The organism is Leifsonia poae (assembly GCF_050632865.1).
Taxonomy (GTDB): domain Bacteria; phylum Actinomycetota; class Actinomycetes; order Actinomycetales; family Microbacteriaceae; genus Leifsonia; species Leifsonia poae_B.
Map to the genome: position 1 here is coordinate 221,599 of NZ_JBODSA010000003.1, position 55,077 is coordinate 276,675.

The following is a 55,077-nucleotide window of genomic DNA, read 5'->3' on the forward strand; positions in this document are numbered from 1 at the left end:
GAGCGCTGGCGCTCTACGACCGGATCGCCGAGGCCAACGGGATCAGCCGCGAGGCCGCCGCGCAGCGGGTGATGGAATCGCTCGGAGGCGTGCCCCTCGGCCGGTTCGCGGAGACGGAGGAGATCGGCGACCTCGTCGGCTTCCTGGCCTCCGACCGGGCGTCGGCCATCGTGGGCGCCGAGGTCGTGATCGACGGCGGAACCGTTCCGACGGTGTGACGACAGTTCACTCAGTGGGAGAACACCAACCAGTTGACATTGACGAACTCATCCGCAGCGGCGGTCCCGGCGCCCACGAACCGCAGGTACACGCGGCTCTTGCCCGTCGGCGCAAGGGACAACCGCGCGGTCTTCGTCACCCAGCTCTGCCATCCCCCTGTCGACGAGACCGGGATCCGGGCGAGCACCGGACCTGCGGGCGAGCCCGTGCGCACCTCGATCGTTCCCGTGGCGATCGCGCCCGACGCGAGCCGGACCGAGACGGACTTCGCCGCCGCGGCCCCGAAGTCCACGTCGAACCAACCCGCGAAGTCGCCGTCGGCGAGGTGGGCGAGTGCGCGCCCGCACGCGGTGTCGGTGCAGTTCTCCGTCGTGGTCCCGCGCTGGTCGTCGTAGTAGACGGCTCCGATGGTGTCGTACGCCGACTGTCCCGTTGCGGGATGGAGTCCGTAACCGGCCGAGAAGAGGGCGTTCTTCCCGTCGCCCGCGTTGATCGGCTCCTGGCCGGCATCGTGCATCCACGTGACGGGCAGCGTGCCGGTCGCCGGGGCGCCGCCGTACAGCACGTCCGCGACGCCGGCGCCTTCGGTGCCGGGAAGCCATGCCGCGACGGCGGCCCGGACGGAGCCGATCTTCTCGTCGATGTCGAGGGGGCGTCCGCTCAGCAGCACGAGCGTGACGGGCACGCCCGACGCCGTGACGCGGTCGATCAACGCCTGATCGGACGCGCTCAGCCGCATGTCGCCGCGGTCGTCGCCCTTGTACTCGGCGTACGGTCTCTCGCCGACCACGACGACGGCATCGTGATAGCTGTCGTCGATGCCGGACCCGTCCGGCGAGTACGTCACCGTCGTGCCCGGGGCCACGGCGGCCCGGATGCCGCCGAGGATCGTCGTCCCCGGCTCGATCGGGCCGAGGGACCCCTGCCATCCCATCGTCCATCCACCGGACTGCTGCCCGATGTCGTTCGCGCCGCTTCCCGCGACGAAGACCTTGCTCGCGCTGCGGGGCAACGGCAGGAGTCCCCGGTCGTTCTTCAGGACGACCGTCGACTCGGCGACCGCCTGCCGCGCGAGCGCGCGATGCGCCGCCGACCCGACCTGGCCCGCGAGAGATCGATCGGCGAACGGATGCTCGAACAGTCCCTTCTGGAACTTCTTGGTCAGGATCCGCGAGACGGCGTCATCGATACGGGCCCGCGAGACGCGGCCGGCGTGCACCTCGGCCACGAGCTCGGCGTGGAACTGCGAATACTCGTCCGGCACCATGACGAGGTCGATGCCCGCGTTCACCGCCGTGCGGACGTCGTAGGCGGACAGGGTGCTCTTGTCGCCATCCAGGTAGTCCACACCGCCGTAGTCGGAGACGAGGATGCCCGAGAAGCCCAGCTCCTTCTTCAGCACATCGGTCAGAAGGTACTTGTCGCCGTGCAGCCGCGCGCCGTTCCAGCTCGAATAGCTCACCATCACGGCGGACACCCCGCGGCGCACCGCCTCCTGGAAGGGCGGCAGATGGATGGCGCGCAACTGCGCCTCGCTCAGCTGCGTGTCCCCGCGGTCGACGCCGCCGGTCGTCCCGCCGTCGCCGACGAAGTGCTTGGTCAACGCCAGGATCGAGTCCGGTGCCGACAGCGACGAGCCCTGCTCGCCCGTCACCATGGTGGTCATCGAGGAGACGAGGGCCGAATCCTCGCCGAACGACTCGTACGTGCGCCCCCACCGGTCGTTGCGGACGACGGCCACCGTCGGCGCGAAATTCATGTCGATGCCGAGCGCGCTCACCTCCTGCGCGACGGCGTGACCGATCCGCTGGACGAGCGCCGGGTCGTGCGTCGCTCCGAGGCCGATGTTGTGCGGGAAGATGGTCGCGCCGTGCACGTTCCCTGCGCCGTGCACGGCGTCCATCGCGTACAGCATCGGGATGCCGAGCCGGTTGCGCAGGGCGGCCCTCTGGTAGCCGTCGTACATGTCCTCCCAGCCGGCCACGGTGTTGCTCGCGGGCGCGGAGGTGCCGGCCGAGAACCCGGCGCCGATCATGCCGCTCGCGAGTCCGTCATCCGACAGCCAGCGGCGCTCGATGAGCGTCATCTGGCCGATCTTCTCGTCGAGCGTCATCCGGCCCAGGAGGTCGGCGACCCGCGTCGCGACGCTGTTGCCCGGATCCTGGTACGGCAGGGTGCCGCTGCAGCCGCCGTGGGGACACCGACGATGAAGGCGCTGCCGACGAGTGCCACGGCCACAGCCGCAGCGGCTCGGTGATGCATCCGGATGTTCACGTTCGACTCCTCGGGGGATCGACAGTCGCGTCCTCAGCGCCTTTGCCGGATTGCGGGCGACCATAGCAGCAGCCCTCCGGCGGGTGGAAGGGGTCGACCGCGGCGTCGACAACATTTCGCGTTGGTGAGTTTCGCTCATAACTATTGTGCGCGGGTGGTTCCCGGCGTAGCGTTCCGACCGCCCGGTCACATCCGCGCCCGGGCGCATGATCGGGGGCAGGATGCGGAAGATGCTGCACACGGCGGCGATCGTGGCGATGGCAGGGACGCTCGCATTGACAGCGACCGCCGTGATCGGCACGAGCGCGCAGGCCGGGACCGTGCCACCGATCGTCTCGCTGAAGCTCGGCGTCGACCAGGCCTCCCAGCCCGCCTACCAGTTCGGCGACAACGGGACGGCCAAGGTCACCTACGCCACCCTGTCTCGAGGCATATCGGCCGGAACGGGGGACGCGGTCGTGACGGTGACCCCACCACCGGGTCAGCCGCTGCGAATGGGCGACTACGCCGTCATCAACGGCAACCAATCGGACAGCACCCAGCCGCAGGTGCGCCTCGACGCCGGCAGTGTGACGACCGGGTTCACCGGGGAGCTCGACATCCGGGACCTGAAGTGGGACAGCATCGGCCAGCTCTCCACCTTCGACCTGGTGCTGCACGGCATCGGCGAGCTCAGCCTGAACGAACCGCAGTCCGAGGGCGTCGACCTGGGAGCGCGGACCCTCGCGTTCCCCGCGACCCCCATCGGCTTCTCGAGCGTTCCCGCCCAGCAGGCGGAGTGGCTGCACAACACCACCTCGTCCGCGGTCTCCCTCGGCGCCCCCACGTTCTCGGGATCGGGCGCCGCCGACTTCACCGCCACCGGCAGCACCTGCGGCAGCTCACTTGCGGCGGGAGCGACCTGCTCCTTCAAGGTCGGATTCTTCCCCAAGAAGGCCGGACCGCGGACCGCCGCACTGCGCATCCCCATCGGAGGATCGACTCAGACGGTGGCGCTGACCGGCGCGGCCGCCATCGGGACATCGTCGATCACCACGTCGGGTACCGATCCGTTGGATCTCGGGGCCACGAACACGTACGCGAACGGGCCGTACATCATCGCGGAATCCACCATCTTCGGTGGATACGCCTGGACCGCCACCACCACCGACGCGTCCAAGAACGCGCAGGTCGTGATCACGCCCCCGGGTGGAGGCCCGGCGAACAACGGCCCCCCGATCACGGCGGGCGTCCACACCACCGCACCGTGGGACGGTCCCGTCCCCACCAGCCAGTACGGGTTCCAGGTGACGCTGGACAGTCATACGTGCGGCGCGCCGATGACCGGCACGATCGACGTCGAGAACCTGATCGTCGACGCCCTGGGCCTGGTCGAGATGGCGAAGATCACGTTCTCCGAGCGCTGCGCCGGACTCGTGAACTCCAACCCGATGACCGGGACCCTGCTCTGGCAGCTGCGCTCGGACGCCGTATCTCCGGCGGCACCCAGCGGGGTGACTGTCGGCGCCGGATCGGCGCCGGCGATCAGCTGGAAGCCGTCCCCCTCCTCCGACGTCACCCACACCATCGCACGAGTCTCGCCGGGCGGCGCGTCCACCGTCGGCGTCCTCAGCGGTGTCGCCCTGTCCGACGGGACGGCCACCTCGGCCACATCGCCGACCCTGACCGCCGGTCAGTACACGGCGGCGGTGTGGGCGGTCGACGGCAGCGGCAACGTCAGCGCGCCCGCCACATCGACATTCACGGTCGGCGTGCCGCAGACGCCGTACACGGTGCCGAGCCCACCCACCGCCGTGTCCGCGATCTCCACCGATGGTGGGGGCGTGATCTCCTTCTCGCCCCCGGCGAGCGACGGCAATCTCCCCGTCACCCAGTACGAGATCCGCAACGGCAACACCGGCGCGGCCTCACTGGTCCCGAGCACGGCGCGCAGCGCCACGGTGGCGGGGCTGCGAAACGGGTTCCACTACTCGTACACCGTTCGGGCTATCAACGCGGCCGGCTACGGCGCGCAGGCGGACGTGACGGTGAGCCCGGTCGCCTCCACGACACCTCCGCCACCGCCGCCCGCCCAGCTCCTTCCCGACCCCGGCTTCGAGGCGGGCGCGGAGGCTGGAAGGCCTTCGTCACCGGGACGCTCGCGACCGTCGCGGCACCGGTCCATGGCGGTGCGGCGGCCCTGCGCGTCACCGCACCGAGTGCATCGGCCGGGCTGGTCGGGCTGACCCAGAACACCGTCGTCGCGAACTCCGTCGCAGGGAAGGTCTATACGGCCTCGTGCTGGGTGCGCCCGAGCGCCGGCGGCCTCAACATCCAAGCCAGATTCCTCGAGTACACGCAGAATTTCGGCAGCGACATCCATCTCCCCCTGACAAGCATCGCCTCACTCCCTGCGAACACCTGGACCAAGGTCACGTGGGCGGGCACGGCTCAGCGCTCCGGCGAGCGGATGGTGCCGCAGATCTACTCGACGAACCAGACGTCGACGACCGGCTCGATCGTCTACGACGATTGCTCCGTCGTCGCGACGTAGCGTCGTGCCGCGCTGCGGACATCGCCGAGGTCGCCTGACCTCGCACGTCCGGTCGCGACTACACCCCAGCCGCCTTCGCCCGGTACGACGCGATGAACGTCCCCCCGTACAGCGCCGCCGCCACCAGGAAGCCGGTGGCCATGACGTACGACGCCCAATCGCTGCCGGCGCTGATCGTGATGACGCCGGCGACGAAGGTGACGACGATCACCACGAGCCCCCACACCGCCAGCCGCTGACCGACCTGCTCCCGTCGGGCCGCCAGCAGCAGCCGTATGGCGATGACCACCAGGCCGATGGCGACCAGCGTATGCAGGATGATGACGATCCAGTCGAAGACGAGGGCGAAGCCGCCGTCGGGCTCGCCGATCAGGTTGGCGGCCATCCCGAGCAGGTACTGCAGGGCCAGGGCGGTCAGCGCCTCGCGCGATCGACGGCGGAGAGGGCTGGGGGAAGAAGTGGCGGCTGCCTGTGACATGACCTGCTCCTCTGCGTCGGACGGCGGCACGATCGAGCTCATTGTGCTCCGCCGACGGCTCTGCGGGGAGGCCCGACCGCTCTGTGACGCTCTAGCGCCGCCCCATCGGCATCCCTCACCATGGCTGCCATGGCAGAGGTGATGCTCGCGGTCATGCCGTTCGCCGGTCACGTCGCGCCCATGCGGGCGGTCGTGCGCGCCTTCATCGCGGCCGGCCACCGGGTGCGCGTGTACACGGGGTCGGCCCACACCGACGCCTTCCGCGCCGACGGGGCGGAACCGGTGCTGTGGGAGAAGGCGCCGGACTTCGACGAGAACGATCTGCCCGCGACCTTCCCGCGACTGCGCGGCCGGAAGGGCATCCGTCAGTTGATCGTCAACGTCGAGGACCTGTTCGTGCGAACGGGAGCAGCGCAGTGCGCCGACCTGATGGCCTCCTTTGACGCGCGGCCCTGGGATGTCGTCCTGGCCGACAGCCTCTCCCTCGGGGCGCACCTGGCCGCCGAACGGACCGGCACCCCGCGCGTCACCGTGTCGCTGGTCCCCCTCGCAACCCCGTCCCCGGGTGCACCGCCGCCCGGCCTCGGCCTGCAACCGGCGACGTCCGCGCTCGGCCGCCTGCGGGACCGCGCACTCTGGGCGGCGCTCTCGGCCGCATCCCGCCCGATTCAGCGCGCATTCCACGAGCAACGCTCCGTCGCCGGGCTTCCGCCGACCGAACTCTCGTTCCAGGAGGCGCTGTACTCGCGCGAGCTGGTGTGCGCCAGCGGCGTCGTGCAGCTGGAGTACCCGCGCCCTCAGTGGCCGGGACGCATCGTCTGGGTCGGCGAGCTCACGGACCATGCCGGCAGCGGCATCCCGGAGCCGTCGTGGTGGCCGGAATCGCTGGCGGACCCGGGGCCGGTGGTGCATGTGACCCAAGGCACCCAGAATGTGGACCCTGCCGACCTGATCCGGCCGACGTTCGCAGCTCTCGGACGCCAGCGGGTGCAGCTCGCGGTCGCGACGGGAGTGCGTGGGCACAGCGAGCTGCCGTTCCCCGCTCCGCCGAACGCGCGCGTCGCAGACCTGCTTCCTTACGATCGGCTGCTGCCCCGCGTCGACGTGATGGTGACCAACGGCGGGTGGGGCGGCGTACTGGCGGCGCTGCACCACGGCGTCCCGCTCGTGGTCGCCGGCGGGGACCTGGACAAGCCGGAAGTCGCAGCCCGCGTCGCCTGGGCCGGCGCCGGAGTGAATCTGCGCACGGGAAGGCCGTCTCCGCGCGCGATCCTGCGCGCGTGGAAGCGCGTCTCCGGCCGGCCCGCTTACCGGACGGTCGCCGAACGCATCGGCGAGGCCCTTCGCCGGCATGACGGACCTCGTGAAGTGGTCGAGCACACGGAGTCCCTGCTGCCAGGTTGCGCCTCTCGCCTGGCTAGAGGATGCTGATCACACAGACCTTCTCGTGCTGCGCCTCTGACGGCATAAGGAGATCCCGCTGCGGGACCAACGATGAAGGTGGGCAAGATGCCGCGTCCGACGACGATCTCGACGGTGGTGATCGGCGACCGAACGTATCGGATGGACGGCGATCTCGACGACCTGAAGGCTCGAATACTGCAGGCTGTCCATGCCGGTGGTGGATGGATCGAAATCGTCACGATGAACGGCAACCGTACGGAAATCCTGGTCACCACCTCCAGCGAGGCTCGGATCGAGCATGGACAGCAGGAGGAGACGGACCCGGCGGGCGCAATCGGTAAGTCGTCTTTCGGCATCGAGGACTTCGACGAATACGGGCTGTAGTCCCGGCCGAGGTCGTTCAGTCGGCGATCTTGACCAGGTCGTCCGGTCGCCAGGTCTGGTCGTAGAAGGCGTGCTCGGTCCCATACAGACGGAAGGCGACGAGAAAGTCCCGGCCGGGGACGGTCTGCACGAACGCGGCATCCACCACGCCGTCGGGCTGTGAGGGCCCGAAGTACAGGTCGATCGAGCCGTCCTCGTTCTTCGGGATGTCGTAGTAGCCGTTCGTCGAGGGCAGCAACTGCTCGGTCTCGGGCATGGTCCCGTCGATCACGTTGTACGCGGTCGCGGCCCAGAACAGGGCCGCCGGGATGTCCGCCGGCAGGTGCAGCCGATACGTCGAGGAGCCGCTGAGGAAGTCCCCGTCCGCGTCCCGGTAGGTGAACGGATACTTCGACCCGGCCCCGGTGGAGTGGATGTTCATGGCCGGGGCGGACGAGTACGCGTACTGGAAGAACCGGGCACGGGTGTTGATGTCGAGGTAGCTCTGCTGCATCCACTCGGCCGTGCCCCCGCCCACGCCTGCTCCCACTGGCGGTCGTCGTAGTACCGGTTGCGCTCGTCGTCGCGGCCGAGCTGCGCCAGCGCGAGGATCATCCGCGGCGCCGTCTCGACCGCCCGCCGCAGCTGCTCGCGCTGCCAGTCGACGGGCTCGAACGGCTCGCCCTTCACGATGCCGATCGAGGCGAGGACGCCACGCAGCTCCGGGTCGATCGCGGTGATCGGTTCGTAGTCGACGAACGCCTTCAGCTTCGACCAGTAGGTCTCGTCGGTCGGGTACATCATGTCCAACCGGGTTCCGGAGGCATTCGGGAACTGCATCGGCCGGACGTCCTTCTCCTCCGTCCAGAGCGGAAAGACGCGGGTCTGCTCGGCGACGGCGACCCCCGCCGCGGGGTCCGGCTCCCCGTCGCCCTGCCCCATGATCGTGCGGAAGAAGAGGAACACGTTGTACGTCGAGGACCGGAACGCGAAGTAGCCCGACGGCACATGCCCGTCGTAGTCCGGCGGCAGCAACAGGTAGAGGCCGCCGAGCGCCCGGTCGGGACCGATCGCGCCGACATCGGTGATCGTGCGCTGGAAGAAGTCGGTGAACATCCCGATCACGTTGCCTGGCGCGTTCACCACCAGCGGGCCGGTCTCCTTCAGATCGAGGTAGCTCATCGAGTAGATGACGTCGGCATTCGGGGTCGGCACCCAGGTGCGGCTGTCCATCCGGTCCTTCCAGATCGGCAGGACGTTGTAGCCGCGACCGAACACCGCTTCGGACCCGTCGCGCATCCCGATCACGTTCAACGCCGGCTGCATGGTGAAGTACGCATGGATCGCGCGCTGGTAGAACAGCTCCGCCCGCAGCGACTCCGCCTCTTCCTGCGCCAGCCAGTTGCCGTCGTTGATCTGCCGCAGCAGCGGTGATGCGTGCTCATCCGTCATGTCAGACCTCCCGACCGGAGGCCGCTCGCCGACCGCCGTCGCGGCCAGCGTGGCGTGCCGGGCAGCGCCGCCGCAAGTACCGACCTCGCCGTGGAGACCGTTTGGTTTTCCCGACATGCTGTCGATAAGATGCCGACATACTGTCGGTTTCACCGACGCCGCCTCCCCGCGATTCCCGCCCGAAAGGAAACACAATGCGCCGCATCTTCATCGCCCTCGCCGTCTACGTCGGACTCGGCCTGGCCTCCGGCCTGTTCTACCGAGACTTCACGAAGCTCAACGGCTTCCCCGAGGACGGAACCACCCAGCTCAGCGTCGTCCACACGCATCTGCTCGCCCTCGGCGCGCTGGTCATGCTCATCCTGCTGGTTCTCGAGAAGCTGTTCACGCTCAGCGCGAGCCGCAGCTTCAGCTGGTTCTTCTGGACCTACAACGCCGGTCTCGTTCTCACTGCGGGCAGCATGGTGTGGCACGGAGTCCTGACCGTTCTCGGTCAAGAGGCGGGCGCCATGATCGCGGGTATCGCCGGGATCGGCCACATCGTCCTCACCGCGGCGTTCGTGCTCCTGCTCGTCACCATCGGGCGCGCCCTGCGGCGTGACGGCGGCCGATCCGTTTCCGCCGTCGTCGGCTGAGAAGGAACGCACCTGCTCGCCGCGCCGGAATAATGGGACGATGCCTCGCATCTCCGCCGCCACCGTCGCCGAGCACCGCGCCGCACAGTTGGCTGCGCTGCTCGGCGCGGCGGTCGAGCTGATCCACGAGAAGGGCATCGAGGCCGTCACCCCGAAGGCTGTCGGCGAGCGCGCCGGCCTGGCCCGCTCGAGCGTGTACGAGTACTTCGCCTCCCGTGACGACATCCTGGTCGCCGTCGCCATCGCCGCCATCGAGCGCTGGGACGCGGAGGTCGAGGAGCGCCTTGCGGGACGCACCGGCATGGAGCGACTGTCCCTCTTCGTGTACGAGAGCATGCGTATGGCGGCGGAGGGCCGTCATCACATCGCGACGCAACTCGCACAGGCACAACTCTCGCCCAACGACCGGGACGAGCTGGCACGCATGCACGCGGAGCTCATGCGCCCTGTCGACCTCGTCCTCTCCGATCTCGAGGTCGAGCAGCCGACGATCGTCGGCGCGCTGACCCAATCGCTCCTCGAGGGCGGCATGCGACTGGTCGAACACGGTGCGGATCCGGATGTGGTCGCCGACCGGATCGTGCGGATGCTGACGTCGGCCATCCAGCACTGAGGTCGCAGCGAGAGCGATCGACGCGCAGGCCGGTAACCCGACCGCCCCGTCAGCCGCGCGCGCTCCGCGCCCGCTCGATCGCCCGCTCGCGGAGGGCGCGGAGCTTCCGGTAGTGGCGGTCGAGCGTGGCGACGAGGACGGCCGAGACGACGATGGAGATCCCGGAGCCGAGGAGGACGGCCAGTGTCCCCTGGTCGGCGATCTCCGGGTGGGCGGCGAACGCGAGCTCGTTCATCAGCAAGGACACCGTGAACCCGATGCCGCCGAGGGCTCCGGCGGTGAGCAGGCCGTGGAGGCCGATGCTCGGCCGGTTGTCTCGGCTCAGCGCGCTGTAGAGCCAGGTACCCAGGCTGATGCCGATCAGCTTCCCGACCGGCAGGGCGACCAGGATCCCCCAGAACGGCCGCGACAGCTCTCCGACGGAGACGCCCGGGATCGGGACCAGCGCCGCGGTGAAGGCGAAGAGCGGGAGCACGACGCCGTTCGTGAAGGGCTCCAGCACGTGCCTGGCGCGCAGTCCCGGCCGGTGCGCCATCACGAGGCCCAGCGCGACGCCGGCGATGGTGGGATGGATGCCGGACAGCACGACGAGCACCCAGGTCGCCACTGCGAGCAGCACCAGCGCGACGATGACGAGGGGCCGCGCGCGCGTGGAGAGGAGCCGGCTGAGCATCCCGAAGACGGCGACCGCGATCACCGCGGCGACGAGCATGAGCGGGTCGAGGTCCTGCGCGAAGAAGAGGGCGATGATCACGATCCCGACCACGTCGTCCAGGATCGCGAGAGCGAGCATGAAGATCCGCAGGCGGGAGGGGATGGCCCGCCCGAACACCGCGAGCACCCCCAGCGCGAAGGCGATGTCGGTGGCCGTCGGTACCGGCCAGCCGCGGGTGTACCCGGAACCGGCCGTGATCGCCAGGTAGATCCCGATCGGCACCAGCACACCGCCCGCCGCGGCCACCGCCGGGCGGATCGCCCGTTTGACCGTGTTCAACTGCCCGTTGGTGAACTCGTTGCGCAACTCCACTGCCGCGACGAAGAAGAACACCGCGAGAAGGCCCTCGCTGATCCACTCGTCGACGGAGAGGTCGAGGGGCGTCCCGGCGGGGCCGAAGGTCGACTCCGCGAGGGAGAGCACGGCATCCGAGATGCCGGAGTTCGCGATCACCAGACCTAACGCCGCGGCCAGCAGCAGGAGGCCGGCGGCGACGCGTTCGGATCGGATGAAGCTCATGCGGGGTCCTCACGTCGGCCAGGGCGGTATCCACCGCCCGCCGACCAGACTTCCCGGCACACCAGACCTCCAGCCTAACCGGCGTGGGTCAGCGGTCGAGCTGCATCCGCCGCCACGAGAGCAGCGTCAGCCCGAGGAAGACGGCCGGGACCAGCTGCCCGACAAGAAGCGCCGCGCCGTTCTCGGCGGTGGGCTGCAACGCCCAGAGCGCGGGCGCCGCAGGCGGGTACCAGGCCCCCGCGCCGGCGAAGGCCAGCACCTGGGCGCTGGCGACCAGCAGGATGGTGACCGCGATCCCGCCGAGCAGTCCCCGCGATAACGTGGCGACCCACGCCGCGGGCAGGACCATGCCGGCGGTGAGCACCACGAGCACCGGGATGCGCAGAGCGACCCCGACGTCCGTCCAGGTCGGTGCGCCGAGGCCGACGGCGAGACCGCCCAGCAGGAGGACACCGGTCACGACGACGGCGGCCACCACCGACCATAGAGCATACGTCGCGATCTTCGCCCCGGCGATCACCGTGCGGGAGACAGGGAGCGCGAACAGGCCCGAGATGGTCCCTTCGCTGAACTCGCGACCGAAACTCCAGCTGAGCGGGATCCCGCATCCTCCGGCACCGGCCGCCGCCGTCACCTGCAGCGCGGCGTTCAGATACCCCGGCCATCCTCCCGCCGCCACGAGCGGACCGAGCTTCGCGACAATCTCCGGGGACCCGTTCTCGACCGCGACGATGGTGGACAGGCAGATCGCGGCGACGCCCGCCGAGAGGAGGACGAGGGTCACGATCGGGACTCGGGCCGCCGCCAGCTTCCGCGTCTCGACCGACGCGGCCGCAGACCATGCGCGTCCACTCACCGCTCTGCCTCCCCGGCCCGCGCCGCGTCGTCCTGGAGCACCAGGGCGAAGAAGGCTCGCTCCAGCTCCGCCCCGGCCGGGTCGAGCTGCCCGATCAGCCGTCCGACGTTCATCACGGTGATCCGATCCGCAACCCGCGCGACCTCGTCCAGGTGGTGACTGGAAATCAGGATGGCGGCGCCCTCGGCCGCACGTCGACGGAGCACATCCCGCAGCAGGATCGTCCCCGCCGGATCCAACGCGTTCGTCGGCTCGTCGAGGACCACCTGTCGCGGATGATGCTGCAGCGCGGCCGCCAATCCCAGCCGCTGGCGGTTCCCCGACGACAGCAGCCTGGTCCGCTTCCCCGAAGAGTCCGACAGCCCGAACTCCTCCGCCGCCGCACTGGTCACCGCGGGCAGCCGGTCGCGCGGCACCCCTCGCAGCACCGCGTTGACCCGCAGGTTGGCGGCCACCGTGAGCTCGCCGTAGACCGACGGCGTCTCGACGAGCTGCCCGACGCTCGACCACACCGCCGCCGGTGCGCTCGCGGCGTCGAAACCGCCGATCGTCACTGTTCCGGCATCCGGCCGCAGCATCCCCAGAAGCAGTTTCATCAGCGTCGACTTGCCCGCGCCGTTCAGCCCGACCAGGGCGTGCACCTCACCGGCTGCGACCTCCAGCGAGAGCTCGTGCACGCCCACCCCGTCGGGATAGCTGCGGCTCACGGCGCGCATGGCCAGCAGGGGGCCGACGCGGTCGGTGGAGGAAGCGCGGGATGCCATCGGTCCGTCCGGAGTCAGGAACAGGCGGTCCGGTCGAACCGCCCGCCGACCAGACTTCCCGGCACACCAGGATCAGGATACGTACGCCGCCCCGGCCCTGTATAGCCGCGGCTCATGAGGGCGATCAGTCCGGCGGTTCGGCCTGGTCGCCGCTGAGCCAGCGCGCCAACCGCGCGTCCCGGTCCCCGCCGATGAGCAGGAACCGCGTGAGCAGGGTCAGCGGGACGGCCAGGATGGATCCGATCGGCCCCAGCAGGACGGCCCACACCACGACCGACAGGAACGTCAGGGTGAAGCTCAGCCGCACGGACACGGCGACGAACCGGGGCTGCACCAGCACCTGGAGCACGACGTTCACCAGACAGTAGACGACGAGGACCAGCAGCGCCTGCCCCCACCCGCCGACGACGAGCGCGAGCACCAGCGGCGGAACGAGGCCGATGACGAACCCGATGTTCGGGATGTAGTTGGTCACGAACGCGAGTACCGCCCAGACGAACGCGCCGGGGACGCCGATGAGCGCGAGGGCGACTCCGTCGATCACGGCTACGAGCGCACCGAAGATGGAGTTGACGACGTAGTACCGGCTCGTGCCGTCGGCGAAGTCGCGGAAGGTCCGCACGCGCATCCCGTGCTCCACCCTGAGGGAGTCGGGCAGGTCCCGGAGCCGGGCGGCGTCCATGCCGATCCACAGCGCGTAGGCGAGGACGAAGAAGACGGCGAGCCCCAGGCCGAGCAGATGCGTGCCGGCGGCGAACAGGACGTGCAGCACGGCCCCGGGCTCCACGCCGCTCACGACTGCGGCCGTCCCACTGGCGTCGAAACCGAGAGATCGCGCGACCTCGGCGAGCGCCGCATCCCCCGCGTCGAGCTGAACCCGGTAGTCGGCCAGAAGGGCGGAGAACTGGCCGAGTGCGAGCACGATGACGACCGCGAGCACAGCAAGGACGAGGTAGGCCGTGACCACCACCGCGGCAGTCCCCAGCCAGCGCGGCAGCCCCGGCGGTCGAGCGGGCGCCGGACGGGATGCACGACGACGACCAGTATCCCGGCCAGGAGCAGTGGCCCGAGGATGTCGCGGGCGGCCCACACGGTCCACGCCGCCACCCCGGCGGCCGCGACGGCGATCAGCACCCGGGTCGGCTTCGCGAGCCCGGCGGGCTGGACTCCATCAGTGCTCATGCGACCGCCGTCCACCCCGCTCCTCGTCGTTCAGTCAGATGATCCGGGAAACGACAGGCGGCGTCTAGAGAGGGCTCGGGACCCGTCACAACGAATGTTCACGGCCACCCGAGAGATTCCGGTCTAGCCAGGGAAGAAGACCGGGCCCCATGATTCGCGTGAGATCCAACTGAGAAGAGGGAGGACCGCATTGGTCGCCACAGAGAACACGGAAACTCAACTGCGATCCGGCTGGGTCGGCTGGGTCTACTTCGCCGGCATACTCCTGCTGATCGCCGCAGCGATCGACATCTTCTACGGCATCATGGCGATCGTCGGACCGAATATGGCCTACTTCGTCGGGCCGCGCGGCGGCGTCGCCTCCTTCGACATCGCTGGGTGGGGGTGGTGGTCCCTCATCATCGGAGCGCTGCTGGTTGTGGCCGCGTTCTTCCTGCTGACAGGTCGATTGTGGGCCCGCATCCTCGTCGCGGTTCTCGCGGGTATCAATGCCGTGAGCCACATCATGTCGCTTCCGGCGCAGCCGTGGTGGTCGGTCGTGATGATCGCGCTGGACGTGCTCATCATCTACGCCGTCACCGTCCACGGCCGCGAGCTCCGTTCACGCTAGAAAGCTCGTCTCTTCCACTCCCGCACGACCACTGACTCAGGAGCAATGATGACCACGATGGAGAGCCCCACTCCCGAACCCGGCGTGCAGGTCGGGCCGACCAGCGAGTTCAGCCTGTTCTTCCGGGTGAAGCCGGGGCAGGAGGCGGAGCTCAGGAAAGCTCTCGATGATCTGCAGCAGACCCCCGGTTACCGTCCCGGCGACTACGGCATGGCGGTCTCGACCATCCACGAGGCCCGCTTCGTCCTCTTCGAGGACGACACCCGGCTCGCCTTCATCACGAGCTTCGACGGCCCGTGGGACTCCTACATGGACGACTTCTTCAACTCCGGGCCGACGCTCGCGCTGTTCGATGTGATCTTCCGGCACACCGAGGGATATGACGGGTTGCCGGACCTCGCGACGGAGAAGGCCTTCATCCTCGGCGCCCAGGAGCGCGCGGCCGCCTACGCACGCAACTACCCCGGCACCGTGAAGGAGATCCGCAAGGCGCTTCGGGTGAATGCGGCGTTCCAGCAGGTGCTGGATCACCCGGACGCCGCGGCCGCGCTGGCGCATCCGGCCCTGCAACCTCTGCTCGACGAGGCTGCGGACTGACGCATGTCCGACCACATCTCCGGCCCCCGCGCCCTGGCGAATCCCATCGCCGACATCACCGACCTCTACGCCTTCCCCAGCCCTGACGAGCCCGGGCGGCTGGTGCTGGTGATGGACACGCTGCCCTTCGCCAAACCCTCGGACGCGTTCTCGGAGGGTCTGATTTACCGCTTCCGGGTGCGGGCCCTGACGCCGACGGGCGATGCCGCCGCAGCCCCGTTCGCACCATCCGACCACGAGTGGCGGTTTGACGTCGTGTTCGACCCGCCGGACCGCTCAGACGATGACTCTTTCAGCCAGATGGGGAGCGTGACGACACCGGCCGGCGATGCGGTCTCCTTCTCGGTGAACGACGAGGGCGGCGGATCGGGCCATGGAGTGCGGGTGTTCGCGGGCGTCCGCTGGGACCCATTCATCCTCGACGCCCCGGCGGCGCTGAAGACCATCGCGACCGGCAGCCTGGCGTTCACGGAGCCCGGTCACATCTTCATGGACGGCAAGAACGTGCTCGGCCTCGTTCTCGAGATCGACCGGGAACTGCTCGGCGACACGACCATCGTCGGCGTGATCGGCGAAACCCTCACGCGGGGCGTGTTCAACGTGCGCATCGAGCGGGTCGGACGGCCCGAGGTGAAGAACATGCTGCTCGCGCCGAAGCAGTTCGATCCGGTCAACACCGACATCGAGGTGCGGGACCTCTACAACATGGAGGACGGCTTCCACCTGGAGGACGGCTACCTCAGCGCCTACCGGGCGCGCCTTGACGCCAACCTCGCCTTCTGGGACGGCCTGGACGGCACCGTCGACTGGCCGCCGGTCGACGGGCGGCACCCGCTGACGGAGCTCGTGCTCGCCGATTACCTCGTGGTCGACCTCGACAAACCGTACCAGGAGTCCGGCTCGTTCCTGGAGATCGAACTGGCGGCCCGCCAGGGGCGCGAACACGTGACCTCCGGCGGCCGGACGATCAACGACGACATGATGGACACCTTCTTCACGACGTTCATCAACGCCGGCAACGGCCCACGGATCCGCGACGGCGTGGACGCGTCCTCCCGGCCGGCCTCGCGGACCTTCCCCTACCTCTCGCCGCCGAACCCGAACCCGCCCGAGAAGCCGGAGCACCACTGACATGCCGGCCACGGACGAGGTCGCCCTCGACCTGGACGACATCCAGAGCGGGGCCCTGCACGAGCGGCCGTCCCCCTACGTCGGGAGGTACCTGCTGCTGCGAATCGACGATCGGGCCGACGGCCGGGAGCTGGTGCGCCGGTTGGTCCCGCTCGTCGCCTCGGGAGTCCCGTCGGGGGACCCCAATCAGGACGCCTGGATCACCGTCGCCTTCACCTATCACGGGCTCGCCGCGCTGGGAGTACCGCAGGAATCGCTCGACAGCTTCTCCCCCGAGTTCAGGGAGGGGATGGCGGCCCGCGCGCAGATCCTGGGCGATGTGGGTGAGAGCGCGCCCGAGCACTGGGAGCATCCGCTCGGCACACCCGACGTCCACCTCGCGATCGCCGTCCTGTCGCCCGATCGCGACCGACTCGAGTCGGTCGCCGAGAAGGCAAGGCGCGCACAGGATTCGCTCCCCGGCATCACCGTCGTCTGGCGCCAGGACTGCTACCAGCTCCCCACCGGCCGCACCTCCTTCGGTTTCAAGGACGGCATCGGCCAGCCGGCTGTCGAGGGCAGCGGTCGGCCGCCCACCAACCGGTACGAGCGTCCCCTCAAGGCCGGCGAGATCGTGCTCGGCTACCCCGATGAGACCGGCGAGCTTCCGCCCATGCCGAGCCCGGACATCCTGGGCCGCAACGGCACCTATGTCGTCTTCCGCAAGCTCCACACCAAGGTCGCCGCGTACCGCCGCTACCTGCGCGAGAAGGCCGCCAACCGACAGGAGGAGGCCCTGCTCGGAGCGAAGATGGTCGGACGCTGGCAGTCCGGCGCGCCGCTCGCTGTGGCGCCGGACCACGACGATCCCTCGCTCGGCGCCGACCCGCACCGCAACAATCACTTCCAGTACGGCGACGACCCGCGCGGTTTCAAGTGCCCGGTCGGCGCTCACGCACGCCGGGCCAACCCCCGGGACGCCCTCGACGGAGACGGGAGCGTGGATGCGCGCCTCCACCGGATGATCCGCCGGGGGACGAGCTACGGCCCCGAACTGCCGGAGGGCGTGCTCGAGGACGACGGCGAGGACCGCGGAATCATCTTCGTGTTCGCCGGCGCGCACCTGAAGCGCCAGTTCGAGTTCGTCAAGACCCAGTGGCTCAACGACGGCATCTTCATCGGCGCCCCGGACGAAGCCGACCCGCTCGTCGGGTCGGCACGCGGCCCGAGCGACTTCACCATCCCCCAGCGGCCGATCCGCCGCCGGCTGACCGAGGTGCCTCCGTTCGTCGTCACGCGCGGCGGCGAGTATTGCTTCGCACCGAGCCTGTCCGCGCTGCGGTGGCTCTCCGAGCTGCCCTGACGGCTGACACGAGAAGAGGACACGATGACCGACACCTCCGCCGCACCGGGCCGCTGGGACGCGCTCGACTTCCCCCTCCCCCGGCCGATGCGCAGGAGCCCGACTCGTCCGTGCTGTCCGAGGACGTGGATGACGGCCGCATCGTGGTGATCACGCTCAACCGGCCGCACGCCGGCAACGCGATCACGACCGAGATGGGGACGCGGCTGACCGAGGCGGTGGAGGACGTCGCCGTGCGCACGTCTGTCCGCGCCGTCGTGCTCACCGGCGCGGGCGACCGGGCGTTCTCCATCGGCAGCGACCTGCGGCAACGCAACCAGATGACCAAGGAGGAGTGGCTGCGCCAGCGGCAGCAGTTCGACCGAACCCTCTACACCGTCCGTCAGCTTCGCAAACCGATCATCGCGGCGGTGAACGGCGTCGCCTACGGCGGCGGGTCTGAACTCGCCCAGAGCTGCGACTTCATCATCGCGTCCGAGACCGCCTCCTTCGCCCAGCCGGAGGCGATGATCGGCCTCGCCGCCGGTGGCGGCTCTCCCGTGTTCCTGCCCCGGCTCCTCGGCCGGGGGCCGCGATGCAGGCGCTGATGACCGGCGACCCGATCAGCGCGGCCGACGCGTACCGCCTCGGGATGGTGAACGAACTGCATCTACCCGGCGCGCTGCTGGACGCCACGCTGGCGATCGCGCGGAAGATCGCGAGCAATTCGCCCACCGCCGTGCAGGCCGTCAAACGCGCCGTCCAGCTCGGCGAAGGCCAGCCCGTCGAGCAGGCGATCGCGACCATGATGGACGCGCACTGGCGTTCGGCCATCCACCCCGACCGCGCCGAAGGCATCGGCGCGTTCAACGACGACCGGGAACCCGACTTCCGGGACCCCGACTTCTGACCTACCGAAAGGGGACCAGCGATGGACACGACCGAACAGCTCCGCCAAGACCGCGCCGCCCTGCAGCTCATCAACCCGGCGCCGTACAACGCCGAGGCACCGCCCGAGGCGCTTGTCGGCGAGATCACGCCGACCGCCCTGCACTACGTGCGGAGCAACTTCCCGCTGCCCGAGCACGACGGCACTCTCGCGATCGGCGGAGCCGTCGACAACCCTCTCACCCTCACGCTCGACGACCTGCGGGCGATGCCGCCGCACGAGCACACCGTCACGCTGGAGTGCGCGGGAAACGGGCGCCTCCAGATGCGTCCGCTGCCGACGGGCGAGCCGTGGGGCGATTACGCCGTCTCCACCGCCCGCTGGCGGGGTGCACGGCTCAGCGATGTCCTGGCCCTCGCGCAACCGGCGTCCGCCGGCGTGGCGGTCCGTTTCACCGGAGCCGACCACGGGGCCTACCATCTCACGCCCGTGCTGCCCGACATCGACCGCGACGATCTGGCCTTCGAGCGGGCGCTCCCGCTGGGCCTGGCGGCGGATCCGGCATCTGACATCCTGATCGCCTACGAGATGAACGGGGGACCTCTCCCGGAGGATCACGGCGCCCCGTTCCGGCTCGTCGTGCCCCACTGGTACGCCGTCGCCTCCGTCAAATGGCTCGCCCGGATCGATGTGCTCACCGAGGAGTTCGCCGGAGAGTTCCAGACCGGCCACTACATCTTCGAGTGGACGGACCGCCCGCCGGAGCCGGTCGCCATCATGCGCGTGCGCGCCCGCATCACCTCCCCGGCTGCCGGAGCGGTCATCCCGGCGGGTCCGTGCACGGTGCGCGGCAAGGCCTGGACGGGCAACGGTCCGATCGAGCGCGTGGAGGTCAGCCTCACCGGCGCCGGCGAGTGGTATCCCGCCCAACTCGAGCCGCCCTCCGGCCCCTACCACTGGCAGGAGTGGAGCTACGAGTGGGACGCCTCCGCCGTCGGGCGGCACACCCTCAGGGTGCGCGCGACGGACGCCGCCGGGAACATCCAGCCCGAGCAGCCGGACTGGAACAGGCTCGGCTACGGCAACAACGCCGTCGAGGTGATCTACGTCGACGTCGTCTGAGGCGCGGCCGGCCGTCCTCGTCCCCGTCGTGGGGATGGCGGCCGTCATCGTCCTCCTCCATCTCGCCGGCGTGGGGCTGCTGATCGCCGGCGCCGACGGCGCACAGCGCGCTGGCGTGCTCGGCCTCGCGCTGACCGCGTACACGCTGGGCCTGCGTCATGCCTTCGACGCCGACCACATCGCCGCCATCGACAACACCACCCGCAAGCTGGTCGCGGACCGCCGACGACCGGCCTCCGTCGGGTTCTGGTTCTCGCTGGGGCATTCGACCATCGTCTTCGGGCTGACGCTCGCAATCGCGCTCGGCGCCCGGGCGCTCACCGGCGCGATCGCGAACGAGGGCTCGACCCTCCACCAGATCACCGGCGTCATCGGCACCACGGTCTCCGCGACGTTCCTCTACGTCATCGCCGTCATGAACGTCGTGGCACTCGTGAGCGGGATCCGCCGTGCACGCGTCGGCCGCGTCGGCGTCCCGGCCGGGGAGGTGCCCGACGCGCCGCCGGGGGGACCGCTCACCCGCGTCTTCGGCCGCGTCATGGGCGCCGTTCGGCACCCCGGCCAGATGTACCCGCTGGGCCTGCTCTTCGGCCTCGGATTCGACACCGCCACGGAGGTGGGCCTTCTCGCGGTCGCGGCGACGAGCGCCGTCTCCGGGTTGCCCTGGTACGCCGTGCTGGCCCTCCCCTGCTGTTCGCCGCCGGCATGTCGCTGCTCGACACGGCCGACGGGCTGGTGATGCGCTATGCGTACGGCTGGGCATTCCAAGACCCGAGACGCCGTAGCCGCTACAACCTGACGATCACCGCCCTGTCCGCCGGAGTCGCGCTGATCGTCGGGAGCCTCGAGCTCGTCGGGCTCATCGGCGAGCGCGCGGACCTGGTCGGGGAATCGGGCGGTGGGCGTCGAGCATCGACCTCAACGCGGTGGGTTTCGCCATCGTGGGCGTGCTGCTCGTCATCTGGCTCGCCGCTCGCTCCGCGTCCGGCTTCGGCTCCTCCGGCCGAGCCAGGAAGGGTCAGCCAGGCGAGGACTAGCCACACGTCGCAGTACGGCAGCCCTGGCGACACGCCCCGGATCGCCGGACGTGCGGGCCGGCTGCAGCCACACTGGCCACGTGCAGCATTTGCGGATCATCGCCCCCGCCGCCCTGGTCGACCGCGTGCTCGCCACCCTGCAGGACAGCGTCGCGACGACGAACATCGTCCGCATCCCGAATGCCGCTACCCGGCCACCCGGCGACTTGGTGCTGTGCGATGTCGCCCGGGAAGGGGTGAGCGTCCTTCTCGACCAGCTTCAGCACCTCGGGGTGCAGCACGAGGGCTCGATCTCCGTCGATGACGTCGGCATCGAGATCTCGGATGCGGCGAAGCGTGCAAGCCGCGCCGCCCCCGGCCACGCCGCCGACGCGGTGGTCTGGCAGGAGATCGAGCAGCGCACCCATGAGGAGACCAGCCTCTCCCCCACCTTCCTGACGTTCATGTCGGTCGCCACCATGATCGGTGCGATCGGCGTGGTCTTCGACGAACCCATCCTCATCGTCGGTGCGATGGTCGTCGGCCCGGACTTCGGCCCGCTCGCCGCACTCTCGGTGGGTCTTGTGCGGTGGCGGGGCCGCATGATCGCTCAATCGGTCCTTGCTCTGGCCGTCGGATTCGGGGTCGCGATCGTCAGCACCATCCTGTTCACCTTGTTCCTGACCGCGCTCCATCTGATGTCACCCGCCGACCTGCTGCACTCCCGGCCTCTGACCGATTTCATCTGGAGGCCGAACGGGCTCAGTTGGGTGGTCGGCTTCCTCGCCGGCATCGCAGGCCTGCTGTCGCTGTCGACCGCGAAGTCGGGCGCGCTGATCGGGGTGCTGATCTCGGTGACGACGATTCCGGCTGCCGCGAACGCCGCCGTCGCCCTCGCTTACGGAGCCACCGACCAGTCCGTCGGTGCGCTCATCCAGTTGGTCGTCAACCTGGCCGCGATCACTCTCGGCGGGGTGACGACCCTGCTGGCGCAACGCCTGAACCAGCGGCGGCACACAGCACAGACGGCTCCCGGGGAGCAGCGCGGCACGGGGTGACCCACTAGCCGACGAGCGCATCGCCGAAGCTGCCCGTGCATGGGAAGGCCCGCGCGCCGAATCCCCCGATACGGCGCGCGGGCCCTCCGTTCACTGCGCGACGATGCCCTCTCCACCGACGCCATCGGGGACGGTCACCGAGCCGATGGCGGTCAGTGAGCCGTCGGGGTTCACGCGGAACTCGTCGACGATCCCGTTCGCGCCCGTCTGGACGTACAGGTAGTGACCGTCCGGGCTGCTGGCGGCATCCACCGTCCCCGGGTCGGTCGCCGTCAGGCTGACCGGCGTCAGAGCGCCGGAGCCCGCGTCCGCGTAGCCCGAGAGCGACGGTCCTCCGGCGTTGGAGGCGTAGAACAGCGACCCGGATCGTGCGATCCAGCACGTCGCCGGCTGGCCCGTCGCGGCCGTGGTGATCGGCGTCACCGTGCCGTTCGGCGCGATCGCGAAGCTGGCGACCGCGTTGGTCCCCGCCTCGGCGACGAGCAGATGCCCACCCGCGTCGAACGAGACAGCGAACGGCACCGCACCCGGCTCCACGTTGACGGTCGGGCGCTGTGCGAGGCCGCCCAGCCCGTTGAGGTTGAAGACGTCGATGGCGCTGCCGTCGGCCTTCGTCGTCACCACGAGCTGAGAGCCGTCCGGCGTGAAGGACACCTGACCCGGCGTGTGGGTGAACTCCGGCGTCAGCGTCGGGTCCAGCCCGAGCGGGCGGTTCCAGCCGGGGATGCGGACCAGTCCGCCGCCAGCCCGAACGAATCCCTGGACGCTACCGCCGTCGCGCGCGTTGAGGACGTACACCAGGCGACCGTGCGTGGTGATGCTGACCGGGAACGCGCCACCCGATGAGATCACCTGCAGGCGCACCAGCTGGTCCCCATGGACGGCGAAGACGGTCACCGTGTCGCTCCCCGCGTTGACCGCGTAGAGGAGGCCGCGATCATAGGCGAGCGATCCCTGCGAGGCGAGATGGTCGACGACCGATCCGGCCAGGGCGCCGCCGACACCGCCCGTCGGGTAGGTGCCGGCCTGATGGAGCGTGCCGTCGGCCGCACGATCATAGGCGACCACCGCGTTGCCACCCAGGCCATCCGTCTGGACGAACACGGCGGACGAGGCTCCGACACTCGAGCCCGGCGGGTTCGCTGCGTGCGGGGGTGCCGCCAGGGCCGGCGACGCGAAGAGTGCGGCCGCGGCGACCGCGGATGCCGTCGCGAGGGTGATACGAAGAGCGCTTCTCATGATTCTCCTTCGATTCGGTGCGGTGCCTGCGGCACCCCGTTGCGAGCGCGTCGTGCACAGGCGCCCGAACGGTTAGTGGCGGCGGATCGGCGGCCCTTACCTCCGGGCCAGGAGATTCTTCCGGTGGAAGAGCGGGCGCCCGCCGCCGTAGCATCGACCCATGGATGTCGGAGACGGGCCGCCGGCACAGGACGAACCCGTCACGGACCCGCTTACGGACACCGCCCGCTGGCGCTCCGCTCTCACCTCCGGAGGCGCGGCGCAACGGTCGGCGGAGGAACGGCTCTACCGGATGCTGCTCGGCGTGGCCCGGGCGGAGGTGCGGCGACGTGCGCCGTCCCTGCCGTTCGGCGGACCGGAGCTCGACGACATCGCCCACCAGGCGGCGGCCGATGCGGTCATCGGCGTGCTGCGCCGCCTTCACGAGTTCCGCGGCGAAAGCCGATTCACCACCTGGGCGTACACGTTCGCCATCTTCGAGGTCTCGGCCAAGGTCGGCCGTCACTTCTGGCGGCACCCGGACCTCGCGCTCGAGGACTACGGCTGGGAACGGCTCCCCGACCGCCTCGGTATCACCCCCGAGGAGGCGAGCGTCGCCGATGACCTCCTGACGGCACTTCGCGAGGCCATCGACACCCAGCTCACGCGCCGACAACGAGAGGTGCTGCTCGCCGTCGTCGTGCGCGGAGTCCCGCTGGACGCGCTGGCCGTCGCCCGCAAGACCACGCGTGGAGCCCTTTACAAGACCCTTTTCGACGCGCGACGGAAGTTACGGGGCTACCTTGTCACTCATCATTATCTGGACGACCAGGAGGAGGTGACATGAGCGCGAGAACACGGATCGACGGGTTCCTGGGGACCGGCGAGGAGGACGCCGGCTGCGCCAAGACCATGTCCCTCATGCACGTCTACGCGGAACTGGTGCTCGCGGGCGAGGACGCCCCTGCTCGGCACCCCGGCGTCGCCCTCCACCTGTCGCGATGCGCCGCCTGCGGGGAGGACTACGCAGGTCTCCTCGCGGCGCTGCGCTGAGCAGCCCGGAACCGTCGAGATTCCGGGGCGGTGCCGCTCAGTCTGCAGGCCGGCCATCTCCGAACAACTGCTTGGCGATGGTCATCGCCGACATGGCCTTGGGCCATCCGGCGTAGAACGCCAAGTGGGTGATCGTCTCCACCAGCTCTTCGCGGCTGACGCCGTTCTGGACGGCGAAGGGGAGATGGAAGCGCAGCTGGTCGAGGTTGCCACCGACCAGGAGGGCGGTGACGGTGATGAGGCTGCGGTCGCGCTTGGACAGGCCGGGACGCTCCCACACCTCGTCGAAGAGAACCCGGTCGGTGTAGTGGACGAGACCGGGGGCGAAGTCGCCGAAGGCGCGCTGGCCTCCGGTCCAGCCGTCCTGAGCCGGTTCGGTCATGCGCTTCTTCCCTCGTAGTCGGCGTCGGTGATGTGCTCTTTCCAGGTAGTGGTGCCGGCGCGATCGTCGGCGGACTCCAGCATGGCGATGTGCTCCATGAAGCAGCCGGGTGCCGCAGCGTGCCAGTGGTCCTGGCCGGGAGGCGTGTAGAGCGTCTGTCCCGCGTGCACCTCGATGATGCTGCCGTCACGGGCACCGAACCGGGCGACCCCGGCGGTGACACGCAGGTACTGTCCGCGCGCGTGGCTGTGCCAGGCAGTGCGGGCACCGGGCGCGAATCGCACGACAGCGGCCGTCATCCGCTGGTCGGCGTCGTGAGGTGTGACGATCGGGTCGACCCACACGTCGCCGGCGAACTGCTCCGGCGGGTTCTTGACGGTCGGGGTGGCGGGTTCGATGTTCATGCGTTCTCCGTCTCCAGCAAGACCTTGATGGCACGTCTCTCATCCATCGCCCGGTAGCCCTCCGCCGCGTCGACGAGCGGGAGGGTGAGGTCGAACACCGCACCGGCGTCGAACTCGTCACTCATGATCGACTCGATCAGCGCGGGCAGAAAGCGACGGACGGGCGCCGGTCCGCCGTGCAGGTGCACGCCGGAGAAGAACAGTTCCTCGCCGGGCAGTTCGACATCATGCGAGACGCCGACGTAGCCGACGTGTCCGCCAGGCCGCGTGGCGCGGATCGCCTGCATCATCGACTCCTGCGTGCCGACGGCCTCGATGACGGAGTGTGCGCCAAGGCCGTCGGTGAGGCCCTTGATCGCGGCCACGCCGGCATCCCCCGCTCCTGGACGATGTCGGTCGCGCCATAGCGGCGGGCCAGCTCCTGGCGGTCGGCGTGACGGCTCATCGCGATGATCCGCTCGGCGCCGAGCTGCTTCGCGGCGAGCACGCCTAGAAGCCCTACTGCGCCGTCGCCGACGACGGCGACCGTCTTGCCCGGGCCGGCCTCGGCCGCGACGGCGGCGAACCAGCCCGTGCCGAGTACGTCGGAGGCGGCGAGCAGCCCGCGCACCTGGGCCGGCGTCGGAGTGCCGGGCACGACGACGAGGGTGCCGTCGGCCATCGGGACGCGCAGCTTCTCGGCCTGTGTGCCCAGTGCGCCCATCGGGAATGCATGCACGCAGCGCGACTGGTAGCCGGCGCGGCAGATCTCGCAGGTGTTGTCGGAGGCGAAGAACGAGCCCACGACGTAGTCGCCGACCTTGACGTTGGTGATGTCCTCTCCGACCTGTTCGACGACGCCGACATACTCATGGCCCATCGGCGTGGGCCCGGTGACGGCGTCCGTCCCGCGGTAGGGCCAGAGGTCCGAGCCGCAGATGCAGGCCGCGGCGACGCGGATCACCGCGTCCGTCGGTTCCTGGATGACGGGGTCGGCGCGCTCCTCGACGCGCACATCCCGGGGTGCGTACATGACTACTCCACGCATGTGAGGGTTCCTTCCGTTGCGGAGTGGGTGGTGCCGGCGGGGGCGGTGGCTCGGGCCGGAAGTCGGAGATGAAGAGCGGCCGTGACCGCGGCCGCCGCGACGGCGACAGTGGTGACCAGGCCGAGCGGGAGGATGCTGAGGGCGCCCGCGACGCCGACCAGCGGCGCTGCGATGCCTCCGAAGGCGAAACGTGCGGCGCCGAGCAGGGAGGATGCAGTGCCCGCGATCTGCGGGTAGTCGACCAGCGCGAGCGTCGTCGAGGGTGGGCTGGTGATGGCCGTCCCGGCAGCGAGGAGGAAGAGCGCAACGATGACTACGGTCAGAGGAACGGTCGTGAGGCCCGCGATCAGCAGCCCGATTGCACCGAGCGCGGTGGTCAGAAGGCCGACGGTCAGGGTGCCGAGAACGCTCCACTTCTCGCTGGCGCGTCCGGCGAGATAGCCGAACCCCATGAAGCCCGCGGAGTTGAGTCCGAAGGCGAGTGCATAGGCCTGTGGCGAGAGGCCGTAGACGCCCTGCAGCACGTAGGTCGCGCCGCTGAGGTAGGCGAACAACGCGGCGTAGACGAAGCCCTGCGCGACCACCGCGCCGACGAATCGACGGTCGGACAGCAGCATCCGCATGTCCCGTCGGATCACGCTGACGCCGGCGGCCGTGCGGTCGCCCGGAGCCAGAGTCTCGGGAAGGCCGAGAGCCACCCACGCCAAGATGAGCGCGCCGATCACCGCGAGAACGAGGAACAGCCCGCGCCAGTCCAGGATCGCCGTGAGCGCGCCTCCGAGGAGAGGTCCGACGACTGCCGCCAGGCCGCCGACAACGGTGAGCCGGCCGTAGAAGCGGATGAGCCTCCCGCCCTCGTACACGTCGCGACCGGCCGCCTGTGCGATGACGATGCCGACCCCTCCGGCCAGCCCCTGCACCAGCCGGGCAGCGATGAGCAGTTCGACCGTCGGACTCGCTGCGCACAGCGCCGAGACGAGCACGTAGGCGGCGACGCCGATCAGAGCAGGACCCCGTCGGCCGAACCGGTCGGACAGCGGGCCGGCGATCAGCTGCCCTGCCGCGAGACCGATCAGGCAGGCCGTCACGGTCAGTTGCGCTGTCGACGTCGCGGCGCCCAGCTCCGTCGTCAGAGCAGGCAGCGCAGGCAGGTACAGATCCATCGAGATCGGACCGAACACGGTCAGCACGAGCAGCAGCGTCGCCAGGGGACCGCTGGCGCGTACATGGGTTCTGCGAGAGAGGGATGCTGTCACGTCATCCAGCACACCGCGCTCATTCGCGGCGAGGGAGTCCCTGGTGAGAGGTGTACTGGCAGGGCATCCCTCATGGACGCGAGCCGGCCTAGCCTGTGAGGCATGGACAATCGAGCCGACGTGCGCGAATTCCTCATGTCGCGGCGCGCCAAGCTCACCCCGGAGATGGCGGGCCTGCCCACGGGAACGGGGCGGCGGGTAACGGGGCTGCGCCGTTCCGAAGTCGCCATGCTCGCGGATGTCAGCGTCGAGTACTACTCCAAGCTCGAGCGCGGCGCGATCGCCGGCGTCTCCACCGGAGTGCTGGACGCGGTGGCGCGCGCGCTACAGCTCGACGACACCGAGCGCGCCCACCTCTTCGACCTCGCACGCGCCGCAGACGGCATCCCCGTCTCCGGGCGTCCGCGACGCCGCGCGACCCGCAGCCCCGCCGCGAGACCGAGCCTCCACTGGGCACTGGAGGCGTTCACCGAGGGCGTCGCCGTCGTCCGCAACGCACAGTCGGATGTGATCGCGTTCAACGCGCTCGGGCGCGCCTTCTACTCGCCGCTCATCGGCGACGGCGGCCGCACACCGAACTTCGCGCGCTTCCAGTTCCTCGACCCGGCGTCGCGCGACTTCTATCCGGACTGGGACCTCTTCGCCGATATGTGCGTGGCGATGATGCGCGCCGAGGCCGGACGCGACCCCCACAACCGTGCGCTCCAGGACCTCGTGGGCGAGCTGTCGACCCGGAGCGACACGTTCCGACGGCTCTGGGGTGCCCACGATGTGCGGACCCACGGCGCGGGAACCAAGCGCTTCCAGCATCCCGTCGTCGGCGAGTTGACGCTGGCGTACGAGGAGTTCGCGATCACCGCCGAACCCGGCCACGTCATGCTCGTCTACACCGCCGAGCCCGGCTCGGCGTCGGCCGAGCGGTTGCGGCTGCTCGCATCCTGGGCGGCCGACCGGCCCGCACTGCGTCAGACCATCACGGAGGACTCATGACCGCCTGGACCGCAGACGAACTACACGCCATCGCCTCCACCGACGACTTCCACATCGCGCCCTTCCGGGCCGACGGCACCACGCTCGGCACCCCCACCTGGATCTGGTCCGTCGTCGTCGACGACGGGGTCTACGTGCGTGCCTACAACGGCACGAACTCTCGCTGGTACCAGTCCGCCCGCTCACAAGGGGCCGGGCGGATCACCGGGGGCGGCGTCGAGAAGGATGTGACCTTCACTCCGATCACGGACGCCGTGCTGAACGATCGCATCGACGCCGCGTACGAGGCGAAGTACGGCACGAGCCCGTACTACCCGCCGATGGTCACTGCGAAGACCCGCGCGGCGACCGTCCAGGTCGACCCGCGCTGACGCCCTCATCAGCCGGCGTCGACGCGAAGATGTCCAACCCGAGCGCATGGGAGAGGAATCGCGCGGCCCGCTGACCCCGAACGCTGTTGCCGGCGGGGTCGAGGCGCGGGGAGAAGGTTCCGAGGCCGCCCTTGCCCGGTGCGACCGTGACGATGCCGCCCGAGACTCCGCTCTTGGCTGGAATGCCCACTTCGAACAGCCAGTCCCCGGAGAACTCGTAGAGTCCGCTCGTCGCCATCACGGCGAGCGTGTCACGGCAGACGGATGCGTCGATCACCTTCTGCCGGGTGATCGGGTTCACCCCTCCATCAGCGAGGGTCGCCGCCATGATCGCCAGGTCCTCCGCGGTCACGAGGAGCGAGCACTGTCGCGTGTACACATCGGTCGCCTGAATCGGGTCGAATTCCATCCGCCCGTAGCTCTGGAGGAGCCGGGCGATCGCCTTGTTGCGCTGATTGGTGGCCGACTCCGATGCGTAGACCTTCTCGTCGATCTCCAGCTGTCGCCCGGCGAAGCGGGAGAGTCCGTCGCGTACGAACTCCCACTTCTCGGCCGCCGTCGAGCCGGGAGCAAGAGACGTCGTCGTGATCGCGCCCGCGTTCACGAGCGGGTTCCTCGGGTCGCCGTCGCTCAGTTCGAGAGCCATGACCGAGTTGAACGGGAGGCCGGTGTTGTTCACACCGACGCGACGCGAAATCTCCGCGTGCCCCAGCTCATGACAGACGAGGGCGAAGACGAACACCTTGGAGATCGACTGGATCGAGAAGGGGTGGGCGGAGTCGCCGACGTTCGTCGTGAGGCCCTTGACGCTGCAGACGCTGATGCCGAAGAGGGCCGGGTCTGCCTGCCCGAGCGAGGGGATGTAGTCGGCCACTTTCCCGTCGTCCAGCGTGCGGTAGCGCTCATGGGCGGTCTCGATGAGTTCATGGACGCGTTCCACCTCGGGAAGGGTGCCCGTGGAGACGACATTCTCTGGCGCCGTGACTTCGTCCGCATGGACGGCGCCGGTCGAGAAGTCGGGCAGCGGAGTCTGTCGTGCGAGGTAGGCCATCGGATCCTCCGTCGTGATCACGCTCATGATAGGTGCCCTCACCGTCCGTGACACCCTCCACATCCACCCCCTGTGATCACTGCACGTGTCGAGTTGTCCCGGGCCTAGTATCGGGTCGTGGAGACGATCGTGACCGACCTCGTGGGGGCGGTTCGGCGCGGCGAGATCTCTGCCTGGTTCCAGCCGCAGATCGATCTTCGTGATGGTCGCGTGGTCGCAGCGGAGGCGTTGTGCCGGTGGAATCATCCGGTGCGCGGGATGGTCCCGCCTCCCGAGTTCATCGCCGCGGCGGAGGAATCCAAGCTCATCGAGGAGATCGGCGTCTTCATGGCACGCCAAGGCTGCCTCGCTATCGAGCGGTGGCGCATCGACGTATCCGTGAACGTGTCACCGCTGCAACTGGAGACGGCAGCATTCACCAATTGGCTCGAAACCCAACTCAGCGGGGTCAGCACCGGCAGCAGCACGCTGACGATCGAGATCACCGAAGAGCAGCCGATGCGCAATGTCCCGGCTGTGGTGCGCCGGCTCGATCGGCTGCGGGCGCTCGGGGTGGGCGTCGCGATCGACGACTTCGGCGTCGGCCAGAGCTCACTAAAACAGCTCCGTCGTCTGCACGGAACCGAGCTCAAGCTCGATCGGTCGCTGATCGAGGACGAGAGCGCTGAAGCGCTCATCGCCCGCGCGGTCGAGGCCGCGCGGGCGTACGGCGTGCGGACCGTTGTCGAAGGTATCGAGACGACCGACCAGCTGGAACTGGTCACTCGTCTCGGGTGCGATCGCGCACAGGGCTACCTCCTCGGCCGCCCCATGCCGCGCGAGGCGATGGACGAGCTGGTCGCCGCTTAGACACCACTCGGCACGGTCGCCCCGGAAACCGAAGAACGGCGGCCGTCTAGCAGCCGCCGTTCCTGTATCTCGAGTCTGTAGCGAGGGCGGGACTCGAACCCGCGACACCACGATTATGAGCCGTGTGCTCTAACCACCTGAGCTACCCCGCCGTGGCATCCCTCCGTCGTGCGATGCGTCGCGCGGCGGGGAGACGGAGCCCCCTGTGGGAATCGGACCCACTACCTCTTCCTTACCAAGGAAGTGCTCTACCAATGAGCTAAGGGGGCGGAGCCGGCGCCGGCCGGGGCCGGCCGTTTTCGGCAACCGTACGAGGATACCATCCGCGAACGGGTGCTTCGTACACAACCGGCCCCAGCGGCCATGCCCGCGAGAAGGGCCGGTCAGGCGGCCTTGGCCTGCTCGGAGGCGCCGTCGAGGGCGGCCAGCTCGTCGGCGGTCAGCTCGAGCGAGACCGACGCCAGCAGGTCGGGGAGCTGGTCGGTCGTGCGGGCGCTGGCGATCGGCGCGGTGATGGTCGGCTGCGCGGCGAGCCAGGCGAGGGCGACGGACGCCACCGAGGCGCCGTGAGCGGCAGCGACCTCGTCGAGGGCGGCGAGCACGGAGCGGCCTGTCTCGTCGAGGTACTTCGCGGCGCCGCCCGCGCGGGCGCTGTCGACGGTCACACCGTCGCGGTACTTGCCGGTCAGGAAGCCCGCGGCGAGGGCGAAGTACGGCATGACGCCCAGGCCCTCCCGCTCGGCGATCGGACGGTACTTCGTCTCGTAGGCGCGCTCGACCAGGTTGTAGTGCGGCTGCAGGGCGACGGCGCGGTGCAGGCCCTCGCGCTCGGTGATCCGGAACCACTCCTCGATGCGCTCCGGGGAGTAGTTCGAGATGCCGATATAGCGCACCTTGCCGGCGTCGACGAGCCCGGACAGCGCGGACACGGTCTCCTCCAGCGGCACCGACTCGTCGTCGAAGTGCGCGTAGTAGAGGTCGATGTACTCGGACTGCAGGCGCTCGAGCGACGCGTCGGCGGCGCGACGGATGTTGTCAGCCGCGAGGCCCTTGAAGTCGGGGTGCTGGCTCACCTTGGTGGCGAGGACGATCTCGTCGCGGTTGCCGCGGGCGTCGAACCACTCGCCGAGGATTCGCTCGGAGTCGCCGCCCGTGTTGCCGGGGACCCACGCCGAGTATCCGTCCGCCGTGTCGACGAAGTTGCCGCCCGCGGCGGTGTAGCCGTCGAGCACGTCGAACGAGGTCTGCTTGTCGGCCGTCCAGCCGAAGACATTGCCTCCGAGCGACAGCGGGAAGACCTCCAGGTCGGAGGAACCGATCGTGCGGCGAGGTGCGGTCATGCGTGTGTCTCCTTCATTTCCGTCTGTTCTTCCACGCTAACGCGGGCGTCCCGGCGCTATTCCGGTCACGCCTGAAGATGTGGAAAGGTTGCGGGCGGCCCGTACTGTGGACGAATGCGCACCACCGACGACGCCCGCAGCGACGCCCGCAGCGACCTCCGCGCCGACTGCTCCCGCTGCGTCGGCCTGTGCTGCGTCGCCCTCGCCTTCGCACGGTCCGCCGACTTCGCCTTCGACAAGGCGGCCGGCGACCCGTGCGTCAACCTCGACGACGACTACCGCTGCCGCATCCACCCCCACCTGCGCGACCGCGGTTTCAAGGGCTGCACGGTGTTCGACTGCTTCGGCGCCGGCCAGCACACCACGCAAGGCACCTTCGACGGCGCCACCTGGCGCGACGAGGATGTGCGGGCCGACATGTTCGCGGTGTTCCCGATCATGCGCCAACTCCACGAACTGCTCTGGTACCTCGAGGACGCCCTCGCGCTCGCGGCCGCCGCGTCCCTCCACCCGGCGCTCCGGCGCATCCGCTCGGAGGTCCGCGCCCTTGCCGACGCGTCGCCCGACCTCATTCGGCACGCGGACATCGACGACCTCCGCGAGCCCGCCGCGCTCCTCCTCCGCGACGCCGCGCGTCTCACCCGCGAGTCCGGCCCGATCGGGTCGGGACCCACCCGGGTGGCGCGCTCCCGCATCCGTCCCGGCGCCGACCTCCTCGGTGCCGACCTCCGTCGCGCAGACCTCCGCGGCGCCGAACTGCGTGGCGCCCTCCTCATCGCCGCCGACCTGCGCGACGCCGACCTCTCCCGGGCCGAGCTGATCGGTGCCGATCTCCGCGACGCGCGGCTGGACGGCGCCGACCTCCGCGAGGCGATCTACCTCGCCCAGCCGCAGGTGAACGCGGCGAGCGGCGACGCACGCACCCGCCTCCCGGAGACGCTGGAGCGCCCGGCCCACTGGGCCTGAGCCGCCGTAACCCCGTAGGGGGTAGTGCAAACGCTTACACTTCCCTCGCTATACTCGCCGTGTGCACGGTCACACCCGCGCACCGGCGGACGCAAGCGCTTCCACCGCAGGCGACCAGCAAGCGATCAGGAGGTGGAATGCCGGGCATCGACGACGTCGCCCGCCTCGCGGGCGTCTCCACCGCCACGGTCTCGCGCGCGCTCAGCGGCAACGGCCCCGTCTCGCAGTCCACCCGCGCCCGCGTGGTCCAGGCTGCGACCGACCTCGGCTACGTGGTGTCCTCGAACGCCTCCAGCCTCGCCTCCGGTCGCACACGCAACATCGGCGCCGTCGTTCCACACCTCAACCGCTGGTTCTTCACCTCCGTCATCGAGGGCGCCGAGCGCGTCCTCCTCCGCCGCGGCTACGACCTCACCCTCTACAACCTGAGCGGCGACGGGGACGAGCGGCAGCGCGTCTTCGAGCACCACCTGCTGCGCAACCGGGTGGATGCGGTGTTCGCCGTCTCCCTCGAACTCGCCGAGCAGGAGGTCTCCCGCCTGCTCGCCCTCGGCAAGCCGCTCGTCGGCGTCGGCGGCCCGCTGCCCGGCGTCAGCACGCTCCGGATCGACGACGTCGCGGTCGCGCACCTCGCCACCGACCACCTCATCTCCCTGGGCCACCGCCATATCGCGCACATCGGCGCGTCCCACGAGTTCGACCTCGACTTCCACATCCCGACCAGCCGTCGCCTGGGCTACGAGCAGGCGCTCGCTGAGGCCGGGATCGCCGTGGACGAACGCCTGCACCGCGCCGCCGACTTCACCCTTCCGGGCGGTTATGAGGCGGCGAAGCAGCTGCTCGGCACGCCGCACGAGCGCCCGACCGCGATCTTCGCGGCATCGGACGAGATGGCGATCGGCGCCATCCTCGCCGCCCGCGACCTCGGCCTGAGCGTCCCTCGCGACGTGTCGGTCATCGGGATCGACGATCACCCCCTGGCGGAGTTCTTCGGGCTGAGCACCGTGGCGCAGCATCCCGTCGCCCAGGGCGAGCACGCGGCCGAAATCCTCCTCGCCGCGCTCGACGCTTCGCGCAGGGGCGGCGCCGCCGGCCGTCCCGACCCGGTGAGCCACGTCGCGCCCGCCGACCTGATCGTGCGGTCGAGCACCGCCGTCCACCCTTGACCCCCCACCCCATCCACACGAACACGAGGTGACCACCATCTCCGCAGCAACGAACCCCGAAAGCGCGCTCATCCCCTCGGCCCCGGGCCGCGAGTGGTGGCGCTCCGCCGTGATCTATCAGGTCTATCCCCGCTCCTTCGCCGACTCCGACGGCGACGGGATGGGCGACCTCCCCGGCATCACCAGCCGGCTCGGCGCACTCCGCGACCTGAGAGTGGACGCCGTCTGGCTGTCCCCCTTCTACCGCTCGCCCCAGCGGGACGCGGGTTACGACGTGGCCGACTACCGCGACGTCGACCCGCGCTTCGGCACCCTCGCCGACTTCGACGCGATGCTCGCCGAGGCGCACAGCCTGGGCCTGCGCGTCATCATCGACATCGTCCCGAACCACTCGTCGAGCGATCACGTGTGGTTCCAGGAGGCGCTGGCGGCCGCACCGGGCAGCCCCGAGCGCGCGCGGTACATCTTCCGCGACGGCACGGGCGAGAACGGCGAGCTCCCTCCGAACAACTGGGAGTCGATCTTCGGCGGCCGCGCCTGGACGCGCGTGACCGAGCCCGACGGCACCCCCGGCCAGTGGTACCTCCACCTCTTCGACAAGTCGCAGCCCGACTTCGACTGGGAAAACCCGTGGGTCTGGGAGCAGTTCCGCGGCGTCCTGCGCTTCTGGCTGGACCGCGGTGTGGACGGCTTCCGCGTGGATGTCGCGCACGGCATGGTCAAGGAGGCCGGCCTCCCCGACTACACCCCGCCCACCGGCATGGGCAGCATGGGCGGCACCACCCCGACCCTCGAGACGGGCGGCATCCCCCTCGAGCCGGAGATCCACGCGCACGCAGAGCTCGACCCGCCGACGCCGCCGTACTTCGCGCAGGACGGCGTCCATGAGATCTACCGCGATTGGCACAAGGTCCTGGACGAGTACGAGGGCGACCGCGTCCTGTGCGGCGAGGCCTGGGTGGAGCCGCTGGAGAAGCTGGCCCGCTGGGTGCGCCCCGACGAGATGCAGCAGACCTTCAACTTCGCGTACCTGGAGACCCCGTGGGACGCGGACGCGCTCCACAGCGTGATCGACCGCTCCATCGCGGCGTTCAGCAGCGTCGGCGCCCCGAGCACCTGGGTGCTCTCCAACCACGACGTCGTACGCCACGCGACCCGTCTCGCGCTGCAGGGCGAGAACCTGCAGGGCCACGGCATCGGGCCGAAGACCAAGGGCCTGCCCGACCCGGCGTTCGCCCTCCGTCGCGCCCGCGCGGCGACGGCGCTCATGCTCGCGCTGCCCGGCTCGGCGTACCTGTACCAGGGCGAAGAGCTCGGCCTGCCCGAGGCGATCGACCTCCCGGACGAGGCGCGCCAGGATCCCACCTGGTTCCGCACCAACGGCGAGCGTTACGGCCGCGACGGCTGCCGCGTCCCCATCCCGTGGGAGGGCGACGAGGCGTCGTACGGCTTCGGTCCGAGTCCCGCGAGCTGGCTGCCGCAGCCGGCGGTGTGGGCCGAGTACACGCGGACGCCGCAGCAGGGCGTGCCCGGCTCGACGCTGACCATGTACCAGGATGCGCTGGAGCTGCGTCGCCGCCACGACCTCGCGTTCGGCGCGCCGGAGTGGATCGACCTCGGCGGCGACACGCTCGCCTTCCGGACCGGTCCGGTCACCGTGGTCGTCAACTTCGGCACGTCGCCGGTCGCGATCCCGTCGGGCGAGATCGTGCTCGCGAGCGGTGAGCTGACCGACGGGATGCTTCCGCAGGACACCGCGGTCTGGCTCGTCTGAGCCCCGCTCACTCCCAGCCGGCGTAGTACCGCTCGGCGCGGGGGTGCAGCTCTTCGAAGAGGCCCGGCGCGGCCGCCACCAGCAGGCGGCGACCCGCCGGGCCTCCGCCGATTCCGGCGACGCGTGCGCCGGCCTCCTCGGCGATCAGCGCGCCGGCGGCGTGATCCCACGGGTTCAGGCCCCGCTCGAAGTACGCATCCAGCCGCCCGGCCGCGACCGAGCAGAGGTCGAGCGAGGCGGCGCCGATCCGCCGGATGTCACGCACCTCCGGGATGAGCTCCTGCACGAACGCCGCCTGCCGTCGGCGGACCTCGGCGTCGTATCCGAATCCAGTGCCGACGAGCGCCAGCGGCAGATCGACCCCGTCGTTGACGTGGATGGCCTCGCCGTTGAGCTTCGCGCCGCCCCCGCGCGACGCCGTATACGTCTCCTTCAGCACCGGATTGACGACCGCCCCGGCCAGCGTCCGCCAGGTCGCCGGATCGGGATCGCCCTCGACCACCGCGATGCTGACGGCCCACGCCGGGATGCCGTAGAAGTAGTTGACGGTCCCGTCGATCGGGTCGACCACCCAGGTCAGCCCGCTCCGGCTGCTGCTGTCGCCTGACTCCTCCCCCAGGAACCCGTCGAGCGGACGCGCGGCGGCCAGAGCATCCCGGATCAACTGCTCGGTCTCGCGATCGGCGCGCGTGACGATGTCGCTCAGCGACGACTTGGACGCGGCGATCTCCACCCCGTCCTGCCGCCGCTGCAACGCGAAGGCGGCAGCCCGGCGGGCGACGGTGGCGGCGATCTCGAGCAGTTCGACGGGGAGGTCATGGGGTCAAGCCTGGCACGGTCCGGGGGTGCCTTGGCTTGCTAGCGCCACTTCTCCGGCCGGACGAACACCCTCGAGGTGCCCCCAACCGGCACCTCGTCGGGCAGAAGGGATCAGGCGATACGTGCGCGCCCGATATGGAACGAGGACGGCATGAGCGCCTGCAGTTCCGCGGAGAACCGGCCTGGTGGGAAGGCGGCGAGAAAACGCGCATCCGGATTCAGGCTCATGGCCAGCCGGATCGCCGGCGCGATGTCGCTATCCCCGCTGATCACCATGAAGGCGTCTGCGCGGCGAGCGATTGCGTCGGCCGCGAGGGTGACGGCGATGTTCACATCCGTCTCCTTCTCCTCGTAGACACGCCACGAGACACCGCAACTCCGGCAGCGGCGCTTGTTCTGCTGATACCGGCCCATGGTCACGTGCAACAGGCCCGGGTTCGCCGCCTTGAGCGCTTCGATGTAAGCGTCTTGTCGACTCTGAGCGGGGCCATCGTTCAGCACGGAGGCCGTGAAGTACTCGACACCGACGAGGTTCGAATGGGGCCGGAGTGATCTCGCCAGGGACGCTAGATCGAGCCAGAGATAGCGGTGACCGAACTGATCGTGAAGGCCGTGATAGAGGTTGAAGCCGTCCACGTAGACCACGAGTCGTTCCGCCATCGTTGAATCATGCCTGCCGCGTGCCACGTTGAATTCCGGATGGCCGCAATGCAGAAGAGCCGGCTGTGCTAACTTCGATGCATACCCCGCCGTGGTTTCACGACCACGGCTCGACGGCCTCTCCTCGGAGAGGCCGTTTTTGTGTCGCAACGATTAACCTGGGCCTCATGCGGCGTCGGTGGTGGCTCATCCCGGTGGTGGCGATCTCAGCGCTCGTCCTGCTTGCGGTGGGGACCTTCTTCTACCAGGTGCACCGCACCACCTCCGACTGGTGGCCCAGGGCCGTGCCGACCGTGGTCCAGTACGACGATCGCGACTTCACCTGCGGGAACGTGCACAGTGAGGCGCGCCCCGAGGACCTTGTCGGGATGGTCCCGCGCGGGCGGACCATCGGCGGCGGCACGATCTACGCCCCGCCTGGCTTCCTGCTGCCTATCGGAATCGCGGTTCGCGACGCGGGCACCTTCTACTACTGCCCTCTCAGCGGCGGCCCGTGAGCAACGCCCCCGCTAGGCTGCGAGCATGAGCGACTACTGGCGGTTGCAGGTGACGAGGGTCGCCTCATTCCTGAACGCGCTGGCCGAGGGCTTCCTGGACATGTTCCGCCACTGACGACGACGAAGGGACCCGGCCGATCGGCCGAGTCCCTCGGTGGTGGCGAGTGAGATTTATCTTCATATTCCCTACCGTTTCCCTTGGGCTGCTCACCCAAATACACCGACACCAGGTCAAGACATCGGCTTTAGACAACATGTAGGTCGAGAACTGCTAGAAACGTCTGCATGGACGTTGCTTGGCTCGGTGTTTGCGCAACAGTGCTGACCTCCCTCGTGGGCGCAGTCGCTACCGTGAACCTGATCGCTCGAGAGGCAGGCACGTTACGTCGAATCGAGCGCATCACCGAACTCATTCCCAAACTCGATGCAGCGAGCCAGGGAGTAACGGCCATGACGCAACTCCGTGACCGCCTAATTGAGCGGTATGTCCTCGTCAGAACGGATCCACGCCGGCTGTCTATGCGACTGGCGCTCTGGGCGCTCGCGTTCTACATCTCGGGCTTTGCCTGTTTCGGGATCAGTTTTTTGTTCGCTTTTACGCCGTCGTGGGCAGTGTGGAACTGGGCGGCCATTGGCATGTGGGTCGTCGGAATGGTCCTTATTTCACTGGCGGAGAGAAGACTCTCGTCATCTTCGCCGTCAGCCGCAATGGAGCCCAAGTAGAGCACGAATCTTATGTAAGTCGAGCCCTATATGCCGGCCGGCATGGCCTTCATCCACGAGCGTCCGAGCTGATTTTCAACAATCTTCGCGATGGACGTAATGTTAAAGGTGTGGGTCATTGCGTGATGGACGGTCAGGACGGCATCCTGCAAGCCGGCATCGTCCTCCAAGTTCGAAACCTTGAGTCCATACGCTCGGATCTTGTCCCTTCCTATCCCCCGGCTATGAGCCATGTGGGCGTCACTGTCCGCGAAAAACTCCGCAGCAGCTTTCGCAAGCACCGCCTTATTTTTGCGGCGACGAAGCATGTAGTCGAGAAGATATTCCTCCACGAGCGCTTTGGACAGGTTGGTGAAGTCGTCACACATCTCTAGCAGCCCCGGGTAGTACTGCTGAAGAACGGGGACCCACGCGCTCAGCCGCGAGGGGTCTGCAGCGCACTCGCTTTGAGCCTTCTCGAAGTTTCGTTTGATCGCGGCCGCGGGAATCATATTGTTCCCAAGTCTCAGCTGTGGATCGATTGGCCCCAATTGGGAGTGGCGGCCGAGGATTAGTTCGTCGGCCGCCAAGCTCCACATCGTCGCCGCAGACATCGCAGCCACGGGAACTATGACTCGGACGTGCGCAAACCGCGACCGCATATACCGAACAAGACTGTCGGCGGCCGTCGGGTCACCTCCGGGGGAGTGCAAGACCAAATCGAGGCCAGCACTCACATCCAGGTCCTTGAACACTTCCATCAGGCCCTGCATGTCGCCGAGGAGAATCGAGAGATCGGGACTGTCGGATTTTGCCGGGTTTAGCCAGTCAGTGGAATAAACGACGGTGTTACGACCGGTGTAATTAGACAGCTGCTCGACGTAGTGGCGGCGAAATCGGTCCAGATCAAGGGACCCATCCGGCGCGGTCCACGAGCCGTCAGTCAGCTGCTGAAGTAAGTCCCCCCATGTGGGCACCGCTACCTCACATACGCGTTTGCGCCAGTGGTCACAACCGGGACCGCAGCGGTTTGCGGCGCGGCAACCGCAATTCGTCGGGTGGCCATTTCATACAGCTTCATCACTTCGGCCACTCCTGCAGGTGTCTTCGGAAGGCTTGGGTCAGCGCTGAGGTTGGTTAAAGCCATGCAGGAATTGTGGCATGCATAGTTTTGAATCGTTAGTACCCCTAATGGGCCACTCAACGGGTAGGCAGGCCAGCTGAGGCCAGCTGCAGGCGAGAGGGGCGGCGGCCCGTAGTCGCGCGCCATTGACGACGACGAAGGGACCCGGCCGATCGGCCGAGTCCCTTGGTGGTGGCGAGTGAGGGATTCGAACCCCCGAAGTCGTAGACAGCTGATTTACAGTCAGATCCCTTTGGCCGCTTGGGTAACTCGCCAAGGCGCTCCCGACCACCAGTTTTCTCGTGACCGAAGGCGCCAGACAAGAATAGCCGTACGCGCGCCCGCACACGAAATCAGCGGGCGCCCAGCCTCCGCACGGCTAGCCGGTCAGGCGGCGAGCGCGACCACGCCGGGCTTCTGGCCGGCGGCGACCGCGACCGCGGGCTGGAGCTCGGCGGTCGTCCGGACGGCGATGTCGTCCTCGTGCCCGGGCACCAGGCTCAGCACCTGCCCGCCCGCGAACTCGGCGGCGACGCGAGTCAGCAGTTCGCCCTCCGTGACACCCAGCACACGGCACAGCGCCGCCAGGATCTCGGACGACGCCTCCTTGCGGCCGCGCTCGATCTCCGAGAGGTAGGGCACCGACACCCGCGAGTGCTCCGAGAGCTCGCGCAGCGTCGTCCCCCGCTCCGTCCTGATCCGGCGGAGCACCGAGCCGATCGCGTGCCGCAGAAGCATGCGGCAAGCCTATGTCGAATGGCCCGGATCCGCGCCTGCGGGTTCCGGCGGTTCTGCTCTGGGCAGAACGGCCGAGTGGATGCTGTGCGCTCGCGACACCCCGGCGCGCCTGCCGCCGATGTCGGTGGTCCGGCGCACAATCGTGGGCATGAGAACGTTGGAGATTTGCGAACGGTGCGACGGCACGGGGGCCGACCCGACGCAGCACCTCGAGGAGATCACCCTCTGCATCGAGTGCAGCGGCGACGGCTGCCACGTCACCTACTACGAAGAGCTGGCGCAGACGGCCTAGGCGGCCTTCGCGACCGCGAGGTCGTCGAACAGCTCCGTGTTGAAGCGGAACGCCAACCCGACCTCGTCGATGACGCGGTCGCGCTCCTCCTCCGTCCAGTCGACGGCGTCGAGCTGGGAGCGGTAGGTGTCCTTGAACAGCTTCGGCTTCGCGATGTCGGCGAAGAGGTAGAAGCCCACCCCGTTCGTCTCGAACCCGTACGCGCGCTGCAGCAACGTGCGGATGATCTGCCCGCCGGACAGATCCCCGAGGTAGCGCGTGTAGTGGTGCGCCACGAACCCGCCCGGCCACGTGCTTCCGACCTCGCGGATGCGGGCGGTGTAGCGGACGGTGGACGGCAGCGGGGCGATCCGCTCGCGCCAGTCGTCGCCGATCAGGAACTCCAGGTCGGCCTCGATCGCCGGCAGGCGCGTCAGCGCCGGGGTGATGAACAGCGACGCCACGGGGTCGCCGCCCATGCGGTCGGCCGCCTCCTCGAGCGCGTCATAGACGAAGTAGTGCTGCGAGAGCAGCGCGATGTAGTCGTCGCGGGAGCCGTTGCCGGACATGAGGTCCTGCATGAAGACCGCGCCCTCGCTCTCCTGGTGGACGCCGCGCGTGCGCTCCCTCAACGCCTGCGAGAAGGGGATGAGCTCGGCCATGCGGGTCTCCTGACTCAGGTAAGGCTTGCCTAAGCCTCTCCTACCCGCGTCCGGGCGTCAAGGCGGCGACCCCGAACCGCTCGCGCAGGACGGCGAGCGCACCCTGCCGATCGCCCGTCCCTCCCGCCTCGTGCCCGGCACCCGGCCATTCCCGGAAGACGACCGGCGCCGCATACGCCTCCGCCGCGGCGCGCGCCGTCTCGGGCGGGCAGATGTCGTCGTCCAGCCCGTCGCTGATCCACCCCGGCGCGGTGGCGTGCCGGGCTGAGGTGACGCCGTCGACGTACGCGAGGGTGCGCGCGACGGCGTCCGCGCGATCGGGATGCTCGGCGAGATACGCGCGCAGCTCCAGCCACGGACCCTGGGCGGCGAAATGGAGGCCGACGGGCGCCGCCGTCAGGAACGGCGCCTGCGCGAGGACCGCCACGAGGTCCGGCACGAGGGCGCCGACGCCGAGGGCGATCCCGCCGCCCTGGCTGTTGCCGATCGCGGCGACGCGCGACGCATCCACGTCGTCCAGCGCGCGGAGTGCGTCCACGGCCCGCGCCGCGTCCACGAACACGCCCCGATAGTACGAGCTGCGCGGGTCCAGGATGCCCTCCAGCAGGTGGCCGGTGCTGCCGCCGCCCTGCTGGTGTGTGTCGACGACGAGCTGTGCGAAGCCGGCCGCGGGCCAGGTGAGGTCGTCGATCGGCGAGAGCCTGCCGGCGCCGTAGCCGTTGGCGTGGACGATCGCGGGCACCGCTCCCGTGCGGTGGTGCGGCAGACGCAACCAGCCGCGGACGCGGCGACCGTCGTACCCGGCGAAGGAGACGTCGTACACGTCGATCGCCGCGAGCCCGGTGTCGACCGGGGCGAGGCGGAGGTCGAGCGGATGACGCCGGGCGCCGTCCAACGCCTCCGCCCAGAAGGCGTCGTAGTCGTCCGGAGTCGGCAGCGGCTCGAGACCGAGCGAGGCGGGGAACTCGGGGCGGCTCATGCGGTGTCCTCCAGTGGATTCGTCAGCTCATTCTTCCGCGAGGGGTGGGCCGGGACGCCGTGTCCCGGCCCACCCGTGGCGATCAGCGCACCGTGTAGCGGATGGCGTCGGTGCGCATCACGTCACCCGACTCCTTCACGGCCATGAAGGCGTGCTTCCCGTCCCGCAGCCCGGTGGCGCTGAACAGCTTCTGCTGGGTGCGGCGCGTGTCGCTGTGCGTGTCGACGCGCTTGACGAGCTTGCCGTCGAGGTACACGTCCACGATGCCCTGGTCGGGTGCGGTAGCGCCCAGCCAGTCGACACCGGTCCCCGTGAAGGCGTACGACACCGAGGCGCCCGCCGTCTTCGTGGAGTGGACGTCGTCCAGGTAGTCGCCGCGGAAGCCGACGTTCAGCGTCGTCGCCCCGACCGGCAGCGTCGCCAGGTACGCCGTCGTCAGAGTGACCGTCGACCCGGACACCGTGTAGTCGGTGCCCTTCGCGAGCGTCTTGCCGTTCGCCGTGATCCCGGTGAACTCGTCCGGGTCGCGGAGGACGCCGAAGCTCGCGGCGGCCGGCGCCTTGGTGTCGTAGGACACCGAGGACGGGTCGATGAGGTTCTGCTGGATCACATCCAGCCGGTCGATCAGCATGAACTGACCGGACTTCATCACGACGCGGAGGGTGTGCTGACCGTTGGGCAGGTCGTTCGTCGAGAAAACGGCCTGCTGCGCGGTGTGCGAGGCCGTCGGGATGTTGGCGCTGACCGTCTTCACGAACTGGCCGTCGATGTAGACGTCCGCGTCGCCCTCCGACGAGTCGAGCTCGGTCAAGTACGAGATCCCGGTGCCGGTGAACGTGTACGAGAAGGAGTCGCTGCCTGGATGCTCGGCGTAGTGGACGTCGTCCTGGTAGTCGCCGAAGTTGCGGCCGTTGCTGTAACCCCATTGGCCGGAGTACACGATCCCGGGGTCGGTGTCGTTCACGCTCGTGGTTCGCGTCGGACCGGTGGAGGTGGATGGCGCGGGCGTGCCCGTGTCCGTCACGTTCACGGTCAGCGGCTGCGAGGTCGCGGCGACTTCCGCCCCGCCGTTGCGGGTCCAGTCGCCGCCGTACTTCATGCCGAGCGCGTCGTCGTTCACCGTGAGAGCCGACCCCTTGCCCGGGGTGACCTTGAGCAGCCGGACGCCGTGGATCGGCACATCCTTCGCCGTGAAGCCGCTGTCGGCGCTGCCCAGGTTCTTACGGGCCCACAGGTCGCGGACCGTCGCCGAGCCCTTCAGGCCGATGTCCGACCACTTCGCGGTCACATCCGCCTCGGACCGGCCCAGGTTGAAGAGCGCGACCGTGTAGCTGCCGTCCGCGTTCAGTGCGTACCAGACCTGCTGCTTGGAGGTCGTGGAGACCGGACGCGCGGGCACGCCCGCCTGATCCACCGCGACGACCTCGGGGTTGGTCAGCAGGTCGACCCCGAACTGGTCGAGGTTCGTCAGGTCGTTGCCGGTGTACATCGGCGCGGCGGAAATCGCCCACAGGGTCGTGGCGGTGCGGCGCTCGTCCGGCGTCAGTCCGTCCATCTTCCCGTTGCCGACGTCGAGCGAGTCGAAGTCGTTCCAGCCGCCGGGGCCGGCATGCCGCCACCAGTCGGCAGCCCGCGGGAAGAGGCGGTTGATGTTCTCCCACTGGGTCAGGGCCTCGCTGCCGCAGTAGCACTCGACGTCCCACTCCACGCGCCAGCCGTTGGCGTACTGCTTCCAGTAGTCGGCGTAGTTGATGTCGAGCGCCCACGAGATCTCGAACCAGATCTGGTGCTTCTTGAGCGCCTTGGACCAGGCGGCGACGTCGTCGCGCGCATCCACCGAGCCGTCGCTGATGCCCGAGCCGGGCGTGACGCTGTCGAACTTGACGAAGTTCACGCCCCACGCGGCGAGCTGGTCGGCGATGGAGTCGACGTACTTCTGCGCGCACGGGTTGGAGAAGTCGATGCGGTAGCCGATCTTCCAGTAGTCGGCCTGCTGGAGCGGCTGCTTCACGATGTCGTGCGTGGTGCATCCGGGCGCGTTCGCGATCGGGTACGCCTTGTTGTAGACGTCGGGACCGATGCCGGGGATCAGGTAGACGCCGAACTTCTGCCCGTTGGCGTGAACGTGGTCGATGACCTTCTTCAGCCCCTGCGGGTAGAGCGTCGTGCTGGGGACCGGGCGGCCGTTGTCGTCGACGCCGTCGTTCCAGCCGGCGTCGACGTTGATCCGGTCGTAGCCGGCCTTCTGCAGCTTGGCGTGCATGGCGTCCGACTGGGCGATGAGCTGGTCGGCGGTAATCCACTTCCCGTTGCCCGAGTAGACCTGCATGCTGTAGCTGCTCCAGCCCATGTAGGGCTTCTGCGCCCAGGGGTCGCCGGTGGAGGTCGGAGCCGGGATGGGCGTGGGGACGTCCGCCGTCGCGGTCGCCTTCGGTGCCGCGGACGCTGACGCGGTCGCGGTCGCCGTCGGTGAGGCGGTCGCGGTCGCCGTCGGTGAGGCGGTCGCGGTCGGGGTCGGGGTGGTGGTCGGCGTAACAGTGGCCGTCGCGGTCGGCGTCGGTGTCGCGGTCGGGGGTTCGGTCGGCGCCGGCGATGCGCCGGCGGGCAGCGCGGCGGCCGCCACCAGTCCCAGCGCAGCGACCGTCACGGCCGCGGCGTGCAGGCCGCGGCGCGCGCGTGTCAAGCGGGTCATGCGTTCTTCCTCTCTGAAGAGCCCGTTGCTCGGAGCGTCAGGCGGTGATGCGGTGGGCCGTCTGTGGGGCGGGGACGCGTCGGCTCGGTCAGTCGCGGACCAGGTCGAACAGCATCCCCTGCTGCGGATTGAGGGTGGGCAGCGGGACGCCGGCAACGGCGAGCACCGAGCCGGGCAGCGCGACGCCTTCGGGCGTGAGCGCGGCGGTGATCCACGAGGGGTCGGCGCTCTGGTGCCGGCTGGCGTCGCCGAACTCGTCCCGGATGCGGACCGTGTACCGCGCCGAGGCGTCGAGCCCGGGGAAGCGGACGCGCCCGGACTGTCCCGGCGCGGACGTCGAGAGCCGCACCCAGCTGAACAGGGCGCGAGCGCCGTCCTGCGCCACGATCCCGGTGAGCCCGGTGGTGTCGTCGGCGAGGTCGGCGTTGACCACGCGCCCGGTGTGGATGAGGTCGCGCAGTTCGCGGTAGACGGCCGCCCAGCGCGCGATCGTCGCGAGCTCGTCCTCGTCCGCCTCCTGGAGGTCCCATTCGATGCCGGCGTGCGCGGTGAGCGCCACGATGAGCCGGAAGGAGAGGTCGGTCCGCCGGGAGGTGGTGTGCGAGCGGTCCGCGCCGAGGTGCGAGCCGATGAGCTCCGGCGGAAGGAGCATCCGGGTCCAGCGCTCGATCTGCAGGCGCTCGACGGGGTCGTTGCAGTCGGAGGCCCAAACACGATCGGTGCGCTGCAGGATCCCGAGGTCCACGCGTCCGCCGCCGCCGGAGCAGGTCTCGATCTCGAGATGCGGGTGGCGCTTGCGGAGCGTGTCGAGCATCCGGTACAGGGCGAGCGTCTGCTCGTGCACGGCGGGGCGGTCGATACCCGCGTAACCGCTGACCGCCTCCGATAGGTCGCGGTTGTGGTCCCACTTGATGTAGTCGACCGCGTACTCCTCGACGATGGCGCTGATCTGCCCGAGCACGTGCTCGTAGGCGTCCGGCCGCGTGAGGTCGAGCACGTACTGGTCGCGGGCGGCCGCGCCGAGTTCTCGCGGGCCGAGCACCCATTCGGGATGCGCACGAGCGAGGTCGGAGTCGAGGTTGACCATCTCGGGCTCGAACCAGATGCCGAACTGCATGCCCGCCGCGCGCACGCGGTCGACCAGCGGTCCGAGGCCGTCCGGCCACACCGTGCGGTCGACGACCCAGTCGCCGAGACCGGCGTTCGCGTCGCGGCGGTCGTGGAACCAGCCGTCGTCGAGCACGAACCGCTCGACGCCGACGCGCGCCGCCCGCTCGACGAGCGATGTCAGGCGCTCCAGGTCGTGGTCGAAGTAGACCGCCTCCCATGAATTGAGGGTGAGTGGACGCGGCGTGTGTGGATGCGACGGACGCGCGCGCAGGCGCCGGTGCAGCCGGTCGGCGATGCCGTCGAGTCCCGCGCCGGACCAGACGAACAGGGCGGTCGGCGCGACGTAGCGGTCCCCCGCCTCGAGGGCGATCTCCCCCGGGCGCAGGCCCTCGCCGGCGCCGAGGACCGCCGAGAACGCCCCCGCGCCCTCGGTCAAGCGTTCGACGACGTACTCGGCGTCGCCGCTCCAGGCCAGGTGGCTGGCCCACGCCTCACCTCGGCCGAAGCTGAGGTCTTCGGTGCCGGCGACGACCAGGAAGGGCGCGTCGTGCCCCGGCTTCCCGCGGTGCGCGCGGCGCACGTGGCTGCCGAAGAACAGCGGCCCGCGCTGCGGAGCCCGCTCGCGGCACCACTTTCCGGTGAAGTCGAGCACATCGACGGCGCGCTCCGGGACGGGAAGCAGCACGCGGAGGGCGTCGAGCGTGTACGGGAGCGCGGCGCCGTCGCGGGCGAGGGACGCGTCCCGGACCATCGCGATGTCGACGGAGAGCACGCCGAACGGGTCGAGCTCCAGGGTCATCGTCGACCGCAGGCCGGTGATCTCGTCGGCGAGGTCGAGCTCGACCGCTCCCCCGGCCTCACCGTCGTCGCGGTACCGGACCGCCTCCGTGCGCGGCCGCGGAGTGGTCGCCGTTCCCGCGGCGTGCCCTTCCTGCGCGGGCGTGCCCGCCCATCCCTCGAACTCGGTCGGCCACAGGCTGAAGGTGCGCGGGATGTCGGGCGAGTTGTTGAGGACCGCCGGTCCCCCGGTCTCCCGCAGGGCGGCCGCCTCCGCGTCGTCGAGGGGACCGAGGTCGGCTCCCCAGTGCAGGACGCGCGGAACGCGTCCCCCGGTGTCGAGGACGAGGGAGGTGCCTGCTGCGCGCAGGGCCAGAACGGCGCCATAGCCGTCGAGCATGAAGGGGCTCCTAGCGGATGTCGGTTATTTGACAGTGTCAATTAACCATGCCTAATCTGTCAACTGCAACCTCGAAGGGGAAGACCGATGACGATCTCCGGCGCACGGACGCTCCAGCTCGCGTGGCGCGAGCCGGCGGCCCACTGGGAAGAAGCCACCCCGATCGGCGACGGCCGCCTCGGGGCCATGGTGTTCGGCGGCGCGAGCGGTCGCTACCAGGTGAACGACGCGACCGTCTGGTCGGGCACTCCCCTGGTCCCCGGCGAGGAGCTTCGCCGCGTCACTGCGCAGGGCGCAGGACCTGACCGGCTGCGCGAGATCCGCTCCGCGCTCGCGGCCGGCGACCTCTCCCGCGCGGAGGAGCTGCTGATGACCTTCGAGGGTCGTTACAGCCAGGAGTTCCTGCCGTTCGTCGACCTGACCGTCGAGGTGCCCGACGCCACGCCGGAAACTAATTCACCCGCACGCGTGCTCGACCTCGACCTCGCCGTCGTGGAGGAATCACTCCACGTCGGCGGGATCTCCGTTCGCCGCAGTTCCCGCGTCCGGGACGGCGTCCTCCTCGTCGAGCTGGTCGCGCAGGCGCCCCTGCCGGAGGTCCGGATCGTCCTGACGACGCCGCTTCGCGAGCTCGGCCGCGCCGCCTCCGGCGAGCTGCTGACCCTCGATGTCGCCGTCCCGATCGACGGCGCTCCCCTGCACGAGCAGTCCGTCGTGCCGCCGCTGCGCTACGCGGAGGCGGACGACGCACCCTACGACGGCTTCGCCGCCGCGGCACTCGCGGTGCGGAGCGACGGGACGACGGACGCCACGGCCTCCGGCCTCACGGTCCGTCACGTCCGTCGGCTGCTGATCGCCCTCTCGTCGTCGACCCGCGCTGAGTCGTGGTGGGCCGGCGCGGACGACGAGTGGCGGACCGTCTCTCGCGAGACGATCCGGGACCGCGCCAGGGACCGGGCTCTCGGCGCGTGCGCCGTGGGCGCCGGTCCGCTTCCGGATGACGAGCCACGTCATCCGGAAGCGGCGCGGTTCGCGATCGGCGGCCGCCGCGAGGGCCGCTGGGACGTCGACTCCGACATCCTGCGCGGGACCGACGACGCCCTCCGTGCGACCGTCGCCGCCGAGTACGGCCGCTACCTCCTGACCTCGTCATCCCGCGCGGGCGGCCCCGCCGCGAACCTGCAGGGCATCTGGAACGGCGAGCTGCGTCCGGCCTGGTCGTCGAACTACACGATCAACATCAACACGCAGATGAACTACTGGGCGGCCGGCCCGCTCGGCGTCATCTCCCACGCCGAGCCCCTGATCTCGCTCGTGGAGCGTCTGGCCGCCACCGGAGGCGACGTCGCGCGCGAGCTGTACGGCTGCCGGGGCTGGGTCGCGCACCACAACACCGACCTGTGGGGCTGGAGCCTGCCCGTCGGCATGGGCCACGGCGCCCCCAGCTGGGCCATCTGGATGATGGGCGGCGTCTGGCTCACCCACTCGCTCTGGGACCACTACGAGTTCACCGCCGACGACGACCTGCTGCGGGACCGCCTCTGGCCGCTCCTCCGCGGAGCGAGCGAGTTCTGCCTCGACTGGCTGCAGGTGGACGACGACGGTGTCGCCTTCCTGGCTCCCTCCACCTCCCCCGAGAACGCCTACCGCGACGCCGACGACGTCCCGCGCGCCCTGGGCCTCACGGCCACCATGGACCGCGAGCTGATCCGGTCCCTCTTCCAGCGCACGCTGCGCGCGTCCGACATCCTCGGCGAGAAGGGACCGCTCCGGGATGAGCTCGAAGCGGCGCTCTCCAGCATCCCGGAGCCCGGCATCGGCCGCGACGGACGACTGCTCGAATGGTCCGAGGAGGTGCCCGAGCACGAGCCCGCACACCGCCACCTGTCGCCGCTGGTGGGCCTGTATCCGCTCGACCTCATCACCCCGGAGGGCACTCCGGCGCACGCCGACGCGGCCCGACGGTTCCTCGACGCCCGCGGACCGGGCGCGATGGGATGGTCGTGGGCGTGGAAGATCGCCCTCCGCGCGCGCCTCGGCGACGGGGATGCCGCCCACGACCTGCTGACGCAGGCGCTCGCCCCCTACGACGGCGACGCCCGCCGCCACGGCCCGGTCGACGGCTCCGAGTGGGGCGGCCTTCTGCCGAACCTGTTCAGCACGCACCCGCCGTTCCAGATCGACGGCAACCTCGGGTTCCCGGCGGGGATCGCGGAGCTGCTGCTGCAGAGTCACGCGGGGGTCATCCACCTACTGCCGGCGCTGCCCTCCGCGTGGCCCGAGGGTCGGGTCACCGGGTTCGGCGCCCGCGGCGGCCTCACGGTCGACCTCGAGTGGTCCGAGGGGAGCCTGACGACGGCCGTGCTGCGCAACCCCGGGAGCGAGCCGCGCGAGGTGCGCGTGCGCTACGGCGACACGGAGACCCGCGTGAGCATCCCCGCCTCTGGCGAGTACGTCGTCCAGCCGGAGGCCGCGCTCGAGAACACCCCGTGAACGACGAAATCCTGACCCGGACGGCCCTGCTCGGGTCGTCGTCGGATGCGGCCACCCGCGTCTTCACGACCATCCTCACCCGCAGCCCGATCAGCCGGACGGACGTGTCGCGGCTGACCGGTCTGTCCCAGGCCGCCGTGACCAAGGCCGTGACGCCGCTCGTCGCCGCGGGTCTGGTCGACGACTCGCTCGACCCAACGCTCACGGGCCTACCCGGGCGGCCGGTGAGCCCGGTCGCCGTCGTTCCAGACGCCGTCGTGGCCCTGGGCGTGAAGGTGAACGTCGACGAGCTGATCGGCGTCGCCACCGACCTCACCACGCGGATCATCACCTCCGACCGCCTGCCGCTCGTTTCCCACGACCCCGACGCCGTCGTCGATGCCGTCGTCGAGCTGTGCGCACGCCTCCAGGAGGGGCTGGGCGGTCTGCAGGCCCGGCTGGCGTGCGTCGGCGTCTCGGTGTCCGGCGACGTCGACAGCGACACGGGGATGGTCCGTGACTCGGCCCTGATGGGCTGGCGCGCGGTGAACCTCGGCGCGCTGCTGCGACAGCGTCTGCCCGGGGTGGGGGTCGTCGTGGAGAACGACGTGCGCGCGCTGACCATCGGCGAGCACTGGTTCGGCGTCGGTCTCGGCACCGGCTCGTTCGCGATCGTGACGATCGGCCGCGGCATCGGCAGCGGCCTGCACCTGAACGGCGAGGTCGTCGAGGGCGCCTACGGTGTCGCCGGCGAGATCGGCCACCTCCCGCTGACCTCTCCCGACCGCGTCTGCGCCTGCGGGCGCCGGGGCTGCGTGGAGGCGGTCGCCGCCACGCACGCGATCGTCGCCTCCGTCTCGGCTGCCCACGGGCGCGCGGTCACGATCGGGGAGGCGGTCGACCTCGCCCGCTCCGGCGACCCCGCCGCTATGCAGGCGTTCGGTGAGGCGGGAACCGTCATCGGCGCGGCGATCGCGAGCCTGGTCAACATGGTCGGCCCCGAGCTCGTCATCCTCGGCGGGGAGGGCGTGGCCAACTTCGATCTGTTCGAGGAGCCGCTGCGCCGGTCCTACGCCGAGCACGTGTTCGCGTCGGCCGACCGCTGCCGCATCGTCGTGCGCCCGCACACCTTCGAGGACTGGGCGCGCGGCGCGGCGGCCGGCGCCATCCGCTCGCTCGTCGTCTGACGCCATCCGCGCAGAAACCCCGGCCGGACATCTGGAGGATGCCCGGCCGGGGTTCTTCGCGTCAGCGAGCGGCGCTTACTTCTTGGACGTGTCGTACGCCGTCTGCAGCGTGCTCAGGTAGTCCTTCAGGCCGAGGCCGTCGAAGCCCTTCACGTAGGCGTCCCAGTCGGTGTCGATGTTCTTCGACCCGGTGATGAAGGCCAGCGCGTTCTGGGTGACGTAGTTGTCGATGTTGGTCTGCTCCGTGGCCACCTGGGTCGCCTTGGACGGGTCGGGCCACACGCGCCACGTCGGGTAGATCTCGCTCTTGTTCTCGTGGCCCTTGTACAGCTGGGTCGCGTCGAACAGCCGGCGCTCGTAGCCGGACGGGTCGTAGATGTCCGTCGGCACGGCCTGCGAGCCGCGGAACGCCGCGTTCTGGTTGTAGGTCGACAGCGCGCCCCACTGGACCGCGTTGGCCGCGTCCTGATCCAGCTGGAGGTTCACGAACGCCGCCTTCTCGCTCGGGTCGAGCGCCTTGTCGTCGGCGCCGGCCTTCGCCCAGCCCTTGCCCTCCGGGCCGAAGTTGCCGTCGAGCTGGCCCTTCTCGGTGAAGAGGTAGTTCACCAGCTTGATGGCCGCGACCTGGTCGTTCTTCGACGCCTTGTTGGTCAGCAGGAACGTCGCGCCCGGCGTGCTGCCGAAGGCGTACGTGGCGTAGTCGGCTCCGTCCGGGCCGGTCAGCGGCGGAACGGCGTCGTACTGCTTGTCACGGCCGTCCTTCGCACCCGGGCTCACGAAGATGTAGGGGTGCAGGGCGCTCGCGCTTCCGAGCAGGACCGTCCCCTCGTTGTTGCCCTCCTGGGCCAACGCGGCCGGGTTCTGGGTGAACGCGCCCTTGTCGATCAGGCCCGCATCCCACAGCGACTTGATGTACTTCAGGCCCTCGCGCCATCCGTCCTTGTTCGCCTGGATGTCGACCTTGCCCTTGTTGAGCACCGTCGTCGACTGGATGCCCTTGTCGGGGTTCTGCGGGTCGTAGATGAAGGCGTTCATGAAGAACGGGATAAGGGTGTCGTGCGAGTCGCCGCTCAGCGGGATCTCGTCCTTCTTGCCGTTGCCGTTCGGGTCGCCGTTCTTGAACGCCTCGAGGACCTTCGTCATGTCGTCGGTCGTCTTCGGCATCTGCAGCTTGAGCTTCTTCAGCCAGTCGGTGTTGATCCAGAGCTTCGACGGGTACTGGATGTGCAGCGTCTCGGCCAGCTGAGGCAGCCCGTAGATCTTGCCGTCCGGCGAGGTCGCCATCGCCTTGTAGTCCGGGTTGCTGTCGAGCGCCTTCTGGATGTCCGGCGCGTACTGCTTGATGAGGTCGTTCAGCGGGACGGCCACGCCCTGCTTCGCCAGCTTCTCGACGTCCACCTGGTTGAACTGGTCCACCCACGGGATGAGGAGGAACGCGTCCGGGTAGTCGCCGCTCGCCATGAGGATCTGGCGCTTCTCCGGCGCGACGGACGAGTCCTGCGTCGTGGTCTGCCAGCTGAACTTGATGTTGAACTTCTTGGCGACCTCCTTGGTGAAGGCGTTGGTGGCGAGGTCCTGTCCGGTCCCCTGCTGGGCGAAGACGCTCAGGTTCGCGGTGCCGCCGATCTTGTCGTTAGCGCCGTTGGCCTGCGATGGCGTGCACGCCGAGAGGGCGAGCAGCGCCGCGCCGCCCACCGCGACGGCGAGGGCTGCCTTGCGCCGACGCCGGCCGGCGCGGCTGTCCGTGTTGGAAAACATGGTTCGTTCCTCCTTTGGAACTTGGATTGCGTGACGGGTGTGCAGTGGTGGGTTCGGGGAAGGGCGTGCGGTCGGCCGGGCTCAGCCCTTGACCGACCCGATGAGCACCCCTTTGTTGAAGTAGCGCGCGACGAACGGGTAGATGATGAGCACGGGGACGCTGGTGATGACGATCAGCGAGTACTTGAGAAGGTTCACCAGCTCCTGGTTCGACGCCTGGGCGGCCAGATCGTTGGTGCCGCCGTTCGTAGCGTTGAGCACGAGGATGTTGCGGAGCACCAGCTGCAGCGGGAACAGGTCCGAGCTCTTCAGGTACAGGAGGGCGTCGAAGTAGCCGTTCCACTGGCCGATCGCGTACATGAGGGCGATCACGGCGATGAGCGGCTTCGAGAGCGGGAGCACCATCGTCCACAGGAAGCGCCAGTCGCTCGCGCCGTCGAGCTCGGCCGCCTCGACCAGCTCGTCGGGGATGGCGGACCGGAAGAACGTCCGGGCGATGATGACCTGCCAGACCGCGACCGCCTGGGGCAGGAGCAGCGCCCAGCGGGTGTCGAGCATCCCGAGGTTCTGCACGACCATGTAGGTCGGGATCAGGCCGCCGCTGAACAGCATGGTGAACAGCAGCAGCGACATGATCACGTTGCGGCCCATGAAGGTGCGGCGCGACAGCGGCCAGGCGATGCAGACCGTGAGGGTCGTGCTGATCAGCGTGCCGGCGACCATGTAGAACAGGGAGTTCGCGTAGCCGAGGAGCACCTGCGGGTCCGAGAGCACCGTCTGGTAGCCCTTGAGCGTGAAGTCGACCGGCCAGAGGAACACCTCGCCGGCGGTGACCGCGTGCGGCGACGAGAACGAGCTGGCCAGGATGTACAGCAGCGGCAGGACGACGACCAGCACCGCCAGGATCAGGCCGAGGTAGATCACGACCAGCAGGGCGCGGTCGGTGGGCGACTCCCGGATGCGGCGGGTCTTGAGGGGGCGTGGCTTCTGCTTCGCCACGCCGCGCACCTTCGCGCGGTCCGCCAGACGATCGATGGTCACCACAGTCCACTCCCACTCACGCGGCGTGCGACCCAGTTGACGACGAGGAGCAGCACGAGGTTGATCACGGAGTTGAAGAGGCCGACGGCAGTCGCCGTTCCGAAGTCGGCGTTGAGGATGCCCAGCTTGTAGACGTAGGTCGCGATGATCTCGGACTGCCCGAGGTTCAGCGGGTTCTGGAGCAGGAAGGCCTTCTCGAATCCGATCGCCATGATGTTGCCGACGCTCAGGATGAGGACGATCATCGCCGTCGGCATGATGCCCGGGATGTCGACGTGCCAGATCTTGCGGAGACGCGAGGCGCCATCCACCTTCGCCGCCTCGTAGAGCGACGGGTCGATCCCGGACAGCGCGGCCATGTAGATGACGGCCGAGTAGCCGGCGGTCTGCCAGACATCAGACCAGACGTAGACGTGACGGAAGTAGTCCGGGTCGCCGAGGAAGTCGGGCGACGGGACGCCGAAGAAGCCGAACACCTCGCTGAGGATGCCGAGCCGCGGCGCCATGATCAGGATCAGCATCGAGACGACGACGACCGTGGAGATGAAGTACGGCGCGTAGGTGACCAGCTGCACCGTCTTCTGGAACCAGCGGTGGCGCACCTCGTTGAGCGCAAGCGCCAGGATGATCGGGATCGGGAAGCTCGCCAGCACCGCGTAGCCGGACAGGATGAGCGTGTTGGACAGCAGGGTGGGGAACTGCGGGTTCTGGAGGAAGAGCTGGAAGTTGGTCCAGCCGGTCCACGGGCTCCCCCACACCCCGAGCACCGGGCTGTAGTCCTTGAACGCGATGATCGCGTTGGAGATGGGGATGTACTTGAAGATCACGAAGTACGCGAGCGGCAGGATCGTCAGCAGGTATAGCTGCCAGTGCCGCTTCCAGGCGATCCGCCAGCGCTGGCCGAGGCTCCTCTTGCGGCGGAGGGTGGTCCGGGTGGCCGCCGCTCGGACGGGCTTCGGTTGTCCCGTCGCCGTCGGCGCTGCGGTTACGCTGGTCGCGGTCGGGGCGCTCGTCACGCGAGCCGCCTCTCGTGGGTACTGCTCACCTTCGTCATCGAAGACTCCTGTAGATCCATCCGGCTTGTCCGAATCGAGTTACAGCAAAACGTATTTTTTTGCCGTTGTCAATAATTTGCTTCGGCCGCCTGATTCGAGCCCACAGAACGCCCCGTCGCATTTAGGACACGGCGTGCACTAACCTCGAGGTGTGGGAGACAACACCGTCAGAGCAGAGCCGCGCGCCGTCGCCGCGCGCCGGCCGGCGCTGGGAACGGCGAAGTCGGCGGAGATCTTCACCCGCATCATCACCCACGGCCCGGTCAGCAGACTGGACATCGGGCGCCTGACCGGACTCTCCCAGGCCAAGGTGACCAAGACGGTCAGCCCGCTCATCGAGAGCGGCTACGTCGCGGTCGGCGAGCACGCCGAGCACTCCTTCCCCGGCCGTCCCGTCCGTCCTCTCAGTGTCGTCCCGCGGTCCATGATCGCGGTCGGGGTGAAGGTGAACGAGGGCGAGATCTTCGCCGTCACCGTGAACCTCGGCAACGAGGTGCTGGGCTCCACGCGCCGCCGGCTCCGGAGCCACGACCCCG

General features: G+C 69.3%; 53 protein-coding genes, 3 tRNA genes and 2 pseudogenes (1 of these 58 only partly in view). 29 read left to right on the forward strand and 29 right to left on the reverse strand.

Annotated elements, in window-relative coordinates:
- Nucleotides 1-218 carry the end of an SDR family oxidoreductase gene (locus ACRAWB_RS11065; RefSeq protein WP_431353375.1) on the forward strand. 568 nt of this gene lie to the left of the window's left edge, so the window shows 218 of its 786 coding nt (coding positions 569-786); the start codon falls outside the window, past its left edge; its stop codon occupies nt 216-218.
- 11 nt (nt 219-229) lie between these two features.
- Here the strand turns inward: ACRAWB_RS11065 and ACRAWB_RS11070 are convergent, their stop codons facing one another.
- Nucleotides 230-2,332, reverse strand: coding sequence for a glycoside hydrolase family 3 N-terminal domain-containing protein (locus tag ACRAWB_RS11070; RefSeq protein WP_431353376.1), 2,103 nt, complete (start codon nt 2,330-2,332; stop codon nt 230-232).
- 391 nt (nt 2,333-2,723) lie between these two features.
- On the opposite strand from ACRAWB_RS11070, the gene ACRAWB_RS11075 reads away from it, so the two are divergent.
- Both ACRAWB_RS11075 and ACRAWB_RS11080 read left to right on the forward strand, forming a co-directional pair.
- Nucleotides 2,724-4,718, forward strand: coding sequence for a fibronectin type III domain-containing protein (locus ACRAWB_RS11075; RefSeq protein WP_431353377.1), 1,995 nt, complete (start codon nt 2,724-2,726; stop codon nt 4,716-4,718).
- Between the two features lie 59 nt (nt 4,719-4,777).
- Nucleotides 4,778-5,026 (forward strand): hypothetical protein, encoded by a 249-nt coding sequence (locus tag ACRAWB_RS11080; protein ID WP_431353378.1) that lies wholly within the window; start codon nt 4,778-4,780, stop codon nt 5,024-5,026.
- A 58-nt stretch (nt 5,027-5,084) separates the two neighbouring features.
- On the opposite strand, the gene ACRAWB_RS11085 is transcribed toward ACRAWB_RS11080, so the two are convergent.
- On the reverse strand, nt 5,085-5,504 hold the full coding sequence (locus ACRAWB_RS11085) for a hypothetical protein (RefSeq protein ID WP_431353379.1): 420 nt from the start codon (nt 5,502-5,504) through the stop codon (nt 5,085-5,087).
- A gap of 129 nt (nt 5,505-5,633) precedes the next feature.
- Here ACRAWB_RS11085 and ACRAWB_RS11090 point away from each other — a divergent pair, with 129 nt between their 5' ends.
- Nucleotides 5,634-6,935, forward strand: coding sequence for a glycosyltransferase (locus tag ACRAWB_RS11090; protein WP_431353380.1), 1,302 nt, complete (start codon nt 5,634-5,636; stop codon nt 6,933-6,935).
- Between the two features lie 69 nt (nt 6,936-7,004).
- On the forward strand, nt 7,005-7,292 hold the full coding sequence (locus tag ACRAWB_RS11095) for a hypothetical protein (protein WP_431353381.1): 288 nt from the start codon (nt 7,005-7,007) through the stop codon (nt 7,290-7,292).
- 16 nt (nt 7,293-7,308) lie between these two features.
- Here the strand turns inward: ACRAWB_RS11095 and ACRAWB_RS11100 are convergent, their stop codons facing one another.
- The gene (locus ACRAWB_RS11100) at nt 7,309-7,785 is read right to left on the reverse strand and encodes a DUF1214 domain-containing protein (RefSeq protein WP_431353382.1); all 477 of its coding nucleotides are present in this window, start codon (nt 7,783-7,785) and stop codon (nt 7,309-7,311) included.
- Nucleotides 7,710-8,723: a DUF1254 domain-containing protein gene (locus tag ACRAWB_RS11105; RefSeq protein ID WP_431353383.1), complete on the reverse strand. Its 1,014-nt coding sequence runs from the start codon at nt 8,721-8,723 to the stop codon at nt 7,710-7,712. The genes ACRAWB_RS11100 and ACRAWB_RS11105 overlap by 76 nt, the downstream gene beginning before the upstream one ends.
- A gap of 194 nt (nt 8,724-8,917) precedes the next feature.
- On the opposite strand from ACRAWB_RS11105, the gene ACRAWB_RS11110 reads away from it, so the two are divergent.
- Both ACRAWB_RS11110 and ACRAWB_RS11115 read left to right on the forward strand, forming a co-directional pair.
- Nucleotides 8,918-9,358 (forward strand): DUF2871 domain-containing protein, encoded by a 441-nt coding sequence (locus ACRAWB_RS11110; protein ID WP_431353384.1) that lies wholly within the window; start codon nt 8,918-8,920, stop codon nt 9,356-9,358.
- Between the two features lie 40 nt (nt 9,359-9,398).
- Nucleotides 9,399-9,971 carry a TetR/AcrR family transcriptional regulator gene (locus tag ACRAWB_RS11115; protein ID WP_431353385.1) on the forward strand — a complete coding sequence of 191 codons (573 nt, stop codon included), beginning with the start codon at nt 9,399-9,401 and terminating at the stop codon, nt 9,969-9,971.
- Nucleotides 9,972-10,020: 49 nt separating this feature from the next.
- Here ACRAWB_RS11115 and ACRAWB_RS11120 read toward each other — a convergent pair whose 3' ends face one another.
- From ACRAWB_RS11120 to ACRAWB_RS11135, 4 genes are all read right to left on the reverse strand, one after another.
- Nucleotides 10,021-11,205: a Na+/H+ antiporter NhaA gene (locus ACRAWB_RS11120; protein WP_431353386.1), complete on the reverse strand. Its 1,185-nt coding sequence runs from the start codon at nt 11,203-11,205 to the stop codon at nt 10,021-10,023.
- Nucleotides 11,206-11,293: 88 nt separating this feature from the next.
- Complete coding sequence (locus tag ACRAWB_RS11125; protein WP_431353387.1) at nt 11,294-12,061, reverse strand: ABC transporter permease; 768 nt, start codon at nt 12,059-12,061, stop codon at nt 11,294-11,296.
- Nucleotides 12,058-12,825, reverse strand: coding sequence for an ABC transporter ATP-binding protein (locus ACRAWB_RS11130; protein ID WP_431353388.1), 768 nt, complete (start codon nt 12,823-12,825; stop codon nt 12,058-12,060). Before ACRAWB_RS11130 ends, ACRAWB_RS11125 begins: the two co-directional genes overlap by 4 nt.
- Nucleotides 12,826-12,949: 124 nt before the next feature.
- Nucleotides 12,950-13,924: an AI-2E family transporter gene (locus tag ACRAWB_RS11135; protein ID WP_431353389.1), complete on the reverse strand. Its 975-nt coding sequence runs from the start codon at nt 13,922-13,924 to the stop codon at nt 12,950-12,952.
- A 273-nt stretch (nt 13,925-14,197) separates the two neighbouring features.
- Here ACRAWB_RS11135 and ACRAWB_RS11140 point away from each other — a divergent pair, with 273 nt between their 5' ends.
- The 9 genes and pseudogenes from ACRAWB_RS11140 (at nt 14,198) to ACRAWB_RS11180 (ending at nt 21,751) form a co-directional block, all read left to right on the forward strand.
- Entirely contained in the window at nt 14,198-14,617 is a 420-nt protein-coding gene (locus tag ACRAWB_RS11140; RefSeq protein WP_431353390.1) for a DUF7144 family membrane protein, read from the forward strand.
- Nucleotides 14,618-14,665: 48 nt separating this feature from the next.
- A complete protein-coding gene (locus ACRAWB_RS11145; protein ID WP_431353391.1) occupies nt 14,666-15,214 on the forward strand; it encodes a hypothetical protein in 549 nt (182 codons plus the stop codon).
- 3 nt (nt 15,215-15,217) lie between these two features.
- The gene (locus ACRAWB_RS11150) at nt 15,218-16,345 is read left to right on the forward strand and encodes a DUF4331 family protein (protein WP_431353392.1); all 1,128 of its coding nucleotides are present in this window, start codon (nt 15,218-15,220) and stop codon (nt 16,343-16,345) included.
- 1 nt (nt 16,346) lies between these two features.
- A complete protein-coding gene (locus ACRAWB_RS11155; protein WP_431353393.1) occupies nt 16,347-17,687 on the forward strand; it encodes a Dyp-type peroxidase in 1,341 nt (446 codons plus the stop codon).
- Between the two features lie 110 nt (nt 17,688-17,797).
- Nucleotides 17,798-18,274 (forward strand): enoyl-CoA hydratase/isomerase family protein, encoded by a 477-nt coding sequence (locus ACRAWB_RS11160; RefSeq protein WP_431353394.1) that lies wholly within the window; start codon nt 17,798-17,800, stop codon nt 18,272-18,274.
- A complete protein-coding gene (locus ACRAWB_RS11165) occupies nt 18,274-18,576 on the forward strand; it encodes an enoyl-CoA hydratase/isomerase family protein (protein WP_431353395.1) in 303 nt (100 codons plus the stop codon). The genes ACRAWB_RS11160 and ACRAWB_RS11165 overlap by 1 nt, the downstream gene beginning before the upstream one ends.
- 21 nt (nt 18,577-18,597) lie before the next feature.
- Nucleotides 18,598-19,677: a sulfite oxidase gene (locus tag ACRAWB_RS11170; RefSeq protein ID WP_431353396.1), complete on the forward strand. Its 1,080-nt coding sequence runs from the start codon at nt 18,598-18,600 to the stop codon at nt 19,675-19,677.
- A gap of 34 nt (nt 19,678-19,711) precedes the next feature.
- Nucleotides 19,712-20,508, forward strand: a pseudogene (locus ACRAWB_RS11175) (HoxN/HupN/NixA family nickel/cobalt transporter); the annotation flags it as partial.
- A gap of 286 nt (nt 20,509-20,794) precedes the next feature.
- Complete coding sequence (locus ACRAWB_RS11180) at nt 20,795-21,751, forward strand: DUF389 domain-containing protein (RefSeq protein ID WP_431353397.1); 957 nt, start codon at nt 20,795-20,797, stop codon at nt 21,749-21,751.
- 90 nt (nt 21,752-21,841) lie between these two features.
- On the opposite strand, the gene ACRAWB_RS11185 is transcribed toward ACRAWB_RS11180, so the two are convergent.
- Nucleotides 21,842-22,990, reverse strand: coding sequence for a lactonase family protein (locus tag ACRAWB_RS11185; RefSeq protein WP_431353398.1), 1,149 nt, complete (start codon nt 22,988-22,990; stop codon nt 21,842-21,844).
- Between the two features lie 160 nt (nt 22,991-23,150).
- Between ACRAWB_RS11185 and ACRAWB_RS11190 the strand changes: the two genes are divergently transcribed.
- On the forward strand, nt 23,151-23,816 hold the full coding sequence (locus ACRAWB_RS11190) for a sigma-70 family RNA polymerase sigma factor (RefSeq protein ID WP_431353399.1): 666 nt from the start codon (nt 23,151-23,153) through the stop codon (nt 23,814-23,816).
- Nucleotides 23,813-24,022, forward strand: coding sequence for a hypothetical protein (locus ACRAWB_RS11195; protein WP_431353400.1), 210 nt, complete (start codon nt 23,813-23,815; stop codon nt 24,020-24,022). Before ACRAWB_RS11190 ends, ACRAWB_RS11195 begins: the two co-directional genes overlap by 4 nt.
- Before the next feature lie 37 nt (nt 24,023-24,059).
- Here ACRAWB_RS11195 and ACRAWB_RS11200 read toward each other — a convergent pair whose 3' ends face one another.
- The 4 genes and pseudogenes from ACRAWB_RS11200 to ACRAWB_RS11215 all read right to left on the reverse strand — a co-directional run bounded on the left by ACRAWB_RS11200 (nt 24,060) and on the right by ACRAWB_RS11215 (nt 27,091).
- Nucleotides 24,060-24,404: a carboxymuconolactone decarboxylase family protein gene (locus ACRAWB_RS11200; protein WP_431353401.1), complete on the reverse strand. Its 345-nt coding sequence runs from the start codon at nt 24,402-24,404 to the stop codon at nt 24,060-24,062.
- Nucleotides 24,401-24,808, reverse strand: coding sequence for a (R)-mandelonitrile lyase (locus ACRAWB_RS11205; RefSeq protein WP_431353402.1), 408 nt, complete (start codon nt 24,806-24,808; stop codon nt 24,401-24,403). Before ACRAWB_RS11205 ends, ACRAWB_RS11200 begins: the two co-directional genes overlap by 4 nt.
- Nucleotides 24,805-25,835: pseudogene (locus ACRAWB_RS11210) on the reverse strand (zinc-dependent alcohol dehydrogenase family protein). The gene ACRAWB_RS11205 and the pseudogene ACRAWB_RS11210 overlap by 4 nt, the downstream one beginning before the upstream one ends.
- Nucleotides 25,823-27,091, reverse strand: a complete 1,269-nt coding sequence (locus tag ACRAWB_RS11215) for a multidrug effflux MFS transporter (RefSeq protein WP_431354504.1) — start codon at nt 27,089-27,091, stop codon at nt 25,823-25,825. The pseudogene ACRAWB_RS11210 and the gene ACRAWB_RS11215 overlap by 13 nt, the downstream one beginning before the upstream one ends.
- Before the next feature lie 102 nt (nt 27,092-27,193).
- Between ACRAWB_RS11215 and ACRAWB_RS11220 the strand changes: the two genes are divergently transcribed.
- Nucleotides 27,194-28,081 (forward strand): helix-turn-helix transcriptional regulator, encoded by an 888-nt coding sequence (locus ACRAWB_RS11220; protein WP_431353403.1) that lies wholly within the window; start codon nt 27,194-27,196, stop codon nt 28,079-28,081.
- The gene (locus tag ACRAWB_RS11225; protein ID WP_431353404.1) at nt 28,078-28,452 is read left to right on the forward strand and encodes a DUF2255 family protein; all 375 of its coding nucleotides are present in this window, start codon (nt 28,078-28,080) and stop codon (nt 28,450-28,452) included. The genes ACRAWB_RS11220 and ACRAWB_RS11225 overlap by 4 nt, the downstream gene beginning before the upstream one ends.
- Here the strand turns inward: ACRAWB_RS11225 and glsA are convergent.
- Nucleotides 28,406-29,530, reverse strand: a complete 1,125-nt coding sequence (gene glsA / locus ACRAWB_RS11230; protein WP_431353405.1) for a glutaminase A — start codon at nt 29,528-29,530, stop codon at nt 28,406-28,408. The two genes, ACRAWB_RS11225 and glsA, sit on opposite strands and share 47 nt — an antisense overlap.
- 90 nt (nt 29,531-29,620) lie before the next feature.
- Between glsA and ACRAWB_RS11235 the strand changes: the two genes are divergently transcribed.
- The gene (locus ACRAWB_RS11235; RefSeq protein ID WP_431353406.1) at nt 29,621-30,352 is read left to right on the forward strand and encodes an EAL domain-containing protein; all 732 of its coding nucleotides are present in this window, start codon (nt 29,621-29,623) and stop codon (nt 30,350-30,352) included.
- Nucleotides 30,353-30,430: 78 nt separating this feature from the next.
- Here ACRAWB_RS11235 and ACRAWB_RS11240 read toward each other — a convergent pair.
- From ACRAWB_RS11240 to ACRAWB_RS11250, 3 genes are all read right to left on the reverse strand, one after another.
- A tRNA-Met gene (locus ACRAWB_RS11240) sits at nt 30,431-30,504 on the reverse strand.
- 45 nt (nt 30,505-30,549) lie between these two features.
- Nucleotides 30,550-30,621: transfer RNA gene (locus ACRAWB_RS11245), tRNA-Thr, on the reverse strand.
- 114 nt (nt 30,622-30,735) lie between these two features.
- Nucleotides 30,736-31,692 (reverse strand): aldo/keto reductase, encoded by a 957-nt coding sequence (locus tag ACRAWB_RS11250; RefSeq protein WP_431353407.1) that lies wholly within the window; start codon nt 31,690-31,692, stop codon nt 30,736-30,738.
- Between the two features lie 114 nt (nt 31,693-31,806).
- Between ACRAWB_RS11250 and ACRAWB_RS11255 the strand changes: the two genes are divergently transcribed.
- The 3 genes from ACRAWB_RS11255 (at nt 31,807) to ACRAWB_RS11265 (ending at nt 35,598) form a co-directional block, all read left to right on the forward strand.
- Nucleotides 31,807-32,658 carry a pentapeptide repeat-containing protein gene (locus tag ACRAWB_RS11255; RefSeq protein WP_431353408.1) on the forward strand — a complete coding sequence of 284 codons (852 nt, stop codon included), beginning with the start codon at nt 31,807-31,809 and terminating at the stop codon, nt 32,656-32,658.
- A gap of 137 nt (nt 32,659-32,795) precedes the next feature.
- The gene (locus tag ACRAWB_RS11260) at nt 32,796-33,824 is read left to right on the forward strand and encodes a LacI family DNA-binding transcriptional regulator (protein WP_431353409.1); all 1,029 of its coding nucleotides are present in this window, start codon (nt 32,796-32,798) and stop codon (nt 33,822-33,824) included.
- 28 nt (nt 33,825-33,852) lie between these two features.
- On the forward strand, nt 33,853-35,598 hold the full coding sequence (locus tag ACRAWB_RS11265) for a glycoside hydrolase family 13 protein (protein WP_431353410.1): 1,746 nt from the start codon (nt 33,853-33,855) through the stop codon (nt 35,596-35,598).
- Nucleotides 35,599-35,605: 7 nt separating this feature from the next.
- Here the strand turns inward: ACRAWB_RS11265 and ACRAWB_RS11270 are convergent, their stop codons facing one another.
- Nucleotides 35,606-36,400, reverse strand: coding sequence for an inositol monophosphatase family protein (locus tag ACRAWB_RS11270; protein ID WP_431354505.1), 795 nt, complete (start codon nt 36,398-36,400; stop codon nt 35,606-35,608).
- A 128-nt stretch (nt 36,401-36,528) separates the two neighbouring features.
- Nucleotides 36,529-37,077 (reverse strand): NYN domain-containing protein, encoded by a 549-nt coding sequence (locus ACRAWB_RS11275; protein ID WP_431353411.1) that lies wholly within the window; start codon nt 37,075-37,077, stop codon nt 36,529-36,531.
- Between the two features lie 167 nt (nt 37,078-37,244).
- Here ACRAWB_RS11275 and ACRAWB_RS11280 point away from each other — a divergent pair, with 167 nt between their 5' ends.
- Nucleotides 37,245-37,574, forward strand: coding sequence for a hypothetical protein (locus ACRAWB_RS11280; RefSeq protein ID WP_431353412.1), 330 nt, complete (start codon nt 37,245-37,247; stop codon nt 37,572-37,574).
- A 285-nt stretch (nt 37,575-37,859) separates the two neighbouring features.
- Nucleotides 37,860-38,297, forward strand: a complete 438-nt coding sequence (locus ACRAWB_RS11285) for a hypothetical protein (RefSeq protein ID WP_431353413.1) — start codon at nt 37,860-37,862, stop codon at nt 38,295-38,297.
- Between the two features lie 26 nt (nt 38,298-38,323).
- On the opposite strand, the gene ACRAWB_RS11290 is transcribed toward ACRAWB_RS11285, so the two are convergent.
- The 3 genes from ACRAWB_RS11290 to ACRAWB_RS11300 form a co-directional block, all read right to left on the reverse strand.
- Nucleotides 38,324-39,253 (reverse strand): SDH family Clp fold serine proteinase, encoded by a 930-nt coding sequence (locus ACRAWB_RS11290; protein ID WP_431353414.1) that lies wholly within the window; start codon nt 39,251-39,253, stop codon nt 38,324-38,326.
- 336 nt (nt 39,254-39,589) lie between these two features.
- Nucleotides 39,590-39,674, reverse strand: a tRNA-Tyr gene (locus ACRAWB_RS11295).
- Between the two features lie 112 nt (nt 39,675-39,786).
- Nucleotides 39,787-40,137, reverse strand: a complete 351-nt coding sequence (locus ACRAWB_RS11300; protein WP_431353415.1) for a helix-turn-helix domain-containing protein — start codon at nt 40,135-40,137, stop codon at nt 39,787-39,789.
- 148 nt (nt 40,138-40,285) lie between these two features.
- On the opposite strand from ACRAWB_RS11300, the gene ACRAWB_RS11305 reads away from it, so the two are divergent.
- A complete protein-coding gene (locus tag ACRAWB_RS11305; RefSeq protein ID WP_363806872.1) occupies nt 40,286-40,429 on the forward strand; it encodes a hypothetical protein in 144 nt (47 codons plus the stop codon).
- Here ACRAWB_RS11305 and ACRAWB_RS11310 read toward each other — a convergent pair.
- The 4 genes from ACRAWB_RS11310 to ACRAWB_RS11325 all read right to left on the reverse strand — a co-directional run bounded on the left by ACRAWB_RS11310 (nt 40,426) and on the right by ACRAWB_RS11325 (nt 47,028).
- Nucleotides 40,426-41,070, reverse strand: coding sequence for a heme oxygenase (biliverdin-producing) (locus ACRAWB_RS11310; RefSeq protein ID WP_431353416.1), 645 nt, complete (start codon nt 41,068-41,070; stop codon nt 40,426-40,428). The two genes, ACRAWB_RS11305 and ACRAWB_RS11310, sit on opposite strands and share 4 nt — an antisense overlap.
- Before the next feature lie 40 nt (nt 41,071-41,110).
- Nucleotides 41,111-42,049, reverse strand: coding sequence for an acetylxylan esterase (locus tag ACRAWB_RS11315; RefSeq protein ID WP_431353417.1), 939 nt, complete (start codon nt 42,047-42,049; stop codon nt 41,111-41,113).
- A gap of 82 nt (nt 42,050-42,131) precedes the next feature.
- Nucleotides 42,132-44,741 carry a X2-like carbohydrate binding domain-containing protein gene (locus tag ACRAWB_RS11320; RefSeq protein WP_431353418.1) on the reverse strand — a complete coding sequence of 870 codons (2,610 nt, stop codon included), beginning with the start codon at nt 44,739-44,741 and terminating at the stop codon, nt 42,132-42,134.
- 88 nt (nt 44,742-44,829) lie between these two features.
- Nucleotides 44,830-47,028 carry an alpha-galactosidase gene (locus ACRAWB_RS11325; protein ID WP_431353419.1) on the reverse strand — a complete coding sequence of 733 codons (2,199 nt, stop codon included), beginning with the start codon at nt 47,026-47,028 and terminating at the stop codon, nt 44,830-44,832.
- A gap of 87 nt (nt 47,029-47,115) precedes the next feature.
- Between ACRAWB_RS11325 and ACRAWB_RS11330 the strand changes: the two genes are divergently transcribed.
- A complete protein-coding gene (locus ACRAWB_RS11330; protein ID WP_431353420.1) occupies nt 47,116-49,521 on the forward strand; it encodes a glycosyl hydrolase family 95 catalytic domain-containing protein in 2,406 nt (801 codons plus the stop codon).
- Entirely contained in the window at nt 49,518-50,687 is a 1,170-nt protein-coding gene (locus tag ACRAWB_RS11335; RefSeq protein ID WP_431353421.1) for an ROK family protein, read from the forward strand. Before ACRAWB_RS11330 ends, ACRAWB_RS11335 begins: the two co-directional genes overlap by 4 nt.
- Nucleotides 50,688-50,762: 75 nt before the next feature.
- On the opposite strand, the gene ACRAWB_RS11340 is transcribed toward ACRAWB_RS11335, so the two are convergent.
- The 3 genes from ACRAWB_RS11340 to ACRAWB_RS11350 all read right to left on the reverse strand — a co-directional run bounded on the left by ACRAWB_RS11340 (nt 50,763) and on the right by ACRAWB_RS11350 (nt 54,502).
- Complete coding sequence (locus ACRAWB_RS11340) at nt 50,763-52,445, reverse strand: ABC transporter substrate-binding protein (RefSeq protein WP_431353422.1); 1,683 nt, start codon at nt 52,443-52,445, stop codon at nt 50,763-50,765.
- Nucleotides 52,446-52,526: 81 nt separating this feature from the next.
- Nucleotides 52,527-53,489 carry a carbohydrate ABC transporter permease gene (locus tag ACRAWB_RS11345; protein WP_431353423.1) on the reverse strand — a complete coding sequence of 321 codons (963 nt, stop codon included), beginning with the start codon at nt 53,487-53,489 and terminating at the stop codon, nt 52,527-52,529.
- Nucleotides 53,483-54,502, reverse strand: coding sequence for an ABC transporter permease (locus tag ACRAWB_RS11350; protein ID WP_431353424.1), 1,020 nt, complete (start codon nt 54,500-54,502; stop codon nt 53,483-53,485). Before ACRAWB_RS11350 ends, ACRAWB_RS11345 begins: the two co-directional genes overlap by 7 nt.
- Nucleotides 54,503-55,077: the final 575 nt, after the last annotated feature.

Bases quoted from the DNA above. Each gene is read 5' to 3' on its own strand.
- ACRAWB_RS11165 (WP_431353395.1), top strand. From the start codon at position 18,274: ATGACCGGCGACCCGATCAGCGCGGCCGACGCGTACCGCCTCGGGATG.
- ACRAWB_RS11115 (WP_431353385.1), top strand. From the start codon at position 9,399: ATGCCTCGCATCTCCGCCGCCACCGTCGCCGAGCACCGCGCCGCACAG.
- ACRAWB_RS11310 (WP_431353416.1), bottom strand. From the start codon at position 41,070: ATGGCCGAGCTCATCCCCTTCTCGCAGGCGTTGAGGGAGCGCACGCGC.
- ACRAWB_RS11300 (WP_431353415.1), bottom strand. From the start codon at position 40,137: ATGCTTCTGCGGCACGCGATCGGCTCGGTGCTCCGCCGGATCAGGACG.
- ACRAWB_RS11315 (WP_431353417.1), bottom strand. From the start codon at position 42,049: ATGAGCCGCCCCGAGTTCCCCGCCTCGCTCGGTCTCGAGCCGCTGCCG.
- ACRAWB_RS11285 (WP_431353413.1), top strand. From the start codon at position 37,860: ATGGACGTTGCTTGGCTCGGTGTTTGCGCAACAGTGCTGACCTCCCTC.
- ACRAWB_RS11340 (WP_431353422.1), bottom strand. From the start codon at position 52,445: ATGTTTTCCAACACGGACAGCCGCGCCGGCCGGCGTCGGCGCAAGGCA.
- ACRAWB_RS11155 (WP_431353393.1), top strand. From the start codon at position 16,347: ATGCCGGCCACGGACGAGGTCGCCCTCGACCTGGACGACATCCAGAGC.
- ACRAWB_RS11085 (WP_431353379.1), bottom strand. From the start codon at position 5,504: ATGTCACAGGCAGCCGCCACTTCTTCCCCCAGCCCTCTCCGCCGTCGA.
- ACRAWB_RS11150 (WP_431353392.1), top strand. From the start codon at position 15,218: ATGTCCGACCACATCTCCGGCCCCCGCGCCCTGGCGAATCCCATCGCC.
- ACRAWB_RS11105 (WP_431353383.1), bottom strand. From the start codon at position 8,723: ATGACGGATGAGCACGCATCACCGCTGCTGCGGCAGATCAACGACGGC.
- ACRAWB_RS11195 (WP_431353400.1), top strand. From the start codon at position 23,813: ATGAGCGCGAGAACACGGATCGACGGGTTCCTGGGGACCGGCGAGGAG.
- ACRAWB_RS11275 (WP_431353411.1), bottom strand. From the start codon at position 37,077: ATGGCGGAACGACTCGTGGTCTACGTGGACGGCTTCAACCTCTATCAC.
- ACRAWB_RS11145 (WP_431353391.1), top strand. From the start codon at position 14,666: ATGACCACGATGGAGAGCCCCACTCCCGAACCCGGCGTGCAGGTCGGG.
- ACRAWB_RS11280 (WP_431353412.1), top strand. From the start codon at position 37,245: ATGCGGCGTCGGTGGTGGCTCATCCCGGTGGTGGCGATCTCAGCGCTC.
- ACRAWB_RS11250 (WP_431353407.1), bottom strand. From the start codon at position 31,692: ATGACCGCACCTCGCCGCACGATCGGTTCCTCCGACCTGGAGGTCTTC.
- ACRAWB_RS11190 (WP_431353399.1), top strand. From the start codon at position 23,151: ATGGATGTCGGAGACGGGCCGCCGGCACAGGACGAACCCGTCACGGAC.
- glsA (WP_431353405.1), bottom strand. From the start codon at position 29,530: ATGAGCGTGATCACGACGGAGGATCCGATGGCCTACCTCGCACGACAG.
- ACRAWB_RS11170 (WP_431353396.1), top strand. From the start codon at position 18,598: ATGGACACGACCGAACAGCTCCGCCAAGACCGCGCCGCCCTGCAGCTC.
- ACRAWB_RS11130 (WP_431353388.1), bottom strand. From the start codon at position 12,825: ATGGCATCCCGCGCTTCCTCCACCGACCGCGTCGGCCCCCTGCTGGCC.
- ACRAWB_RS11325 (WP_431353419.1), bottom strand. From the start codon at position 47,028: ATGCTCGACGGCTATGGCGCCGTTCTGGCCCTGCGCGCAGCAGGCACC.
- ACRAWB_RS11200 (WP_431353401.1), bottom strand. From the start codon at position 24,404: ATGACCGAACCGGCTCAGGACGGCTGGACCGGAGGCCAGCGCGCCTTC.
- ACRAWB_RS11320 (WP_431353418.1), bottom strand. From the start codon at position 44,741: ATGACCCGCTTGACACGCGCGCGCCGCGGCCTGCACGCCGCGGCCGTG.
- ACRAWB_RS11260 (WP_431353409.1), top strand. From the start codon at position 32,796: ATGCCGGGCATCGACGACGTCGCCCGCCTCGCGGGCGTCTCCACCGCC.
- ACRAWB_RS11205 (WP_431353402.1), bottom strand. From the start codon at position 24,808: ATGAACATCGAACCCGCCACCCCGACCGTCAAGAACCCGCCGGAGCAG.
- ACRAWB_RS11075 (WP_431353377.1), top strand. From the start codon at position 2,724: ATGCTGCACACGGCGGCGATCGTGGCGATGGCAGGGACGCTCGCATTG.
- ACRAWB_RS11100 (WP_431353382.1), bottom strand. From the start codon at position 7,785: ATGCAGCAGAGCTACCTCGACATCAACACCCGTGCCCGGTTCTTCCAG.
- ACRAWB_RS11330 (WP_431353420.1), top strand. From the start codon at position 47,116: ATGACGATCTCCGGCGCACGGACGCTCCAGCTCGCGTGGCGCGAGCCG.
- ACRAWB_RS11120 (WP_431353386.1), bottom strand. From the start codon at position 11,205: ATGAGCTTCATCCGATCCGAACGCGTCGCCGCCGGCCTCCTGCTGCTG.
- ACRAWB_RS11225 (WP_431353404.1), top strand. From the start codon at position 28,078: ATGACCGCCTGGACCGCAGACGAACTACACGCCATCGCCTCCACCGAC.
- ACRAWB_RS11090 (WP_431353380.1), top strand. From the start codon at position 5,634: ATGGCAGAGGTGATGCTCGCGGTCATGCCGTTCGCCGGTCACGTCGCG.
- ACRAWB_RS11110 (WP_431353384.1), top strand. From the start codon at position 8,918: ATGCGCCGCATCTTCATCGCCCTCGCCGTCTACGTCGGACTCGGCCTG.
- ACRAWB_RS11220 (WP_431353403.1), top strand. From the start codon at position 27,194: ATGGACAATCGAGCCGACGTGCGCGAATTCCTCATGTCGCGGCGCGCC.
- ACRAWB_RS11070 (WP_431353376.1), bottom strand. From the start codon at position 2,332: ATGACGCTCGACGAGAAGATCGGCCAGATGACGCTCATCGAGCGCCGC.
- ACRAWB_RS11185 (WP_431353398.1), bottom strand. From the start codon at position 22,990: ATGAGAAGCGCTCTTCGTATCACCCTCGCGACGGCATCCGCGGTCGCC.
- ACRAWB_RS11305 (WP_363806872.1), top strand. From the start codon at position 40,286: ATGAGAACGTTGGAGATTTGCGAACGGTGCGACGGCACGGGGGCCGAC.
- ACRAWB_RS11255 (WP_431353408.1), top strand. From the start codon at position 31,807: ATGCGCACCACCGACGACGCCCGCAGCGACGCCCGCAGCGACCTCCGC.